Source organism: Streptomyces sp. NPDC050619 (assembly GCF_040654815.1).
Lineage (GTDB): Bacteria > Actinomycetota > Actinomycetes > Streptomycetales > Streptomycetaceae > Streptomyces.
Genome location: NZ_JBFAIR010000049.1, coordinates 1 through 57,476, shown reverse-complemented (window position 1 = coordinate 57,476; position 57,476 = coordinate 1). Strand labels below are relative to the sequence as shown.

General features: G+C 68.3%; 48 protein-coding genes and 7 pseudogenes (1 of these 55 running past the window's edge). 24 read left to right on the top strand and 31 right to left on the bottom strand.

Annotated elements, in window-relative coordinates:
* Both AB0I77_RS47385 and AB0I77_RS47380 read left to right on the top strand, forming a co-directional pair.
* Window positions 1-463, top strand: partial view of an ester cyclase gene (locus AB0I77_RS47385; RefSeq protein ID WP_363289166.1) — the 3' portion only. It extends 80 nt beyond the left edge of the window; 463 of the gene's 543 nt are visible here — the last part of the coding sequence; the start codon falls outside the window, past its left edge; it ends in the stop codon at window positions 461-463.
* The gene (locus AB0I77_RS47380; protein ID WP_363289165.1) at window positions 460-1,362 is read left to right on the top strand and encodes an MBL fold metallo-hydrolase; all 903 of its coding nucleotides are present in this window, start codon (window positions 460-462) and stop codon (window positions 1,360-1,362) included. The genes AB0I77_RS47385 and AB0I77_RS47380 overlap by 4 nt, the downstream gene beginning before the upstream one ends.
* 263 nt (window positions 1,363-1,625) lie before the next feature.
* Here the strand turns inward: AB0I77_RS47380 and AB0I77_RS47375 are convergent, their stop codons facing one another.
* The 3 genes from AB0I77_RS47375 to AB0I77_RS47365 all read right to left on the bottom strand — a co-directional run bounded on the left by AB0I77_RS47375 (window position 1,626) and on the right by AB0I77_RS47365 (window position 4,546).
* Window positions 1,626-2,474 carry an alpha/beta hydrolase gene (locus tag AB0I77_RS47375; RefSeq protein WP_363289164.1) on the bottom strand — a complete coding sequence of 283 codons (849 nt, stop codon included), beginning with the start codon at window positions 2,472-2,474 and terminating at the stop codon, window positions 1,626-1,628.
* A gap of 342 nt (window positions 2,475-2,816) precedes the next feature.
* Complete coding sequence (locus AB0I77_RS47370) at window positions 2,817-3,515, bottom strand: SDR family oxidoreductase (RefSeq protein WP_363289163.1); 699 nt, start codon at window positions 3,513-3,515, stop codon at window positions 2,817-2,819.
* Window positions 3,516-3,922: 407 nt separating this feature from the next.
* Window positions 3,923-4,546 carry a TetR/AcrR family transcriptional regulator gene (locus AB0I77_RS47365; protein ID WP_363289162.1) on the bottom strand — a complete coding sequence of 208 codons (624 nt, stop codon included), beginning with the start codon at window positions 4,544-4,546 and terminating at the stop codon, window positions 3,923-3,925.
* 432 nt (window positions 4,547-4,978) lie between these two features.
* Here AB0I77_RS47365 and AB0I77_RS47360 point away from each other — a divergent pair, with 432 nt between their 5' ends.
* The 4 genes from AB0I77_RS47360 to AB0I77_RS47345 all read left to right on the top strand — a co-directional run bounded on the left by AB0I77_RS47360 (window position 4,979) and on the right by AB0I77_RS47345 (window position 10,204).
* Window positions 4,979-6,529, top strand: coding sequence for an ABC transporter substrate-binding protein (locus AB0I77_RS47360; protein WP_363289161.1), 1,551 nt, complete (start codon window positions 4,979-4,981; stop codon window positions 6,527-6,529).
* An 86-nt stretch (window positions 6,530-6,615) separates the two neighbouring features.
* A complete protein-coding gene (locus AB0I77_RS47355; RefSeq protein ID WP_363289160.1) occupies window positions 6,616-7,557 on the top strand; it encodes an ABC transporter permease in 942 nt (313 codons plus the stop codon).
* Window positions 7,554-9,347: a dipeptide/oligopeptide/nickel ABC transporter permease/ATP-binding protein gene (locus AB0I77_RS47350; protein WP_363289159.1), complete on the top strand. Its 1,794-nt coding sequence runs from the start codon at window positions 7,554-7,556 to the stop codon at window positions 9,345-9,347. The genes AB0I77_RS47355 and AB0I77_RS47350 overlap by 4 nt, the downstream gene beginning before the upstream one ends.
* Window positions 9,344-10,204 (top strand): ATP-binding cassette domain-containing protein, encoded by an 861-nt coding sequence (locus tag AB0I77_RS47345; RefSeq protein ID WP_363289158.1) that lies wholly within the window; start codon window positions 9,344-9,346, stop codon window positions 10,202-10,204. The genes AB0I77_RS47350 and AB0I77_RS47345 overlap by 4 nt, the downstream gene beginning before the upstream one ends.
* Before the next feature lie 85 nt (window positions 10,205-10,289).
* Here the strand turns inward: AB0I77_RS47345 and AB0I77_RS47340 are convergent, their stop codons facing one another.
* Window positions 10,290-11,279: a Gfo/Idh/MocA family oxidoreductase gene (locus tag AB0I77_RS47340; protein ID WP_363289157.1), complete on the bottom strand. Its 990-nt coding sequence runs from the start codon at window positions 11,277-11,279 to the stop codon at window positions 10,290-10,292.
* Window positions 11,276-11,896 carry a TetR/AcrR family transcriptional regulator gene (locus AB0I77_RS47335; RefSeq protein WP_363289156.1) on the bottom strand — a complete coding sequence of 207 codons (621 nt, stop codon included), beginning with the start codon at window positions 11,894-11,896 and terminating at the stop codon, window positions 11,276-11,278. Before AB0I77_RS47335 ends, AB0I77_RS47340 begins: the two co-directional genes overlap by 4 nt.
* Before the next feature lie 167 nt (window positions 11,897-12,063).
* On the opposite strand from AB0I77_RS47335, the gene AB0I77_RS47330 reads away from it, so the two are divergent.
* The 5 genes from AB0I77_RS47330 to AB0I77_RS47310 all read left to right on the top strand — a co-directional run bounded on the left by AB0I77_RS47330 (window position 12,064) and on the right by AB0I77_RS47310 (window position 20,879).
* The gene (locus tag AB0I77_RS47330) at window positions 12,064-13,284 is read left to right on the top strand and encodes a family 1 glycosylhydrolase (RefSeq protein ID WP_363289155.1); all 1,221 of its coding nucleotides are present in this window, start codon (window positions 12,064-12,066) and stop codon (window positions 13,282-13,284) included.
* Window positions 13,281-16,328, top strand: a complete 3,048-nt coding sequence (locus AB0I77_RS47325; RefSeq protein ID WP_363289154.1) for a glycoside hydrolase family 2 TIM barrel-domain containing protein — start codon at window positions 13,281-13,283, stop codon at window positions 16,326-16,328. The genes AB0I77_RS47330 and AB0I77_RS47325 overlap by 4 nt, the downstream gene beginning before the upstream one ends.
* Before the next feature lie 71 nt (window positions 16,329-16,399).
* Window positions 16,400-18,217, top strand: coding sequence for a beta-glucuronidase (gene uidA / locus AB0I77_RS47320; RefSeq protein WP_363289153.1), 1,818 nt, complete (start codon window positions 16,400-16,402; stop codon window positions 18,215-18,217).
* Between the two features lie 2 nt (window positions 18,218-18,219).
* Window positions 18,220-19,017, top strand: coding sequence for an SDR family NAD(P)-dependent oxidoreductase (locus AB0I77_RS47315; protein ID WP_363289180.1), 798 nt, complete (start codon window positions 18,220-18,222; stop codon window positions 19,015-19,017).
* Between the two features lie 38 nt (window positions 19,018-19,055).
* Window positions 19,056-20,879: an NAD(P)/FAD-dependent oxidoreductase gene (locus AB0I77_RS47310; RefSeq protein WP_363289152.1), complete on the top strand. Its 1,824-nt coding sequence runs from the start codon at window positions 19,056-19,058 to the stop codon at window positions 20,877-20,879.
* A gap of 85 nt (window positions 20,880-20,964) precedes the next feature.
* On the opposite strand, the pseudogene AB0I77_RS47305 reads toward AB0I77_RS47310, so the two are convergent.
* A pseudogene (locus AB0I77_RS47305) lies at window positions 20,965-21,093 on the bottom strand (helix-turn-helix transcriptional regulator); the annotation flags it as partial.
* 158 nt (window positions 21,094-21,251) lie between these two features.
* Here AB0I77_RS47305 and AB0I77_RS47300 point away from each other — a divergent pair.
* From AB0I77_RS47300 to AB0I77_RS47270, 7 genes and pseudogenes are all read left to right on the top strand, one after another.
* On the top strand, window positions 21,252-22,844 hold the full coding sequence (locus AB0I77_RS47300) for a hypothetical protein (RefSeq protein ID WP_363289151.1): 1,593 nt from the start codon (window positions 21,252-21,254) through the stop codon (window positions 22,842-22,844).
* Between the two features lie 12 nt (window positions 22,845-22,856).
* Window positions 22,857-23,144, top strand: a pseudogene (locus AB0I77_RS47295) (AMP-binding protein); the annotation flags it as partial.
* 16 nt (window positions 23,145-23,160) lie between these two features.
* Window positions 23,161-23,271: pseudogene (locus AB0I77_RS47290) on the top strand (hypothetical protein); the annotation flags it as partial.
* Window positions 23,247-23,495 carry an SDR family oxidoreductase gene (locus tag AB0I77_RS47285; protein ID WP_363289150.1) on the top strand — a complete coding sequence of 83 codons (249 nt, stop codon included), beginning with the start codon at window positions 23,247-23,249 and terminating at the stop codon, window positions 23,493-23,495. The pseudogene AB0I77_RS47290 and the gene AB0I77_RS47285, both read left to right, overlap by 25 nt.
* A gap of 45 nt (window positions 23,496-23,540) precedes the next feature.
* The gene (locus AB0I77_RS47280; protein ID WP_363289149.1) at window positions 23,541-25,286 is read left to right on the top strand and encodes a CocE/NonD family hydrolase; all 1,746 of its coding nucleotides are present in this window, start codon (window positions 23,541-23,543) and stop codon (window positions 25,284-25,286) included.
* A gap of 33 nt (window positions 25,287-25,319) precedes the next feature.
* A complete protein-coding gene (locus AB0I77_RS47275) occupies window positions 25,320-26,684 on the top strand; it encodes an alpha/beta hydrolase domain-containing protein (RefSeq protein ID WP_363289148.1) in 1,365 nt (454 codons plus the stop codon).
* Between the two features lie 302 nt (window positions 26,685-26,986).
* A complete protein-coding gene (locus AB0I77_RS47270; protein WP_363289147.1) occupies window positions 26,987-27,172 on the top strand; it encodes a hypothetical protein in 186 nt (61 codons plus the stop codon).
* Between the two features lie 159 nt (window positions 27,173-27,331).
* On the opposite strand, the pseudogene AB0I77_RS47265 reads toward AB0I77_RS47270, so the two are convergent.
* The 13 genes and pseudogenes from AB0I77_RS47265 to AB0I77_RS47205 form a co-directional block, all read right to left on the bottom strand.
* Window positions 27,332-27,888 (bottom strand): annotated as a pseudogene (locus tag AB0I77_RS47265) (transposase); the annotation flags it as partial.
* Between the two features lie 301 nt (window positions 27,889-28,189).
* Window positions 28,190-28,602, bottom strand: a pseudogene (locus AB0I77_RS47260) (ATP-binding protein); the annotation flags it as partial.
* 37 nt (window positions 28,603-28,639) lie between these two features.
* Window positions 28,640-30,253, bottom strand: coding sequence for an IS1182 family transposase (locus AB0I77_RS47255; protein WP_363289146.1), 1,614 nt, complete (start codon window positions 30,251-30,253; stop codon window positions 28,640-28,642).
* Between the two features lie 191 nt (window positions 30,254-30,444).
* Window positions 30,445-30,984: pseudogene (locus AB0I77_RS47250) on the bottom strand (PP2C family protein-serine/threonine phosphatase); the annotation flags it as partial.
* A 147-nt stretch (window positions 30,985-31,131) separates the two neighbouring features.
* Window positions 31,132-32,643, bottom strand: a complete 1,512-nt coding sequence (gene ltrA / locus AB0I77_RS47245) for a group II intron reverse transcriptase/maturase (protein ID WP_363289145.1) — start codon at window positions 32,641-32,643, stop codon at window positions 31,132-31,134.
* 603 nt (window positions 32,644-33,246) lie between these two features.
* Window positions 33,247-33,363 (bottom strand): annotated as a pseudogene (locus AB0I77_RS47240) (IS630 family transposase); the annotation flags it as partial.
* A gap of 1,082 nt (window positions 33,364-34,445) precedes the next feature.
* Window positions 34,446-35,108 (bottom strand): TetR/AcrR family transcriptional regulator, encoded by a 663-nt coding sequence (locus AB0I77_RS47235; RefSeq protein ID WP_363289144.1) that lies wholly within the window; start codon window positions 35,106-35,108, stop codon window positions 34,446-34,448.
* Between the two features lie 141 nt (window positions 35,109-35,249).
* Complete coding sequence (locus AB0I77_RS47230) at window positions 35,250-36,158, bottom strand: NADPH:quinone oxidoreductase family protein (protein ID WP_363289143.1); 909 nt, start codon at window positions 36,156-36,158, stop codon at window positions 35,250-35,252.
* A gap of 81 nt (window positions 36,159-36,239) precedes the next feature.
* On the bottom strand, window positions 36,240-36,998 hold the full coding sequence (locus AB0I77_RS47225) for an SDR family NAD(P)-dependent oxidoreductase (RefSeq protein ID WP_363289142.1): 759 nt from the start codon (window positions 36,996-36,998) through the stop codon (window positions 36,240-36,242).
* Complete coding sequence (locus tag AB0I77_RS47220; protein WP_363289141.1) at window positions 36,995-37,801, bottom strand: enoyl-CoA hydratase/isomerase family protein; 807 nt, start codon at window positions 37,799-37,801, stop codon at window positions 36,995-36,997. The genes AB0I77_RS47225 and AB0I77_RS47220 overlap by 4 nt, the downstream gene beginning before the upstream one ends.
* Window positions 37,798-39,441 (bottom strand): AMP-binding protein, encoded by a 1,644-nt coding sequence (locus AB0I77_RS47215; protein ID WP_363289140.1) that lies wholly within the window; start codon window positions 39,439-39,441, stop codon window positions 37,798-37,800. The genes AB0I77_RS47220 and AB0I77_RS47215 overlap by 4 nt, the downstream gene beginning before the upstream one ends.
* Window positions 39,438-41,183 (bottom strand): CocE/NonD family hydrolase, encoded by a 1,746-nt coding sequence (locus AB0I77_RS47210; RefSeq protein WP_363289139.1) that lies wholly within the window; start codon window positions 41,181-41,183, stop codon window positions 39,438-39,440. The genes AB0I77_RS47215 and AB0I77_RS47210 overlap by 4 nt, the downstream gene beginning before the upstream one ends.
* 359 nt (window positions 41,184-41,542) lie before the next feature.
* Entirely contained in the window at window positions 41,543-41,836 is a 294-nt protein-coding gene (locus tag AB0I77_RS47205; RefSeq protein ID WP_363289138.1) for a hypothetical protein, read from the bottom strand.
* Between AB0I77_RS47205 and AB0I77_RS47200 the strand changes: the two genes are divergently transcribed.
* A complete protein-coding gene (locus tag AB0I77_RS47200; protein WP_363289137.1) occupies window positions 41,826-42,392 on the top strand; it encodes a hypothetical protein in 567 nt (188 codons plus the stop codon). The genes AB0I77_RS47205 and AB0I77_RS47200 overlap by 11 nt on opposite strands.
* A 37-nt stretch (window positions 42,393-42,429) precedes the next feature.
* Here the strand turns inward: AB0I77_RS47200 and AB0I77_RS47195 are convergent, their stop codons facing one another.
* The 5 genes from AB0I77_RS47195 to mmsB form a co-directional block, all read right to left on the bottom strand.
* The gene (locus AB0I77_RS47195; RefSeq protein ID WP_363289179.1) at window positions 42,430-43,359 is read right to left on the bottom strand and encodes a CocE/NonD family hydrolase; all 930 of its coding nucleotides are present in this window, start codon (window positions 43,357-43,359) and stop codon (window positions 42,430-42,432) included.
* Window positions 43,250-44,104, bottom strand: coding sequence for a CocE/NonD family hydrolase (locus tag AB0I77_RS47190; protein ID WP_363289136.1), 855 nt, complete (start codon window positions 44,102-44,104; stop codon window positions 43,250-43,252). Before AB0I77_RS47190 ends, AB0I77_RS47195 begins: the two co-directional genes overlap by 110 nt.
* 158 nt (window positions 44,105-44,262) lie before the next feature.
* Window positions 44,263-45,258, bottom strand: coding sequence for a zinc-binding dehydrogenase (locus AB0I77_RS47185; protein ID WP_363289135.1), 996 nt, complete (start codon window positions 45,256-45,258; stop codon window positions 44,263-44,265).
* A 70-nt stretch (window positions 45,259-45,328) separates the two neighbouring features.
* Entirely contained in the window at window positions 45,329-46,807 is a 1,479-nt protein-coding gene (gene mmsA, locus AB0I77_RS47180) for a CoA-acylating methylmalonate-semialdehyde dehydrogenase (RefSeq protein ID WP_363289133.1), read from the bottom strand.
* 64 nt (window positions 46,808-46,871) lie between these two features.
* Complete coding sequence (gene mmsB / locus AB0I77_RS47175; RefSeq protein ID WP_363289132.1) at window positions 46,872-47,777, bottom strand: 3-hydroxyisobutyrate dehydrogenase; 906 nt, start codon at window positions 47,775-47,777, stop codon at window positions 46,872-46,874.
* 155 nt (window positions 47,778-47,932) lie between these two features.
* On the opposite strand from mmsB, the gene AB0I77_RS47170 reads away from it, so the two are divergent.
* The gene (locus AB0I77_RS47170; protein ID WP_363289131.1) at window positions 47,933-48,847 is read left to right on the top strand and encodes a LysR family transcriptional regulator; all 915 of its coding nucleotides are present in this window, start codon (window positions 47,933-47,935) and stop codon (window positions 48,845-48,847) included.
* 325 nt (window positions 48,848-49,172) lie between these two features.
* Here the strand turns inward: AB0I77_RS47170 and AB0I77_RS47165 are convergent, their stop codons facing one another.
* From AB0I77_RS47165 to AB0I77_RS47145, 5 genes are all read right to left on the bottom strand, one after another.
* Window positions 49,173-50,753 (bottom strand): MFS transporter, encoded by a 1,581-nt coding sequence (locus AB0I77_RS47165; protein ID WP_363289130.1) that lies wholly within the window; start codon window positions 50,751-50,753, stop codon window positions 49,173-49,175.
* 34 nt (window positions 50,754-50,787) lie between these two features.
* Window positions 50,788-51,708: an enoyl-CoA hydratase/isomerase family protein gene (locus AB0I77_RS47160; protein WP_363289129.1), complete on the bottom strand. Its 921-nt coding sequence runs from the start codon at window positions 51,706-51,708 to the stop codon at window positions 50,788-50,790.
* Window positions 51,709-51,963: 255 nt separating this feature from the next.
* A complete protein-coding gene (locus AB0I77_RS47155) occupies window positions 51,964-52,137 on the bottom strand; it encodes a hypothetical protein (RefSeq protein WP_363289128.1) in 174 nt (57 codons plus the stop codon).
* Window positions 52,138-52,145: 8 nt separating this feature from the next.
* Window positions 52,146-52,421 carry a hypothetical protein gene (locus tag AB0I77_RS47150; protein ID WP_363289127.1) on the bottom strand — a complete coding sequence of 92 codons (276 nt, stop codon included), beginning with the start codon at window positions 52,419-52,421 and terminating at the stop codon, window positions 52,146-52,148.
* Between the two features lie 201 nt (window positions 52,422-52,622).
* The gene (locus AB0I77_RS47145; protein ID WP_363289178.1) at window positions 52,623-53,084 is read right to left on the bottom strand and encodes an isochorismatase family protein; all 462 of its coding nucleotides are present in this window, start codon (window positions 53,082-53,084) and stop codon (window positions 52,623-52,625) included.
* Between the two features lie 301 nt (window positions 53,085-53,385).
* On the opposite strand from AB0I77_RS47145, the gene AB0I77_RS47140 reads away from it, so the two are divergent.
* Window positions 53,386-53,946 (top strand): helix-turn-helix domain-containing protein, encoded by a 561-nt coding sequence (locus AB0I77_RS47140; protein WP_363289126.1) that lies wholly within the window; start codon window positions 53,386-53,388, stop codon window positions 53,944-53,946.
* 115 nt (window positions 53,947-54,061) lie between these two features.
* Here the strand turns inward: AB0I77_RS47140 and AB0I77_RS47135 are convergent, their stop codons facing one another.
* Both AB0I77_RS47135 and AB0I77_RS47130 read right to left on the bottom strand, forming a co-directional pair.
* On the bottom strand, window positions 54,062-54,508 hold the full coding sequence (locus AB0I77_RS47135; RefSeq protein ID WP_363289125.1) for a hypothetical protein: 447 nt from the start codon (window positions 54,506-54,508) through the stop codon (window positions 54,062-54,064).
* 52 nt (window positions 54,509-54,560) lie between these two features.
* On the bottom strand, window positions 54,561-55,019 hold the full coding sequence (locus tag AB0I77_RS47130) for a MarR family transcriptional regulator (protein ID WP_363289124.1): 459 nt from the start codon (window positions 55,017-55,019) through the stop codon (window positions 54,561-54,563).
* Window positions 55,020-55,113: 94 nt separating this feature from the next.
* On the opposite strand from AB0I77_RS47130, the gene AB0I77_RS47125 reads away from it, so the two are divergent.
* The 3 genes from AB0I77_RS47125 to AB0I77_RS47115 all read left to right on the top strand — a co-directional run.
* Window positions 55,114-56,253 (top strand): ABC transporter substrate-binding protein, encoded by a 1,140-nt coding sequence (locus tag AB0I77_RS47125; RefSeq protein WP_363289123.1) that lies wholly within the window; start codon window positions 55,114-55,116, stop codon window positions 56,251-56,253.
* A gap of 376 nt (window positions 56,254-56,629) precedes the next feature.
* The gene (locus tag AB0I77_RS47120; protein WP_363289122.1) at window positions 56,630-56,962 is read left to right on the top strand and encodes an alpha/beta fold hydrolase; all 333 of its coding nucleotides are present in this window, start codon (window positions 56,630-56,632) and stop codon (window positions 56,960-56,962) included.
* Between the two features lie 26 nt (window positions 56,963-56,988).
* Window positions 56,989-57,476, top strand: a 488-nt coding sequence (locus AB0I77_RS47115) for an AMP-binding protein (RefSeq protein ID WP_363289121.1), incomplete at its 3' end; no start/stop codon positions are given.

The window sequence follows — 57,476 nt, the reverse complement described above, 5'->3', positions numbered from 1 at the left end:
CGACGTCCTGGCCACTTTCCCCCACCCGCGTTACGAGCTGATCCCGACCATGACGGTCCACGACGGCGACCGGGCCGTCCGTGGTTACTACCACGGCAGCCGTGTCGCCTTCCCCGACCAGGACCACGAAATCATCGCGCTGCGCCACACCGACGACGCCGTCATCGTCGAGTTCTGGCTGCTGGGCACCCACCGGGGCCCCCTCGGCGCGATTCCGCCGACCGGCAACCGCTTCCGGGTCCGCATGACGGCGTACTTCATCTTCGACGCCAACGACGACCTGGTCTGCGAGCGCATCTACTTCGACAGCCTCACGCTGCTGAAGCAGCTCATCGGAGGCCTGAACATGAGGCGCCCGCGGAACTGGCTCCGGGCCGCACGCTTCGTGCGGGGCCTGCTCAAGGAAGCCGGCGGCGAACCCGACCCCGCCCTCGTCCACACCCCGAAAGCCGTACTGCCGTGAGAGTCCACCACCTCAACTGCGGCAGCATGAAGCTGGCCGACATGGTGAGCCACTGCCTCCTCGTGGAGACCGAGGGCGGCCTGGTTCTCGTCGACACCGGCTTCGGCCTGGACGACGTCTTCGACCACAAGCGCACCGGACCGGCCCGCCGGATGCTCCGGCCGGTGTTCGACCCCGAGGAGACCGCCGCCCGCCGGGTCGAGCGGCTCGGCTTCCGGCGCGAGGACGTCCGGCACATCGTCATCACCCACTTCGACGTGGACCACATCGGCGGCCTGTCCGACTTCCCGCACGCCCAGGTCCACGTCACGGCAGCCGAGGCTCTCGCCTCGATGATCGCGCCGACCCGGCGGGAGAAACTCCGCTACGAGGCCGCGCAGTGGGCACACGGCCCGAAGATCGTCGAGCACACCCCGGACGGGGAACGGTGGCGGGATTTCGCAGCGGCCAAGGAGCTGGACGAGATCTCCCCGGGGATCGTCCTGCTCTCCTTGCCGGGCCACACCCGCGGGCACGCCTGCGTCGCCGTGGACGCCGGCGACCGCTGGATCGTGCACGCGGGCGACGCCTTCTACCACCACGGCACGCTCGACGGCCGCTCCCCGGTCCCCGCGTCCCTGCGCGCCATGGAGCGGATGGTCGCGTACGACATCAAGCGCGTCCGCGCCAACCACGCCCGCCTCGCCGAGCTGTACCAGCGGGGCGAGCCCGACCTCGTGCTCGTGAACTCCCACGACCGGCTACTGCTGGAGAAGACGCGCGCAGGACAAGACAACCTGTGTGAGCCGGACGGAACGCCGACCGGGCAAGGCCGGGGCGCCGGTGAGCTTCCCGTCGGCCACCTTGAACATGCGGACCTCCAGCACCTTGATCGATCGGCCGGTGGCGGGTGCCGTTGAAGGACCCGGTGGTCGTGCCGGTGAGGACGAAGGTGATCGCGAACCAGTCGTCCTCGGCGACGACACGGACCGGCGTGGCGGTGAAGTCGGGGAATCGTGAGGAGCACCGGGTCATCATCAGCTCCGGGCCGGGCCCGGGGGCGCTCGGCGGTGATGATCGGCAGTCGGAATCAGGCGGTACTTCGCACGGTCAGTAGGTGTCTCTGATCCGGTGTCAGCGGTCTGCCGCCCGAGTCGCGTGCCGACGTTTTCGGGCGGCGTGGTCAGTTGGCGAGGAAGTTGGCCACCTCGGTGGTGAAGGCCTTGACGTGCTGGAACAGAAAGGCGTGACCGGCGTCGCTGTAGAGGACCAGGGTGGCCGAGTCGAGGTGCTGGACGGCGACGTAGGAGGCCAGGGCGGGGGCTATCACGTCGTGGACGCCGCCTGCGTACAGGACGGGCTGCCTGATGGTCTCCAGGTTCGCCCGTACCTGCTCGAACGGAACCGCCATGTACTTGGCGATGGCCGCGCGTTGGCGCATCGCGGCTGTCTCGGACACCGCGGGGCCCCCGGCGGCCAGTCGGGTCGAGACCTTGGTGAGGTGCTCGACCCCGGCGGCGCGGCCCGCGTCGGTCTCGGGGAAGAACAGGAAGAGCAGGTCGTCTGCGTCGGCGTCGGGCTTGGCCATGATGCCCTGCACCTTCTCCGTCAAGGGCAGCGCCCCGGGCACCCGGCCCGGACTGCTGCCCGCCACGACCAGTTTGCGGACGAGGTCGGGCCGCCGCAGCGTCACGTGCTGGGCCACGAAGCCGCCCATGGACCAGCCGAGCAGATCGACCTGCGCCAGGCCGAGGGCCTCGATGAACTCGACGGCACCGTCGGCGAATCCTTCGACGGAGTCGCGCGGTTCGCCGCTCGTGTAACCGATCCCGACGTTGTCGAAAAGGATCACGTCGTGGCCGGCGGCCAGGAGATCCAGGAACTCCGGGTCCCACGAGTCGATGGTCCCGCGGAAGCCGCTCACCAGGACCAGGGGGACGCCGCCCTGTGGCCCCATCCGCCGGTAGGTGAACGCTGCGGAAACGCCTTCCACGGACAGGTCCTCGGCCTTGTCCGCCAGATAGGTACTCATGAGTGTGCTTCTCCCTTTTGCCGGTGTGCCTGAGACATGTGATCTGTTGGGGCGGGCGTCAGTAGGCCGCCTTGTCGGCTCGCGGATCTCCTGGTGAGGACCCGGCCTTCGAGCGGCGCGGCGCATCGTGCGGACGCGTGACGTCGGGACGGCCGATGGTCGGCGCGGTCACGGCCGGGGGTCGGTGATTGCCGCGACGACTGCCCTGACGACGGTTGAGTGGTCCTGGCCGTCCTGTGCCGCCGCTGCCCACACGTCGATGGCGCGACGGCGCGGGAGCGGGAGCGGGACGCCGGGCATCGGCATCCACAGTTCGGTGCGGATTCCCTGGGCGGTCGGCCCTCAGGGAAGCTGCGGGTAGAGCGCGGAGACGCCTCCGGCCAGTGCGGCCTGCGCCTGGCGGGAGGAATCGTCCGCGAGGATCTCGTAGGCGCCGGCGGTGATGCCGTCGGCGGCGATCCGGGCGATGTCGGCCGGGTCGGACTTGGCCGCGTCGACGGCCCGGACCATGTCGGTGTCCATGTAGCCGACGTGCAGTCCGGAGACGCGAATGCCCTGGTCGGCGAGCTGCACGCGCAGGGCGTTGGTCAGCGACCACTCCGCGGACTTGGCGGCGCAGTAGGCGCCGGACTGCGGGAAGCTGAACCAGGACAGGACGGACAGGATGTTGAGGATCGATCCGCCGCCGTTGGCCGCGATCTGGGGTGCGAAGCCGCGGACCACCGAGAGGGTGCCGAAGTAGTGGGTGTCCATCTCCAGGCGGACGTTGTCCAGGTCGGCGGTCAGCAGGTCGGCGCCGGTGGAGGACCCCGCGTTGTTGATCAGGATGGTCACGTCGCCGGTGGCCTTGGCTGCGGCCGCGACGGAGGCGGGGTCGGTGATGTCGAGCGCGATCGGCTTGGCACCGGGGAGGTCGACCTGGTCGGGGTCGCGGGCGCCGGCGTAGACGGTGGCGCCGCGGTTGAGCAGTTCGGCGGCGAGTGCGCGGCCGAGGCCGCGGTTGGCTCCGGTGACGAGGGCGGTGCTGGTGGAGAGGTCCATGGGGAGTTCCTGGTGAAGTAAGAAAGGCTCGCTGCTCGCGGCAACCACGCCGCCGGTGTGCGGTGTCGGCCGTAAGGCAGGTGGTCGGGCCCGTCGTTGGCGGGGCGGGGAGAGGTAGCGGGCGGTGGTGGAGGCGCGCCGAAGGCGGAGGATCTGTCTCGCGAACCGAGGGCAGACCCGTCAGGAGGGTTGTCGGTCGAGTCGTCGGCGGTGAGAACCCGCGCGGTTAAATTACGCTCGTAATCCTATTAGGTTGCTTCGATGATTGCAAGCGCTCTGCGCGGAGTGGAGGCATGGGCGTCGGAGCGGGAGGTGTGCGGAAGTGCCCGTAGGGCGTGCCGATCCCTTCACGCCAGGAGGCGGCCTCGGCCGGGAACGGCGGATTGGCAGTGCGGAGACGTGAGCCGCTACGAGGTGCCAGTGAAGGACTGGTGGTCGGCCGGCAGAAGGATCAGGTCCAGGAAGCGGTTGAGCGGCGCGATGATGTCGAGGTCCTGGTTCAGCAGCCACTGCATCTGCAGTCCGTGGAGTACGGCGAGGAACAGGGCGGCCGCACTGTCCGGATCCAGGCCTTCCGGCAATCCCCCCTGCGCCTCGCGTTCCCGCATGGCTTGGACCGTGTAGGAGCGCACTCGTTCGTTACGGTCCACGAAGTACGTGTGGGCGGGATGGTCGGGGCGCGAGGCGGCGGCAGCGAGTTCCGCCCACAGCCGCATGAGTTCGGGCGCCTGCTGATGCTGAAGGAGCATGTCGGCCACGTACCGGTGGGGCGAGGCGGGGTCGTCGGCCTCTGTGAATCCCCGTTCCCATTCCTCGTCGTCGCGTTGAGCGAGGACCGCGGTCAGCAGTTCTTCCTTGTTCTCGAAGTGGTGCAACAGGCTGGCATGCGTGATGCCGGCCCGTTTCGCGATACCCCGCAGCGAGGCTCCGACATACCCGCGTTCGGCGAAACTGTCCCGCGCCGCGCGGATGATGTCCGCTCGCCGGGCCGGCGTCGTCGCGTAAGGCCCTCGCCGCTTTGTCCGATCCACGTCACGTCCCCTTGCTGTTTACCGCGCGCACCGGTGGTGGTGGCCGGGTTCCAACTGGAGGTGCCTGGGCACCATACCGCCGCAGCGCCAAAATCTACCAGCCGGTCTAGATTCACCCGCCGCCACAGGAGCGACCCGCAGGTCACTCCTCAAGCGAAATGTAACGCTCTGGTCAAGAACGCCGCACGCCCCCTTCCCTGGCACTCTCCCTGGCGCCTACGTTCCACGAGCGAAATTCAACCACTTGGTAGACGTTGTCGAACGGCGCACTGAAAGGCGCTGCGCGGGCTCTGGCGGTGATGAACCACGTCTGATCCTGACGCGGAGAGACCGACTGTGAGCCGTCCGGCATGAGCCACGGGCGGTGCCAGCCGCGTTCGACGCACCGGCCCGAGCTTCACGGGACAACTTCACGGGACAAAGGGAATCCATATGACTCGCACTCGATCCAACGGCCCGCGCCCGCGCTCCCGAGCACTGTCTGCGGCGATCACGGCGACGACCTTGTTGACGTTGGCGGCGTGCGGCGGAGGGTCGGAGGGCTCGTCGTCGCCCAGCGCCACGTCGCTGTCCCTCGCCGTGCAGGCTGCTCCTGCATCCTTCGATCCGGCGCAGCTCAACGACGGGCAGGCGTCCTACATCTGGAGCGCTCTGTACGACACGCTGCTCTATGTCGACAACAAGGGCAAGCTGCAGCCCAACGCTGCGCAGAGCTGGAAGTACTCGGCCGACGGTCTGAGCCTCACGCTGAAGCTGCGCAAAGGGATGAAGTTCAGCTCCGGCGCGCCGGTGGACGCGGCCGCGGTGAAGGCGACGCTGGAACGCACGATGGCCACACCGGGGCCGCAGCAGCCCCATCTGGTCTCCGTCAAGTCGGTCGAGGCTCCCGACACGGGCACCGTCGTGATCAACTTGAAACAGCGCGACGGTGCGCTGCTGACCAATCTCTCGATGGCGGCCGGAGTGATCGCGGACCCGGCGACGATGGCCAAGAAGAGCAGCCAGCTGAACCCGGTCGGTTCGGGGCCCTACGTCCTCGACAAGGCGACCGTGAACGGTTCGTCGTATGTACTCAAGCGGCGTGACGACTACTGGAACGCGAAGGCATACCCCTTCCAGACCCTGACCCTCAAAGTGATCGTGGACCCCACCGCGGCCTTCAACGCGTTGCAGGCCGGTCAGATCGACGCCGGCTCCGCCTCTCCGCAGTACACCGCCAAACTCAAGGCAGCGGGTTTCACGACGACGCTGGTCAAGGCCACCGCCGTGGCGAACCTGGTCCTCGCCGACCGGAAGGGCAGCGTGCTCAAGCCACTCGGGGACGCCCGGGTGCGACAGGCGATCAACATGGCGTTCGACCGTAAGAAGTTCGTCGAGCAGCTGCTCGGGGGCATCGGTCAGCCGACGGTCCAGACGCTCAATCCCAAGAGCGCGGCCTACGACGCCGCGCTGGAGCAGACCTATCCCTACGACCCCGCGGCCGCGAAGAAGCTGATGGCCGAGGCCGGCTATCCGAACGGGTTCTCCGTCACCATGCCGAGCTTCGTCTTCACCAAGCAGCTCGAGCCCACCATCGCCCAGCAGCTCGGGGACATCGGGATCAAGGTGACGTGGGCGCCGGTGCCCGCGCAGAACAACCTGGGTGCGATCGCGTCGAAGAAGTACCCGATGTTCCTGTTCTTCGACGGGTTGAACACCCCTGCGCGCCAGACGGCCAACAACTTCGGTCCGACCGCCGTGTACAACCCCTTCAAGTCCGCGGACCCACAACTCACGAAGCTGATGAAGCAGGCGGAGAGCGAGCTCGACCCCGCGAAGGCGGACGAGGCCTACAAGCCGGTCAACGAGTTCGTGGTCAAGAACGCGTGGGACGCGCCCGTCGCCTACCTGGGGAGCAACTGGGCGGTCAAGAAGGGCATCGCGTACCTCGGGGACGGCTCCAACACCAACAGCACCGTCCGCGCCTTCGGAGTGTCCGGCTAGCCCACGTGGATTTCGGGCTCGTAGTGGCCGCACCACCGCGAGCCCGGCACCCCTCCCATCGGTCCTGGCCCGAAGGAGCCCCCTCCGTGATCCTCTACGTGTTGCGCCGACTGGCCACGAGCCTGGTGCTCATGGTCCTGGTATCCATGATCACGTTCTTCCTGCTGAGCACGTCCTTCGACGACATCGTCAGAAACCTGCTGGGCGGTACCACGACGTCCGCGTCCATCCAGGCCAAGAAGGCCGAGTTGGGCATGGACCGTCCGGTGATCGTCCAGTATGTCGACTGGCTGTTCCACGCCCTGCGGGGTGAGTTCGGGACCTCCTACACCACGAGCGAGCCCGTCGGGTCGGCCGTCTGGAACCACTTCACCGTCACGCTGTCCATAGTTGTCGTCGCTCTGGCCCTCTCCGTCGCCGTCAGTGTCGTGCTCGGAGTTCTCGCGGCATCACGCGGCGGCGTGGTCGACCGCGTCGCGCAGGGTGCCTCGCTCTTCGGCTACCTCGTGCCGAACCTGCTGATCGTCATCGGCCTCGTCGTCGTCTTCGCCGTCAAGCTGGACTGGCTGCCGGCCACCGGCTACACGCCTCTCGGAGAGAATCCGGGCCGCTGGCTGGCCACGATCATCATCCCGGTGATCGGCCTGACGGTGGCGGGCACCGCGAACCTGGCCGCCCAGATCCGCGGCACCATGATCGGCGAACTGCGCAAGGACTACGTCCGCACCCTGCGCACCCGCGGCATCTCCACCCGGTCGATCGTGCTGCGCCACGCCCTGCGCAACGCCGCCGGTCCCGCCCTGACCGTCCTGTCCTTCGAGTTCATCGCGATGCTCGGCGGCGCCCTCATCATCGAGAACGTCTTCGCCCTGCCGGGTATCGGCAGTTACTCCTTCAACGCCGCTCTCCAGGGGGATGTCCCGGTCATCATGGGCCTCTCCCTCTTCGGCGTCCTGTTCGTCGTGGGCATCAACCTGGTCGTCGACGTCCTGAACGGCTGGCTCAACCCGAAGGCGAGGCTCCAGTGAGCGCCACCGTGCCTGTGACCGCCGCGGCGCCGAGCGCCACCCAGCGCAGGTCATCTCTCCGTAAACTCCTCAAGGACCCCCAGGGCGCCGGCACGGTCGGCCTGCTCCTGGTCATCGTGCTGCTGGGCGTGCTCGCTCCGGTCCTCACCGACCACGGCCCGAACCAGGCCTCACTGGACGCGATCAACGCCGGTCCGGGCACCTCGGGCTATCTGCTCGGGGGCGACCGGAGCGGTCGGGACATCTTCACGCGGCTGCTCCACTCGATCAACACGAGCATGGTCGCCGGCCTGATCGGTACGAGTGTCGCCCTGGTCGTCGGCGTCACGGCCGGGCTGGTCGGCGGGTACTTCGGCCGGCGGGTGCGGGGCGTCACCGACTGGGTGTTCAACCTCGTCATGACGTTTCCGGGCCTGCTGCTGCTGATCGTGCTGCTTCCCGTGACAAACGGGGACTACCGGGCCACGATGCTGATCTTCGGTGTGCTGTCGGCTCCCGGCATCTTCCGTCTCGTACGCAACATGGTCGTCGGAGTGAAGAACGAGCTGTTCGTGGACGCCGCGCGGGTGTCGGGCCTGACGGATCTGCGCATTCTCGGCCGGCACGTGCTGTTCGTGATCCGTGGACCGATCATCATCGCGACCGCGTTCCTGATGGGGTCCTCCATCAGCCTGCAGTCGGGCCTGGCGTTCCTCGGCCTCGGGTCGAGCAGCGTCCCCAGCTTCGGCGCAATGATCTCCGACGGTTTCGTCAACCTCTATGACGAGCCGCTGCAGTTCGTCTGGCCGAGCCTCCTGCTCGGTGTGATGAACGCGTCGTTCGTCCTGCTGGGCAACTCACTGCGTGACGCGCTGGAACTCGTGCCGCCGAAGCCGTCCAAGGTGACCGTGCCCGCCCGGATCCGGACCGTCAGGAGTTCCGACGCGCGGTCCGACGCACCGGCTGAGCACCTGTTGACCGTGGAAGACCTCGCCATTGCCTACCCGTCACCGTCGGGCGAACTGAGGGAAGTCGTCAGCGGCGTCACCTTGAGCCTGGACGCCGGGGAAACCCTGGGTCTGGTCGGGGAGTCGGGCTCCGGGAAGACCCAGACCGCGTTCGCGATCCTCGGCGTGCTGCCGTCCGAGGCGGTTGTCACACGCGGCTCGATCCGACTCGACGGACGCGAACTCCTCGATCTGAGCGAGGGCGAACTGCAGCGGCTGCGCGGGACATCGGTGGCGTACGTGCCGCAGGAACCCATGTCGAACCTGGACCCGTCGTGCACCGTGGGATCGCAGCTGGTCGAGGGACTGCGCGCCGCTCAGCGGATGTCACGGCAGGCCGCGCGCGCCCAGGTGCTGGCCCTGTTGGACCGGGTGGGCATCCCGGACCCGAAGCGCACCTTCGACTCCTACCCGCACCAGATCTCCGGCGGCATGGCGCAACGCGTACTCATCGCCGGAGCTGTCGCGAGCAGCCCGAAGCTGCTCATCGCGGACGAGCCGACGACCGCGCTCGACGTGACCGTTCAGGCGGAGATCCTGGACCTGTTGCGGGACCTGCAGAAGCAACTGAACATGGCCGTGCTCCTTGTCACACACAACTTCGGGGTGGTAGCGGACAGTTGCAACCGCGTCGCGGTCATGCAGGGGGGCGAGGTCGTCGAAGTGGGGCACGCACAGGAGATCTTCGGGTCGGCACAGCATCCGTACACGCGCATGCTCCTCAGTTCCATCCTCGATGAGAGCAGCCTGCGCACCGATCCCCCGGACGCCGTGGCCGAAGCTCTCGGGAAGAAGGCATCATGACGACGCCCCTGCTCGAGGTGAGCGATCTGCGCGTCGCCTATCCGGGACGTGGTTTCCGCGCGCGCCCCGTGGAGATCCTCCACGGCGTGTCCCTGACAGCGCACCGGGGCGAGACCCTGGGCCTCGTCGGCGAATCCGGGTCCGGCAAGACGACCATCGGCCGCGCCGTGCTCGGCCTCGTGAAAGCGAGCGGCGGACGCATCCTGTTCGGCGGTGTGGACATCACCCACGCCACGGCCAGGACGCGCCGCGTCCTGGCACGCGACATCCAGGTCGTGTTCCAGGACCCCTACACCTCGCTCAACCCGTCACTCACCATCGGTGACATCCTCAGCGAGCCGCTCGTGGTGCAGGGTGCGACGGCTCAGGAGGCGCGCAGGCGCGTACGCGACCTCCTGGATCAGGTGGGGTTGCCCAAGGACGCCTCCGAGCGGCTGCCACGCGAGTTCAGCGGCGGACAGCGCCAGCGCGTCGCGATCGCCCGCGCGCTCGCCCCCGAGCCGAAGCTGATCGTCTGCGACGAGCCTGTTTCCGCGCTCGACCTGTCGACCCAGGCACGGGTGCTCGACCTGTTCATCGACATCCAGCGGCGCACCGGCGTGGCGTACGTCTTCGTCTCGCACGACCTCGCGGTCGTACGGCACGTGAGCCACCGTGTGAGCGTGGTCTACAAGGGCGACATCGTGGAGACCGGTTCCGCCGAACTCGTCACCGCCGCCCCCGAACACACTTACACCCGGCGACTCCTGCTCGCCGCCCCGGTCGCGGACCCGGTCGAGCAGGGGCGGCGTCGCGCAGAGCGGCACCGCCTCGCCGAGGCCGAACGCGAGCGGGAAGTGGCGACCGGTGCGACCTGACCACGGCGGGGTCCACGGCGTGGGGGCCGGCCGTGCACCCGAACGCCTTCCGGTGGCCGGACCGGCCGGAGAAACGACGGTTCGGTCAAGGACTCGGGGTGAGGGGCGCCCGCGGAGACAGGCCGGCAGCGTGGTAGACGGCGTCGATCACCCGCATCGTCGCCGTCGCCTCGCGCGCGTTCGTCAGGACCGGGGCGTTGTCGGACACGGCATCGCGGAACGCTGCCAGCTGGAACGAGTAGCTCGTACGCGGATCGCCCGGTTCGGTGACGACCCCCGCATCAGTCGTGAGCGTCAACTCCCCGTACATGTAAGGGTGGTAGGGCATGCGCACGTGAAGGTCTCCCGCCAGTCCGATGACGCGGAGTTCGGCCACGGGCCCTGCCGTCGGCTCCATGCTCACGACCACCTCGCCGGATACCGCCCCGGCGAAGGCAAGCCGGGCCGCCATCGAAATGTCCACGCCGTCGATGTCACGGGCCTGCGCCTCGATCACCTCCGGCTCACCGAACAGGTGGCGCAGCAGTCGCACCGGGTAGCAACCCAGGTCCATCAGGGCGCCGCCGCCGAGGTGCCGCTGCCACCGTATGTCCGTGGGGTCGGGGTGCGGGACGCTGAACTCCGCCCGGGCCGTGTGGAGTCGGCCGAGCACGCCGGAGTCGAGGATGTCTCTCATCCGCGTCCACATCGGATGGTGCCGCGAGTGGAAGGCCTCCATCACGACGAGGCCGCTGGACTCGGCGAGCTCCGCGATCGCGGCTGCTTCCTCGGCGTTCGCCGTGAACGGCTTCTCGCACAGAACGTGTTTTCCGGCCTTGATCGCCCGGCGCATCCAGTGTCCATGCAGGGCTGCGGGCGTGGGGACGTAGAGGGCGTCGACGTCAGGGGCGTCGACGATCTCGTCGTAGCAACGGAACACCCGCGGGATGCCGTGTTCCCCCGCGAACGCGATGGCTCGCTCCTCGTCACGGGCCGCCACCGCGGTGACCTCGATGCCCTCGACGGCGGCGGCGGGCTCCAGGAGTGCCGGCCTCACGACGCGCGCGGCGCCGAGTACACCGACGGTGACGCTCATCGGGCCAACGCCGGCACGAGGGACGTCAGGAACGCTCGGATCGCGGACTCCATCTTCACCGACTCCCGGTCGAAGAGCCACTGGGCCTGGAGGCCGTTGATGAGGGCGATGGTCATGGTGGCGAGGGTCTCCGGGTCCACCGGCGAACTCAGTTCGCCGCGCTTGGCCAGCGCGGTGTACGCGGTGGTGTAGAAGCGGCGGACGCTGCGGTAGCGCTCCGCGAAGTACGTGTGCGCGGGGTGGCCGGGAGAGGTCGCCTCGCCGGAGAGGACGCAATGAAGTTCCATGATTCCCGGCCGCAGTTCGTTGTCGACGACGACGGCCAGCATGCCCCGCAAGGCGTCGACGGGATGGTCGGCCGGGTCGATGGCGTCGGCCGACTCGAGGAACCGGGCGCTGCGTTCGTCGCGCAGCTCCAGCACGGCGATGAGCAGCTCCTCCTTCCGCGCGAAGTGGTGGAGAAGCCCGGTGTGACTGATGCCGGCGCGCTTCGCGACGTCCTTCATGGTGGCGCCGTAGAAGCCGGTCTCACCGAAGGCGTCCACACAGGCTTCGAGGATCCTTCGGCGTACCTCCGCCGACTTCGCGTACGGCCCGCGGCCGCTGGTTGCCGTCATGCGTGTTCTCCCGCCGATGGATCCCTGACTGGTCCGGCGGCCCCATTGTCGGCCACCGCGAAAATAGTAACGCGATTCGACATTCGTGGTAGCGTGGAACCATCGCCGCCGCCCGCCTTCGTCCGGGCCGCGGTCTCTTGTGCCGTTCTCGAGCAAGGATCTCGACGGTGACCGAACTCATTTCCGGCTTCCTCTGGGGAGCATCGACCGCCCCTCACCAGATCGAAGGCAACAACGTCACCAGCGACTGGTGGGCACACGAACCGAAGATGCCCGGCATGGCGCGCAGCGGCGACGCGATCGACAGCTATCACCGCTACGCCGAGGACATGCGGCTGCTGGCGGACGCCGGCCTGAACTCCTACCGTTTCGGGATCGAGTGGGCGCGCATCGAGCCGGACGAGGGACACATCTCCCGCGCCGAACTCGCGCACTACCGGCGGATGATCGACACCGCCCTCGACCTCGGCCTCACTCCGGTCGTCACCCTGCACCACTTCACCAACCCGCGCTGGTTCACCGAGGACGGCGGCTGGTTGGGCGATCGCGCCGTCGAACGCTTCCAGGCGTACGTCGAAGCGGCCACGCGCGTCCTCGACGGCGTCGAGTGGGTCTGCACGATCAACGAACCCAACATGCTGGCCCTGATGGCGATGATGAGCCAGGCGCGGCCGTCCGAGGAGGACGCGAAGAAGTGGATGAGCCCGACGGTCGAGGGTGCGGCGCGCCCGGTGCTGCCGGACCCCGATCCCAAGATCGGGCAGCGGCTGGCCGAGGCGCACCAGGCCGCCCGCGAAATCCTCAGGCAGCGCACGGACGCCAAGTCCGGCTGGACGGTGGCCTGTCAGGCACTCACCCCGACCCCGGGCAACGAGGAGAAGCTGCGCGAGGTGCGGTACGTCCGTGAGGACCTGTACCTCGAAGCGGCCCGTGGCGACGACTTCATCGGGGTCCAGTCGTACTCCAGCCAGGCCGTCGACGAGAACGGCGTGGTCCCCCACGCGCTGGGCCCCGACACCACCCTGACGGGCAACGCGTACCGGCCCGACGCGATCGGCATCGCGGTCCGGCACGCCTGGGAGGTCACGGGCGGCGCACCGGTCCTCGTCACCGAGAACGGCATCGCCACCGCCGACGACAGCCGGCGTATCGCCTACACCGGCGACGCCCTGCGTCACCTGTTCTCGGCGATGGACGACGGCGTCGACGTACGGGGCTATCTCCACTGGAGCGCCCTCGACAACTACGAATGGGGCCACTGGGAGCCGACGTTCGGGCTCATCGCGGTCGACCGCGAGACGTTCGAGCGGCACCCGAAGCCGAGCCTGGCCTGGCTGGGCGGGATCGCCCGCAGCGGTGGCCAGGGCCTGGAGGAGGGGTCGGCATGACCGGAACGGAGAACACGATGGGTCCCTATGACGCCTCCGGCCTGCACCCCGTGGGCCGGCTGCCGATGCACTCGTTGCCCCGCACACCCGACGTCGACCTCGACGGCGCCTGGGACTTCCAGCTGCTACCGACACCGACGGCGCCGCTCGGCCCGAACTGGAAGACGATCCAGGTCCCGAGCCTGTGGACGATGCAGGAGGACCTCGGGGAAGGGGACCGACCGCACTACACGAACGTGCCCATGCCGTTCGAAGAGGTGCCCCCGCAGATCCCGGAACAGAATCCGACGGGCGTCTACCGGCGCCTGGTCGTGTTGTCGCCCGTGCCCGGGCGCCGGACCGTCCTGCATGTCGGCGCCGCCGAGGGCCTGTTGCGGGTGTTCGTCAACGACAAGCCGGTCGGAACGAGTTCGGACTCGCACCTGGCCGCCGAGTTCGACATCACCGAAGCCCTCGTCGACAAAACCAACCGCATCGAGCTCCGGGTCGCCAAGTGGTCCGCCGCCAGCTACCTGGAGGACCAGGACCACTGGTGGCAGTCGGGTCTGAGCCGCTCGGTCTTCCTCTACACCGTGCCCGAGATCAGGCTGGCCGACGTCTGCGCGGTCGCCGACTACGACCCCGAGACCGAACGCGGCAGCCTCAGCCTCACGGTGTCCACCACGGGCCTGGACCACCTTTACGAGGTCGACTGGTCGGTGCGCACAGAGGTGCTCGGCCGAACTCTGACCCTGCCGGTCTCCGCCCGCCTGGGCACACGCACTCTTCCCAAACCGTCCCTGGACAGGTCGACGCGCCCCGAGCCCCAACTGCCCGCCGACTTCATGGACCTGCTCAGCATCAACGCGGCAGGGGCGCCCATCCCCCCGGAGTTCCGCGCGATCCCCGCCACCATGACCCGGCTCCCGGCCCCGGACGCGCCCGCCGGAAACGCGTTCTTCGCCCTCGACGACCTCGACGTCACCCCCTGGTCGGCGGAGACCCCCCACCTCGAAGACCTCACCGTCCAGCTCGTCTCGCCCGAGGGAACCGTCGCCGACGAAACACGCATCCGGATCGGCTTCCGACGCGTGCGCATCGAAGGACGCGACCTCCTCGTCAACGGCAGGCGGATCCTCGTCCAGGGCATCGCACGCCACGACACCGACCCGCGCACCGGCCGCGTCATCTCCCGCGACCGCATGCTGGCGGAGCTGTCCCTGCTCAAGCGGTTCAACGTGAACGCCGTCCGCGCGGCCCACTACCCCAACGACCCGCAGGTTCTCGACCTGTGCGACGAGATGGGGCTCTACGTCATCGACGAAGCGGACGTCGAAGGACACGCGTTCGCCTCGACGATCGCCGACGACCCCCGCTATCTGCCCGAGATCATGGAACGCATCTCCCGGATGGTGCTGCGCGACCGCAACCACCCGTCGGTGATCTCCTGGTCACTGGGCAACGAGACCGGATACGGCGCGGCCCATGACGCGGTCGCCGGCTGGATACGGCGCATCGACCCGACACGGCCCCTGCACTACGAAGGCGCGGTCGCCACCGACTGGCACACCGGACACGCCGTGAGCGACATCCTCTGCCCGATGTACCCGGCTCTCGCCAGCCTTGAGGGGTACTCTGCCGACCCGCGGGCGGATCGGCCGCTGATTACCTGCGAGTACGCCTTCTCCATGGGTAACGGCACCGGCGGACTCTCCGACTACTGGGAACTGTTCGAGTCACTGCCCGGCCTCCAGGGCGGGTTCATCTGGCAGTTCACGGACCACTCTCTCGACCGGGACGGCGACGGGAAGCTGCGCTACGGCGGCGACTTCGGCGACGAGACCCACAACGGGCCCATGCTCGTCAACGGTGTGGTGTTCCCCGACCTCACCCCGAAGCCGGCGCTGTTCGAGGCGCGTGGCCTCTTCAGCCCGATCCGTGTCGTCTCGGATGCCGAGGAGGCCCGGGCGGGAACGCTCCGGATCCGCAACCGCCAGACCTTCGCGGACCTGAGCGCGTATCAGCTCGAACTGCGCGTCGAGACCGCGACCGGTCAGGCCGGGGCCGTGGCCGTCCCCACGCCGGAGGTGCCGGCGGGCGGCGAGGGCACGATCGACATCCCCGCCTCGGTGCGCGCCCTGCTCTCAGGCGGCCCCGCACTGGCGCTGAGCCTCACCGTGCGCACCCGCGAGGCCGCCGTGTGGGCACCCGCGGGCACCGAGGTGGCCGTCGAGCAGGTCACCTTCCCACGGACACCCGAACCGCTCCCTCAGGCCCCGGCAGGATCTCCGGCGGCGCGGATCGACGCCGAGGGCGCTCTTCGGCACCCGCTGCTGCGCCGCCCTCCGCAGCTCAGTCTGTGGCGGGCGCTCACCTGCCACGACAAGTCGTTCTCGCTGGACAACCGCTTCGTCCGCTCCGGCTTCTTCGAGCTCACACCCGTCGACATCGAGGTCAAGGAGACCAGCGAAGGGGCCGTGGTCACCACGCGCTACAAGGCCGCCTTCGGTGACGAGGTCGTGCACCGGAGGACGATCGTGGCGCTCGCCGTCGGCGACTGGGTCTTCTCCGAGCAGGTGTCACTTCCGGAGGGCACGCAGGACGGTCTGCGGGTCGGCATGGAGTTCGAGTTCGTCGACGGGTTCGACGACGCGGGCTGGGTCGGTCTCGGACCATGGGAGAACTACCCCGACCGGCGGGCGTCGGCCCTGCTCGGCTCCTGGGAGAGCGGCATCGACGACCTGGCCGTGCCCTACCTGCTCCCCCAGGAGAACGGCACCCGCGGCGAGGTCACCGCCCTGACGCTGACCGGCCCCGCCGGCACCGTCCGTACCGCCCACCCGGCAGGCCTCCACATGAACGTCGGCCGGTACACGGTGAGCGAACTGGAGGCCGCCGAGCACTGGTGGGAACTCCAGCCGAGCAGGAAGACAGTGGTGCATCTCGACATCGCGCACCGCGGACTCGGCACGGCGGTCCTGGGACCCGACACCCATCCGCGCCACCGGCTCCCCGGCAGCGAGTACGCGTGGGAGTGGCGCCTGACCCTCGAAGAGGCCGACTGACGGCGCCGACGCGCCCTTCCGCCGGCCGCACCGTCGCCGGGCCACGACAACACCGCGCAGGAGTACTTGCCATGCTGAAGCCCCGCTCCACCACCAGCCGCGAGCTGGTGAACCTCGACGGGATCTGGCGGTTCGCCGTCGCCGGAGCCGCCGGACCCGAGCCGTGGACCAAGCGGCTCGACACACGGCTGGAAGCACCGGTACCGGCCAGCTACAACGACCTGTTCACCGACAGCGCGATCCGTGACCACGTCGGATGGGTCTGGTACCAGCGCCAGGTGCGCGTACCGCGCGGCTGGGCGGGCGAGCGCGTCATGGTGCGCCTCGACGCCGCGACCCACGAGGGGAAGGTGTACGTCGGCGAAGTCCTGGTCGCCGAACACGTCGGGGGCTACACGCCCTTCGAGGCCGACATCACCGAACACGTGCGGCCCGGCGCGGAGTTCAGACTCACCGTCGGGGTCAACAACGAGCTCACCAACGTCACGATCCCGCCGGGCACGATCACCGTCTCCCAGGACGGCCGGCGCAAGCAGACCTATCTGCACGACTTCTACAACTACGCGGGCCTCGCCCGCTCGGTGTGGCTGTACAGCAGGCCCGTGGTCCACGTCGACGACATCACGATCGTGACCGGCATCGACGACACGGACGGCACGACCGGGACGGTCGACTACTCGCTCGAGACGAACGTGCCCGCTCGCGTCCGGGTACGCGCCCTCGACGCCGACGGCACGGAGGTCGCCGGCGGGGAAGGTGTGAACGGCACGCTGCGGATCGGCGACGTGACGCTGTGGCGGCCGGGTGCGGCGTATCTCTACGACCTCGTCGTAGAGGTCCTGGACCGTGACGGCGAGGTCGTGGACACGTACACCGAGCCGTTCGGGGTCCGCACCGTCGAGGTGCGCGGCACGCAGTTCCTGATCAACGGTGAGCCGTTCTACTTCACAGGCTTCGGCAAGCACGAGGACACCCCCGTGCGCGGCAAGGGTCACGACGACGCCTACCTCGTGCACGACTTCCAGCTCATGGAGTGGATGGGTGCCAACTCCTTCCGTACCTCGCACTATCCATACGCCGAGGAGGTCATGGAGTTCGCCGACCGGCACGGCATCGTCGTGATCGACGAAACCGCGGCCGTCGGGCTCAACCTGGCCGTGGAGAGCGGCCTCATGGGCACTGCGCCCCGGGCCACGTTCTCCGACGACACGTTCAACGACGACACGCGCGCGGCCCACGCCCAGGCGATCCGGGAGCTGATCGCCCGCGACAAGAACCACCCCAGTGTCGTGATGTGGTGCATCGCCAACGAGCCCTCCTCCAACGAGGAGGGGGCACGAGAGTACTTCGAGCCGCTCGTCGAACTCACCCGCAAACTCGATCCCACCCGGCCGGTGACCTACGCGGCGGTTATATTCGCGACCCACGAGAACGACCGCATCGCCGACCTCTTCGACGTCCTGTGCATCAACCGCTACTACGGCTGGTATGTCGCCACGGGCGACCTGGCCACCGCGCAGACGTACCTGGAAGGCGATCTGCGTGGCTGGGCCGGGAAGTTCGGCAAGCCGATCATGATGAGCGAGTACGGCGCGGACACCCTGCCGGGGCTGCACTCGGTGTGGGACGCGCCGTGGACGGAGGAGTACCAGGTCGCCTACCTGGAGGCGAACCACCGCGCCTTCGACCGCGTCGATGCCTTCGTGGGGGAACACGTCTGGAACTTCGCGGACTTCCAGACGGCGAACGGCATCCACCGGGCCGGCGGCAACAAGAAGGGTGTCTTCACCCGCGAACGGCTGCCCAAGGCGGCCGCCCACGCCCTGCGCGCACGGTGGAAGTCCCTGGACGGACGCAAGCCGCCGCGCCAGGACGAACACCGCTCGTGACCATGCCGAATGCCCACCGCGGAAAGGGCCCCTTCATGAGCCACTACGGCTTCGTCGACCGCCGTGTCATCGTCACCGGAGCAGGCTCCGGCATCGGCAGGTCCACCGCTCTCGCCTTCGCCGGCCAAGGCGCCAAGGTCGTCGTGGCCGACCTCAATGCCAAAGCCGCCGACGACGTCAGAGCCGAGATCGAGAAGGACGGCGGTGCGGCGGTCACCGTCGTCGGCGACCTCAGCGAGCAGTCTGTGGTCGACGAGGTCGTCGCCGCCGCGATCAGCGCCTTCGGTGGCATCGACGTCCTGGTCAACAACGCCGGGATCATGGACACGATGTCCGCCGTGGGCGACGTGACCGACGCCGAGTGGGAACGCCTGATACGGGTCAACCTCACCGCGCCGTTCCTGCTCACCCGGGCCGTCCTCCCTCACATGCTGGAGGCCGGGCATGGCGCGATCGTCTTCACCGCCTCCGAGGCGTCGCTCCGCGGCAGTAGCGCCGGAGCCGCGTACACCGCCGCAAAACACGGCATCGCGGGCCTGACGAAGTCCCTCGCCGTGACCTACCGTCACCACGGCATCCGCACCAACGCGATCGCCCCCGGCGGAACTTTCACCAACATCGAGATCAGCATCGACACTGACGCACTCGGTCCACAGGCACTCATGGCCTACATGGGCAACGTCGGTCAACCCGCCGCCCCCGAGACTCAGGCCGCCGCCATCGTGTTCCTCGCTTCGGACGCGGCGTCCAACATCAACGGCACCGTCCTGCCCGTCGACGGCGGCTGGTCCGCCGTCTGATCCCGCAGCCCGTCATCCACGGACAGCAGAGAGGCCCCATGCCCAGCCCTCAGAAGCCGCCCGCCCCCACCCCGCCCACACCCCACAAGCTCGGATTCGACCTGGACGCCCTGCGCGCCAAGTACCGTGCGGAGCGTGACCGCCGGATCCGCCCCGACGGCAGCAGTCAGTACCGGCGCCTCACCGGTGAGTTGAGCTCCTACGCCGATGACCCGTACGCGGAGCTGGAATTAACCCGGGAGCCGCTGTGCGACCGCGTCGATGTGGCCGTCATCGGCGGGGGGTTCGGTGGTCTGCTCACCGGTGCACGCTTACGCCAGGCAGGCATCCAGAACATCCGGATGATCGAGCAGGCGGCCGACTTCGGCGGCACGTGGTACTGGAACCGCTATCCGGGCGTCCACTGTGACATCGAGTCGTACGTCTACATGCCCCTGCTCGAAGAACTCGGATACATCCCGAAGTGGAAGTACGCGCCGGGGGAGGAGATCCGGCAGCACGCCCGGGCCATCGGCCGGCACTTCGACCTCTACCGTGACGCCCTGTTCCGGACGCGCGCGAGTGAACTCCGCTGGAACGAGGCCGAGTCGGAGTGGATCGTCTCCACCGACCGCGGAGACCGGATGCGGGCCCGCCACGTGGTCGTCTCCAGCGGAACGCTCAGCCTCCCCAAGCTCCCGGGCATCCCCGGCATCGAGACCTTCGAGGGCCATACGTTCCACACGAGCCGCTGGGACTACGCCTACACCGGCGGCGACGCGAACGGGAACCTCGACCGGCTCGCCGACAAGCGCGTGGCCGTGATCGGCACCGGTGCGACCGCGATCCAGATCGTGCCGCACCTCGGCCGCGACGCCCGGCACCTGTACGTGTTCCAGCGCACGCCGTCCTCGGTCGACGTACGCGCCAACCGCCCCACGGACCCCGAATGGGCCACGTCACTGAAGCCCGGCTGGCAGCAACGCCGCCGGGACAACTTCCTGACTCTCATCAGCGGCGGTCAGGCCGAACAGGACCTGGTCCGTGACGGCTGGACGTCCAGCGCCCGCCTGCTGCAGAACCTGCTCCCGACCAACGACTACGACCACATCCCGGCCGAGGAGCGGGAACGGGTCGGGGAACTCGCCGACTTCCAGAAGATGAACGAGCTGCGCGCCCGCGTGGACGCCCTCGTCGATGACCCGGCCACCGCCGAGGCACTGAAGCCCTGGTACCGCTACATGTGCAAGCGGCCAACGTTCAGCGACACCTATCTGGAAACCTTCAACCGGCCGAACGTCACACTCGTGGACACGGCCGACCACGGCGGCGTGGAACGCATCACCGAAAGCGGCCTGGTGGTCGGCGACACCGAGTACGAGGTCGACTGCATCATCTTCGCCACCGGATTCGAGGTGGGCGCCTCGGGGATCCTGTCGGGCGAGCTTACGGTGTACGGCCGGGACGGCGTCACCTTCCCCGAGCGGTGGAAGGACGGCCCGAGGACGCTCCACGGGTTGTCCACCCACGGCTTCCCCAACCTCTTCCAGCTCAGCCCGCTGCAGAACGCGTCCGCTTCGAACTTCGTCCACATCCTCGACGAACAGGCCACCCACATCGCCGCGATCCTCGCAGCGGCGAGCAAGCGACAGGCCGCATACGTCGAACCGAGCGCCGACGCCGAGGCGGCATGGGTCGCCACCATCCACGAGAAGGCACCTCAACTCCACAAGTTCCAGGCCGAGTGCACCCCTGGCTACTACAACAACGAGGGCATGCCCAGAAAGCGCGTCGAAACCTTCGGAGACGGAGCGATCGCCTTCCATGAACTACTCAGGCGCTGGCGGACGGAGGGCGGCATGGACGAGGTCCTCGTCGAGTGATCAACCTTCTGCTCCCCGGGCCGGCGCACGCCAGAGCGTCGACCCGGGCTGCGTTCCCGGGAAGCGTGATCAGGGCAAGAAGCTGGCCCAGTTTCTGCATCGCGTTGCGCAGGTAGCTCTTGACGGTCTCGGAGCGGATGCCGAGGCGCTCGCCGACTTCGGCGTTGGTGCAGCCCATCGCGATGAGCGCAAGCACGTCGATCTCGCGGTTCGCCGGTGGTCTGGCCACCTCCGCGTGAGTGCCCCCGGACGGGGCTGAACGCCTTGTATCCCCTTCCCTCCACGCCTGCCCCCGTCTACTCTCTCCACAGGCGAACGCCAACCACGTGGTAGATGTTGGCGCGTCGACCACTCGCAAGTCAGGGAGCGATGATGCACCCCAACAGATTCGACGACACCGGCAGACAGCAACCGCGAAGCGACCGCTGGGACGTGCGAAGGCTCAACCCGCCCAACCGGTTGTGGGGTGCCAACGGCGTCACGTTCGGCCCCGACGGGCGGCTGTACGTGGCGCAGTTCCTCGCCGGGCAGATCAGCGCCGTGGACCCCGGGTCCGGGGACGTCGAGGTCGTGGTGCCGCTCGACAGCCCCGTCCAAGCCCCGGACGACCTCGCCTTCGGGGCGGACGGCTCGATGTACATCGCCGACCTGACGCCGGGCAGGGTGTGGCGACGCAGCCCCGCAGGCGAGTACGGCCTGGTCTCCGAGTCGCTGCGGGCACCCAACGGCATCACCTGCGTCGGAGACCGTCTCTTCGTCAACGAGATGGCGATGAACGGCCGCCTTCTGGAGCTGTTCCCCGACGGCGGCGAACCGACCGTGCTGACCGACGGCCTCACCCTCGGCAACGCCATGCAGCTCGGCCCGGACGGCTGCCTGTACTACCCGCATATGCTCGACAACCAGGTCTGGCGCATCCCTCCCGACGGCGGCACCGCCGAACTGTTCGCACAGGATGTGCATGAACCGGTGGCGGTCCGCTTCGACCGGGACGGAACCCTGGTGGTCCTCTCCCGCGGCATCGCCGGCGTCGTCACCCGCATCGACCTCGCCACCGGCTCCCGCTCCCTCGTCACCTCCGGGGTCGCCGGCCTGGACAACGCGGCCTTCGACGCGGAGAACCGCATGTTCGTCTCCAGCTTCGCCACCGGCGGCGTCACGGAGATGCACGCCGACGGACGCATCCGTGAGATAGTCCCGCGCGGCCTCGACGGCCCGTACGGGATCACCGTCGACCTCGGCGGCATCGTCTACGCCGCCGACCACTACCGCCTGGCCCGCCTGACCGGGTCCCCCGCGGACGAGCCCGGGGGAGCGACCCACCGCCTCCTGCCCTTCGTGCACGCGGTCACCGCCGACAACGGACTTCTGCACGTCACCTCGCAGCTCGGCGAGGTACGCACCGACGACCTCACGCACGACACGACACGCGTCCGGGTGACCGGCCTGAGCGAGCCCACGGGGCTGGAAGTCGCAGCGGACGGCTCGCTCGTCGTCGCTGAGTCCGGCGCCGGCCGTATCGTACGGATCGACGAGACCGACAACCTCACGGTTCTCGCCGAGGGTCTCGCGCACCCCGTGGACGTGGCCTTCGACGACCGAGAGAACTGTTACGTCACGGACGACCGCCTCGGAGCGGTGCTCCGCGTCGAGGACGGCGGGACGGCGACCGTCGCGGACGGGCTCGGCAGGCCGCAGGGCCTCGTCGTACGCGACGACGAGTTGTTCACGGTCGAAGTGGAGCACCGACGTCTGCGGGCGATCTCCCTCACGACCGGGGAGAGCCGGATCGAGGCCGAAAATCTCGCGGTGGGGCTTCCCCCGGGGAGCAGCCGCCCCGGGCCGGTCCCCAGCCCCACGAGCCCCCCGCGCCAGTTCGCCGGACTGGCCTTGAGCCCGGACGGCTCGCTCCTCGTGTCCGCCAATGGGGAAGGGAGCGTGCTATGCCTTACGCCCTCGCCCTGAGGCGCCGCCCCGCTGGTACACATCTTCACGTCCGGCACGACAGGCCGGCCCAAGGGCGTCGTCGTACCCCCCTCGGCAATCGCCGGCTTCCGCGTTCACGCCGAATACGGCTGCGGTGTCACCCAGGACGACGTCCTGTGGAACGCGGCCGGCCCTGGCTGGGCGTACGGGCTGTATTTCGGGGTGATCGCCTCGCTGAGTCTGGGAGTGCCGAGCGTGCTCCTCCACACCGGGTTCTCCGCCGAACTCACCTGGCGCGTGCTGGACGAGTTCCGGGTCACCACCTTCACCGCAGCCCTCACCGTGTACCGGTGCAGTGAAGGAGACGGCCGCCCAGTGCACGGGCGAAGGCGAAGCGCGCCCGTACGTCGTGAACGTGGCGGACGCCGGGCAGGTCGACGCGTGGGGCGCCGACACGCTCGCAACCTACGGCCGGGTGGACGTTCTGGTGAACAACGCCGGGGTGACCGGGACGACCCCAACGACGTCGCCCGCGCGAAGCTCGCCTCCCGCGTCCCCATGAAGCACATCGGCGACCCGACGGACATCGCCGAGGCCGCGGCGCACCTGTGCTCGGAAGCGGCCGGATACGTAACGGGCGTGGTCCTGGACGTGGACGGCGGCATGAGCATCGGCAGCGAGCTGCACTGACGCGGCGAACACCTCTCTTCCGCAACGTGAAAGGGACACAACGGCATGGCTGACGCCGTCAACGACCTCGTCGTCGAGAACGATGTGATGGTGCCGATGCGCGATGGCATCCGCCTGCGTACGGACATCTTCCGGCCCGCGGGTCCCGGCCCGTACCCGGTGCTGGTGCAGCGCTACCCATACACCCCCCGGGACGGAATCGCCGCGTTGTTCGGGCAGATGGTCGCCCGGCAGGGATATGCCGTGCTCATCCAGAGCTGTCGGGGCCGGTACGGCTCCGAGGGCGACTTCTACCCCTTCCACCCCGACGTCGACGACGGCTACGACACAGTCGAGTGGGCGGCCGCGCAGCCCTGGTCGAACGGCAAGGTCGGCATGTTCGGCATCTCCTACAGCGGCTTCACCCAGTGGACCGCCGCCATCGCCCGGCCACCCCACCTGGTCGCGATCGCCCCGTTCTCGTGCGCCTGGGACGGGAACGACAGCGCCTGGTACTACGCACCCGGTGTACTCCATCTCGGCCTCGCGCTCAGCTGGAGCGCCCTCATGACAACGGAGGAGGCCGACCGCCGGGGCGCCGTACCTCCCGTGCCACAGTTCGCCGAGTCCGGCAGGCTCATGGACGACAAGGGCCTCGGCGACCCGGCGAAACTCGCCGAGATGTCCCGGCTGGAGGCCGAGGGCACCCGTGCTCTCCTCGACCACCGCCCGCTGCGGGACATCGAGGAACTACGCGAGCTGGCACCATGGTTCCGCGACTGGTGCGACCACGACGACGGCAAGGACCCGTACTGGCGGCGGACCAGCGCCGCCGCCCACCTCCAGGACATCGACCTGCCGGTCTTCCACCAGGCCGGCTGGTACGACTTCTTCGCCAAAGGTGGCCTGGACGCCTACACCACGCTGGCCCGTCATGGCGCCACCGAGAAGACCCGCGAGGGTCAGCGCCTGGTCGTCGGCCCCTGGAACCACAACAGCGTGCAGATCCGGCCCGACGGCGACCCGAAGGCCGGATCGCTTCTCGAGCTCGGCGCCGACGCGCCGGTCATGCGGTTCTTCGCCCACCACCTCAAGGGCGAGTTGCCGGGTTACGCGGAGGAGCCGCCTGTTCGGCTCTACGTGATGGGTGACAATGTCTGGCGCGATGAGCACGAGTGGCCCCTGGCCCGCACGCAGTGGACCCCGTACCACCTCCGCGGCTCAGACGGTGGCCGCGGCCTGTCGGTCCGGCCACCGGCCGACGAACAGCCGGACGTGTTCGTGTACGACCCGAGCGACCCCGTGCCTGGCTCGATCAGGACGGGCGCGACGTACGACGACCCCGTCGACCTCGACGCCGTGGCCCGACGCCCCGATGTACTCGTCTACACCACCCCTCCGCTGGAGACCGACCTGGAGGTCACCGGCCCGGTGACCCTGGAGCTGTGGGCCTCCTCCTCCGTGGAGAACACCGACTTCACCGCGAAGCTCGTCGACGTCTTCCCCGACGGCGCTGCCGTTCCCGTCTGCCAGGGCGTCGTCCGCACGGGACACGGGGTGACCCAGCCCCGGACGCCGGGAGCGGCGTACTGCTACGAGATCGGCCTGTGGTCGACGAGCACCGTCTTCAAGGCCGGACACCGCATCCGACTCGACGTCTCCTCCAGCGAGTTCCCCACCTACGACCTCAATCCGAACACCGGCGAGCGCATTACCCACGCCGACTCCGCCAAGACGGTGCCGGCCACCCAGCACGTCTTCCACGACACGCTGCACCCCTCTCGCCTGGTCCTTCCCGTCATCCCCCGCTGACATCCGTACCCCACACGCCCTTCGAGGAGCGCCATGCAAGCTGTGACCCCCGCTGTCCTGCGACGATCGCCGGCGGACGGCTCGGCCACGTTCGCCCCCTACGGCAGCCATGTTCCCCCGCTCGACGCGTACGACTACGTCGAGGAGGAGTGGATCGCCGCCGGTGAGGCGGACGGTCACCCCTACGCCACGACGCTGTGCGTACGACGGCCCCGGGACGCCGCCCGTTTCAGCGGCACCGTGATAGCGGAGCCGCTGCACGTCCACGGCATCGCGCCGGTCTGGCTCTACACCGCCCCGTACATCATGCGTTCGGGCCACGCCTGGGTGGAGATCACCGCCCAGAAGACGACGCTCGACATGCACGTCAAGCCGTCCAACCCCGAGCGTTACGAGGATCTGCGCATCGCGGGGCCCGACACGGCGGACTTCGACCCGAACCTGAACCTCGGCAATCCCGAACTCATGCGGGTGTTCTGGTCGGAGCTGGAGCGCCGCAACGGGGCGACCAGCACGATCCTCGCCCAGGTCGGTGCCGCCCTGCGGTCGTCGCAGGGACCGTTCGCGCAGGCGGACACCGTCCACGTCATCCTCGCCGGCCACTCGCAGACCGGCAGCGTGACCTCGTACTACATCCGCGACGTCCACGACGTGCAGCGTCTCGCCGACGGCTCACCCGTCTACGACGGCTTCTTCCCGTCGGGCTTCCCCTTCGAGGCCTTCCACGACGTCGGCGTGCCGGTCGTGCAGGTCATGAGCGACGGTGACGTCTCCCTGCCCGACTACTCGTTCCGTCCCGGCTACGAGGGCCGCCAGTACCGTCGCGACGACAGCGACAAGCCCGGCGACCAGTACCGCCTCTACGAGCTCGCGGCCGTCGCGCACATGGGCACCCGGCCCGCCCCCTACAACGACGTGTCGCTGTGGAAGGCGACCTTCGCGGCAGAGCCGGACGTCCCGCTCGGTCCGCGGATGAGCAGCCTGCCCCACTTCGAGCTTTTCGGCATGGGCCTGCACCACTTGGTCGAGTGGGTGGCGCACGGCACCGTGCCGCCCCGCGCCGAACGCATCGAGGTGGGACCCGACGGCTACTTCGCCACGGATGAGCATGGCAACACCCTGGGAGGCGTGCGCTGCGTCCAGTTGGACGTCCCGCACTCCACCTACCGCGCCAACCCGACGACACCGGACGGCACTCCGAGCTACCTGACGGTCGGCAGCGAAGAGCCGTTCGACGCGGCTAAGCTGCGGCAGCTGTACCGGGACTCGTCCGACTACGCCGAGCGCTTCAACCGCCGACTGGACGAACTCGTCGCCGAGGGCTGGTACCTCGCGGACGACGCCGACGAACTGCGGCGCGAGGCGCAACAGGTCGAAATCCCGTCACAAGGAGAGTGACTCGATGACCGCCCGCGACACTCACCCGTAAATGCACGTTCCGGCCCGGGATGTACCGGCCTCAAGTCGGTGAGACCACAGGCCCAGGCCATGCTGGCGAAAGGCATGCTCGGGCCGAAGCCCCGGTGGGCCGCGCCTGTGGACGTCATAGAAACGCCCGCTTTTGAGTAACGCTGCCATGAGGGCTGGAACATCGGCAAACCGCCATACGGGTACACAGCCAGGTGCTACTGGCACCCGAACCCGGCCAAGGCTGCCAAGGGCGCTCGCTGCTGGAGGCCCATCCCGTCGAGGGGTTGGTGGTGTCCAGGTGCTTTGCCTGGCGGGTGGCGGAGGAACTCGGCCACCCGCAGCTCGCGGACCGGCTGAACGCCGATCTCCTGACGAATCCGCCGCCGACCCCGGTGGACGCCGGGGTCGGCGGCGGGACGCTGGACCGCCTCGAACGTGTGGGAGGTGCTGACGAATCCGAAGTACCGGTCACATGATGTGGAACCGGCGGGCCCGCAAAGGCACCGGCCGCAACCGCATCAACCCGGTCGAGGAGTGGGTGTGGTCTGGTGGTCTGTCGTACCCGCGCATGAGGCGCTGGTCGATCTGGAGGCGTGCGTGCGGGCGCAGCAGGTCGCCGGGCGCCGCCGGCGCTCGCACTTGCCGTCGGCGGCCAGGTGGACCTTGCTGGCCTGTCCGCGCCCCTCGAGCGTCCGAGGAGGGCGGCCTTCAGTCTGAGTTTCCGCCGGCGCCGGATGTGTCGTCGCTCGGGATCGTCTCCAGTGTCCTACCCGTTTTGTTCTACGCGGCCGCCCCCTTTGACGAGGCCTTACTTTCCTCGGCAGCGGCCTTCTCCAGAGCGGTGACGACGCCCTGGTCCAGGTGCATCCCGGCCGCGTCGTGGTGAGCGCGCGCGGTGGGGGAGTCGATACTGACCAAGGACAGGTCCACCTCGCCCGCTTCGCGGCTTCCGCGATCAGCCCCTCATGCAGGGCCTCGAAGAACCCTGCGTCACGCCACTGCCGGAAGCGGTTATGGAGGTCGACCAGGCGCCGAACTCCTGCGGCATCTCCCGCCACTGCCCGCCCGTCTTGAACCGCCAGATCACGCCCTCGAACTGCTGCCGCAGGCGCAAGGGGTACGGGCCGTACTCGCCGATCGGCAGGCCCCGACGTGAGGATGCCCACCACAGATTGATCACGACTCGATACACGCCCTAACTAACGGGCGGTCATGCCGAAGCCGAACAGTGCGGCCATCGCAAGGTCGGCGGTCATCACCGCCCCAGGACGGACCAGACCTGGGCCGGCTGCGTCGTAGTAGAGGAATCGGGCAGGTGTCGCCGGTATCTGACGCAGCTTTTTATCAGCCGATCCTGTGGCGGCTGCCCGGCGCGGCTTCATGGTCGTCAGCCAGGACACCGCGGGCGGTTCGCCACCGACGGGAAGTGGGAGCCATGGACGTACGAGGAGAGCGACGGCTACGACACCGTGCGGTCGTTCTCGCGCAGAAGCTCAGGCCAGAGCGGATGGGGCCTGGGCAGAAGGGGTGGGGATCAGCTGCTCCGCCCAGATGACCTTGCCTTCGCGGTTGTGGCGCGTACCCCAGTGCTCGGTGAGCTGGGCCACGAGGAGCAGACCGCGGCCCCCTCGTCGAAGACCCGGGCGCGGCGCAGGTGCGGGGCGGTGCTGCTGGCGTCGGAGACTTCGCAGGTCAGGGCGGATTGAAGGATCATCCGCAGTTGGATGGGGCTCTTGCCGTAGCGGATGGCGTTCGTCACCAGTTCGCTGACCACGAGCTCGGTGGTGAAGGCCAGTTCTTCCAGCCCCCAGGCGGTCAGCTGATGGGATGCGTGGGCGCGGGCCGTGGAGACGACTGCCGGGTCGCGGGGGAGATCCCATGTGGCGACGCGATCGGTGTCAGGAGCTACCTTGACTCTGTCGGGGATCTTGGAAATGCCGAGGTCAGCTGCCCAGGGTTCGCCAGGACTTCAGCCGGGGTAACTCGCGCTGGTCGAGGTAGTTCTGGAAGGCAGTCGGCCGGCGGGGCGTAGGTGCTTCCTCGGCCGGTGGCAGTCCGCTGAGGCGCTCGATGTTGACGGCGATGGCCGTCAGGACGTGCTGGATGTGGGCCTTTCCCTGTCCTCGGTAGCGGCAGCGCCGCATGCCGTGGCCATGGGCGAACTCGTTGACCGTGCCCTCCACTCCGGAGCGGACCGCGTAACGCGTCTTCCACTCGGGCGTCTGCTGCTCGGCACGGACACGGAGTTGCAGGTCACGGAGCTCTCGTGGAGGAAATCCCACGGTGCGGGCGCTGTCGGCGGTGGTGGTGCACTGGGCGCGGGCGGGGCAGGGGCGGCACTGGCTTTTGGTGAACCGTGCCACGATCAGCGGGGCCGCGGTGGGCGAGGAGGTCGGGTAGGGGCCGTGCCAGCCCGCGCTGACCTGTCCCTGGGGGCAGGTGACTTGCTGATGGCCGTAGTCGATGTGGAAGTCGTCCCGGGCGAAGCCCTCGTTTTGGCGGTGCTGGCGGGTGGGGTTGCTCTTCAGCGGTCCGGAGACGGTGACCTGGTGTTCGCGGGCGGCCTGTTCCAGGTGGGGCAGGGAGGTGTAGCCGGCGTCGACCAGGTGCTCGGCGGGCAACAGCCCGCGGCGGGCGAGGCGGGTGTGGATGCCGGGCAGGACCTGGCTGTCGTGGGTGGTGGCCGCGGTGGTGGCCACGTCCGTGATCACGTTGGGCCCGTCGGAAGCACAGGTCTCGGTCAGGTGAGCGGCGAACCCCTTCCAGCTGATGATGTGTCCGTGCCGTGCGTAGCGGGCCGAGGTGTCGTAGGGCGAGACGACCGCCCGGGACGAGGGCGGCAGCCCGGGTCCGCCTTCCTTCTCGGCGGTGCGCCAGCGCAGATGTCCTGCGGCATCACGGTGGTAGTTCTGCACCATGATCTGCCGCAGGGCCTGGATACGAGGACCGGACGTGCGGTCTGCTCCATGCCGGTAGAGGTGTTCCAGGAGTCGGACGGCGTCGTTTCCGGTGGCAAGAATCCTGGTCTTGGGCTTGGTGGGGTTCTTGCCCAGGCGGACCGGCCGGCCGTAGCGGAGCCCCCAGTCCTCATCGACCAGCTCGTCCAGCAGGTGCGGGGATGTGCCGGCGACTTCTTCGAGTGCGGCGCGGACCGCCTCGGTGACCATCTCCAGGCGGGTCAGGTCGCGCACCGCGGCCAGGACGTGGGTGGAGTCGGTGCGCTGCGTGGTGCGCTCGCGCACGAGTCCGGCCTCCTTGAGACGGGCCAGTGCGAGGTCGAGGAGGCGGTCGGCGCGGTCGTCTTCGGCGAGACGGTCTCGGAAGTTGGCCAGCACGCTGTGATGGAAGCCGGGGTCGTCCAGCTCCATGGCCATGGCGTACTTGAAGTCAATGCGGCAGCGGACCGCCTCGGCGGCCTGCCGGTCGGACAGGCCGAGCAGGAACTGCAGCACACAGACGGTGGCCAGCTGAGCAGGCGAGAGACCCGGCCGCCCGTCCCGCGGGTACCAGTCGGCGAAGTCCTCGTCGCACCACAGCCCATCCAGCCGGTCGCGCACCCATATCGCCGTCGTACCACCCGGGTTGCTCGCCCGCGCAACCTGCGCAGTCAGAGACGGGACCTGCTCACCGGAACGGGGACGAAGGGACAACGAGCACCTCGACAACTGTATCGGTCGGCGGAACTACCCGAGCATGCCCGTCGATCGTGCTGCCGCACCGGGAAACTCCAAGATCCCCGACAGAGTCAAGCTACGGTTTGTGCCACAAAGAGGGCGATGTCGTCGGCGGGGCGGCTGGGCAGTAGAGCGGAGAGCAGTTCGTCGCAGGTCTCCTCGAGCGACGTCGGTGCCCGGGCGAGAACGTCGCGCAGCAGTGCGAGGGCGGTCTCGAGGTCACGAGAGCGGCTCTGGACGAGGCCGTCGGTGTACAGCACCAGCCGACTGCCCGGGTGCAGTTCGAACTGGGCGGTTTCGAAGGGGAGTTGGCCCAGGCCCAGGGGCGGGCCGATCGGCAGGTGCGGGAAGTCGACCGTGCGCGGTGCGGAGGCGTCGCCGTCAGCGGTCGGGGGAGTCACCACGGCGGGCGGGAGGTGTCCGGCACTGGCCAGGGAGCAGGTGCGGGAGACGGGGTCGTAGACCGCGTAGAGGCAGGTGGCGCTGATTTCGTCGGTGCCCCGTTCCTCCTCGCGCTGGAGGCGGATGACCACGTCGTCGAGGTGGGTCAGCAGTTCGTCGGGTGTCAGGTCGATGTCCGCCAGAGTGCGGACGGCCGTCCGCGTTCGGCCCACTGCCGGCCGGGGTGGGGCTGCAGGTTGAGCGGTTGGGTCGGGGACGAGACGCCGTGCACCCTTTCAGGTGTCGGTCTTCCCGTCCCCGCCCGCCGAACCGGACGTGCCCGTTGGCCGGGCATCCGGCTCTCCACATGATCCGAGGAGTCAGGTGAGGTGTTCGCTGACCCTGCCGACGAAGGCCATGTCGTCATGGTCGGTCCGGCGGAAACGTGCTCCGTCTGGATCGACCTCGCCGGTGTTCCATGGTGTGCTGATCTGCGCTCCGCGGTAGCGGTAACGCTCGACCCGCATCTTCGCCGGGCTGTAGAGGACCATACGGTCTTCCGCAATGCGGTCGGCCCCGTAGTAGCGCCGCCGCAACTGCTTCCAGGTCAGGTGAGGGTGCTTGCGGCGAATCCACAGAAGCAGCCTCCACCATGCGTACCAGCCGAGGTAGGAGAACGTCTTCTTCGATGCGCCGTAGCGGAAGTAAGCCGCCCAGCCCTGCAGGACCGGGTTGACCTTCCGTAGCACCTCCGCCAACGAGAGCGAGGTCGTTCCCTGCCCCGTCAGCTTCTTGATCTTGTGCATCACCGATGCCAGCGCCTGCTTTGCCGGAATGGTGAGCACGACGCGGCGCCCGTCGCCCCGGGTCTTGCTCTGGATGTGAAAGCCCAGGAAGACGAAGCCGTCGTCAATGTGGGTGATGTGCGTCTTCTCGACCGAGAGGGTCATCTTCAGCCTGCTGGCCAGCAGCTCGCCGATCTGCGACTTCAGTGCCATCGCGTCGGACTTCGTGCCGTGCACAAGCACGACGAAGTCGTCGGCGTAACGCACCAGCCGAAAGTTCGGCAGCCCCCTCCGGCGCCGATACTGCCTGCGCCATCGTGGGCTCATCTCCTCATGCCAGATCCGGGCGAAATGCTGGTCCAGCACGGAGAGATAGATGTTGGCCAACAGCGGGGAGGTCACCCCACCTTGCGGAGTGCCGTTCAAGCTGTCCGCAAAGCCACCGTGCAGCTCGACGACCCCGGCCCGCAGAAACACTCGGACCAGACGCAGGACCTTCCGGTCCTTGATGCGCTCTCCCACCAAGTCCATCAGAACGTGATGGTCGACGTTGTCGAAGCACGCGGTGATATCCCCTTCCACCACCCATTCATAGGAGAGGCTGGTGAGCCGGTGGATCTCGGCGATGGCATCCTGGGCCCGACGCCCAGGCCGATACCCGTAACTGGACGGGTAGAAATCGACCTCGAAGATCGGCTCCAGGACCAGCTTGAGGGCCATTTGCGCGACCCGGTCACGCAGCGTGGGAATCCCCAGATGACGGACCTTGCCGCCCTTCTTCGGGATCACAGCCTGCTTGACCGGCAGCGCAGTGAAGGACCCGTCCTTGAGTGAGGAACGCAGCTCCTCCAGGAACCGGATCACTCCGTAGTCCTCGACCTGATGTCGCGTCACCGCGTCCACGCCCGCTGTCCTGGCGCCCCGGTTGCCTGACACCCGCTCCCAGGCCACCAGCAAGGTGGACCGGTCGCAGACCAAATTGAACACGTCGCCGAACCGGCGGTCCGGATCGGCCCTTGCCCATCGGTGCAGCTTGAGCTGGTGATCGAGTACCCGTCGCTCGGCCGCGAAAATGCTCGGCCAAGCAGACGGCGCATCGTTATTCAACAACGCTCCTCCCCGACAGCAACCCACCTGCTATCACGCTGTCGCCCTTCCCCATGCAGCCGGCTTTCCCGGCCTCGGAGTACTACGGCGACTCCGCCACGATCCGGTGCCATCAGTGAGCGTCGCGCCTGCCCGCCGCCCGGCTGGCTGCCGGACAGGGAGGGCGACACCGGATCGCTTCCCACGTTCACCGAGGATCTCTTCGACGGCGTCGGCGCCCAGCTCTACCCCGGCAGCATCACCACGGACCGCACATCGCAGTCTTGGTCCGGGCCACTGGCCGCCCAACCCGCGGCCGACCAGAGAGGAGAGGCCATCGGACAAGGCGCTCTCCAGCACCACAAAGCGGCCCATCCACCAGATTCGGCAGGCCGCTGACGACTCACGGGGCTTCGACCACTGGTTCAGTTTCCTTGCACCCATTCCGTCTTCGCTTGCGGGCACGAACCGCCTGGTGGTCTCGGTCCGTCCCTACGTTGTCGAGGCTGCTTCCGGCCTCACCCCCGACCTGGGGATCAGCCTGCCTCCAGCTTCAACCGGTCACTGCGATGACCAGCGGCGGGCTCCTCCTCCCGCACGATTCCTCAGCGCCTCGTGGCCACGCCCGAACTCGTCCATGCAGAAGACGACTTCGGGCTCGCCGTCCTCGGCTATGACCTCGCCGTCGGCGATCGCGTAGAGATGCTCGACCCGGGCCTTCTTGGCCGAGTAGTCCGGTTCCTGGCAGGACAGATCTCCTTCATGCTCGCGCGCCCGCAACAGCCCCCGCCGTTCGGCGTGTTGCCGGACCTCGACAGCGGCGAGGAACGGACCGCTCCCCTCGGGCCCCATGTGCTGGACGATTGGAACACGCGATTCGTCGCCCAACTCGCCGTACCCCGCGCACAGCACGTCACCCTGACCCCCCAGGGACGTACCGAGCATCTGCTGATCGACGTTGCCGTCGGTGCGTGGGCGCTGCTCTACGAGGACAGCGGCGCGTGGATCGTCCGGCAGGGCGGACCTGACCGGCTGTGGGACGCGGTCGAGGCATACGTGACGCGCTGGCGCGGTGACGGTGCTTCGCCACTGGAACGGGTCCGAGATCAGCGTCACTGCCGCAGGGCAGACCGTCACCTGGCCGTCGAACTAGCCGGCCAACCCCGCCACTCCGCCCGTTCTGCTCACGCCGGAGGCGGGACGCTGCCGTACTCCCGACCGTTGTCACGAATCACGTAGCTGTCCCCGGCGTATAGCCCGACTAGTCTGCCGCTCTGTATTTCCGCAGCTCAGAGGCTATGTTTATCGGATAAACAAACCCTCGCGGTCGAATCCGGGGTACGTGTATCGCCGTTTCCGTCTCCCGTCCATGCCGCATATCGACTCTGATCTGCTCGGAGTACATGTACGAGGTGTCCTCTTGCCGGCCTGCTCTGCCTGAAGTTGAGCACCGATGGTGCGTCCTCCAGCGAGTCGTGTCCGGGCCGGGATAGGTGGCATTGCTCGCGCGGCATATCGCGAGAGCTGCCAATGGCGCCGTTCGGGTGTCGCGGGAGGGACCGGACTGAACCTCCGTGCAGCGGTGAAGGCTGCCGTGAATGGGCATGGGCGCTTGTGCGCGGCCCGGACTGAATAGTCGAGTTCTGTGGATGACGTTCTGTCAGAGCGTCCGCGTCATGAACACGCTGTTCGGGTTGGAAACGAACCTGGCCAACCTGGCTGCCCCCACCCTCTGCGAGCGGCGGCCCGACCACTGAGCCCCGACAGCACGGGGGTGACCCGGCGACGCCGTAGGCGTAGATGCCTGCATACGCAGTGCAGCGTCATCCGGTTGAGTCGGCACTATTCCAGGGTGCCGCACCCTGCCCCGAACTGAGCCCGTCCAGCAGGAGGTCGCCGAGCTCGGAGAAGGCGTCTCCGGCGGTCAGGCCGGTCCGCTCCAGGAGGATTCCCGACTGGACCGCGTCGATGGTGACCGCTACGACGTGGGCGGCGAAATGTCCGTTGAGCGCGCGGAAAACGCCGGCCTGCACGCCCTCCTCGATCAGTTCGTGGACCCGGCGGGCCGCGGCGGCGGAGTTCTTGCGGTAGATCTGCGCCGTCGGCTCGTACCCGACCATGTCGTCGTAGAAGGCGTGGGAATGCCGGCGCATGGCCGTGCCGACGCCGGTGAGGTAGACCCGGATCCGCTGCCTGGGGTCGGGCTCGGCCTGGACGGCCAGTTCGATCTCGGCTGTCGCATCCCGGAAGAAGGCGCGAGTGACCGCCAGCACCAGTTGTTCCTTGGTGGAGGCGAGGCTGTACAGCGTCGCCTTGGAGCACCCCAGTCGCTGGGCGAGCTCGTCCATGGTCACCGCGGTGAAGCCTTCGGTCAGGATGATCGCCTCGGCCTGGCGCAGCAGTTCGTCCCGCCGATGGGTGTCGACGACCCGTCTGCGCGCCGTTCGGCGCGGGCGTCGGTCGCGCGAGTCAGTTGGGGCCGTCACCGCAGCAGTCTCCCATGAGCGTCTCCGCCCAGAGCGACGGGTGGCCGTCCGGGCCACGCTGACCATTCCTTATGGGTACTAACGTACCACCTAACGTACCCACGTGGAGGGTGCCCGTGTACTCCACACTCCCAGGCGTCGTCAGGCACCGATCTGCAGCAATGTCCGGCCGAGGCCCCTTCGCTGGTCCAGGTGGTTCAGCGCGGCCGACGCCTGTTCCAGGGGGAAGACGGACGAGATGGGTGGGTCCAGGCGGCCGGACTTCAGCAAGGGCCAGAGTTCCTGCCAATAGACGCGGGCGGCTTCCGGATCCTGCCGCCAGTACTCGTCCATCCCGACTCCGAGCACCGAGGTGTTGGTCATCAGCAGACGGTTCACTTTGACCGTGGGGATGCCCCGGCCCGCGAATCCCAGGACGAGGAGGCGTCCCCCGCCGTGCCGCAGCGCGCGAAGTGAGTCCGGGAAGCGGTCCCCGCCGACGGGGTCGACCACGAGGTCTACGCCTCGGCCGTCGGTGAGGGTCCTGACCTCGTCGAGGAATCCGCCGACACCTACGACCTCGTGTGCTCCTGCAGACCTGGCCAGTTCGGCCTTCTCATCGGTGGACACGACGGCGATGACGCGCGCGCCGTACGCCGCGGCCAGCTGGCAGGCCGCGCTCCCCACTCCGCCCGCGGCTCCGTGGACGAGGACGACCTCGCCGGGGCGGAGAGCACCCCGGTGAATGAGCGCGAAATGTGCGGTCAGGTAGTTCAGGGGCAGGGCCGCCCCACGGCGGGTGTCGACGTTGTCCGGCAGAGCTGCCACGCGGTCACCGGCACGGAATCCGGCACCGTCCGTGCGGACCGTGCCGGACATCTCCCAGCCAGGGATGAACGGCAGTTCAGGACGTGTCTGGTACTCCCCGCGAGTCTGCAGGAGGTCCGGGAAGACCACGCCCGCCCATTCGACGTCGATGAGGACCTGGCCCTCTTGGGCCTCCGGCTCCGGAAGCTCTCGTACGACCAGGGCATCAGGACCCTCGAACGCGGTGACGAGTACACCCTGCATCAGTACCTCCCGGTCCAAAGGACCACCTCGGAGACCACCATGTGCTTGCACCACCGCGAACCGGATCGGCCGGGTTCACGGCTACCGGATGGAGGATCCGATGGAGATGCCGCCGTCCACGTCGAGGACGATGCCGGTGATGTAGCCGGCGGCTTCGCTGGCGAGGAAGGCCGCGGCTTCGGCGATGTCCTCGGGCCTGCCGGTGTGGCGCATCGGGACCTTGTTGGTGAGTTTGTCTCGTGCGGGGCCGTTCATGGAGGCGAGCATGGGTGTGTCGATGAGGCCGGGGGCGATGGCGTTGGCGGTGATGCCGTGGCGGGCGCCCTCCAGTGCGAGGGTGCGGGTCATGCCGACGATGCCGGCCTTTGCGGCCACGTAGTTGGTCTGGCCGAAGTTCCCGCGCCATGACATGGACGAGAAGCTGATGATGCGTCCGTAGCCCTGGCGTTTCATGGGGGCGAACGCGGCGCGGGCGCAGTGGAAGCCGCCGGTGAGGCTGACGTCGATGACCGCGTGCCAGTCGTCGTCGGTGATGTCCTCGACGCGGTTGTCGCGGATGATGCCGGCGTTGTTGACCAGCACGTCGAGGCGGCCGAGATCGGCGGTGACGCCCTCGATCCAGACGTTGACCTGCGCGGAGTCGGTCACGTCCACCACGTCGGTGCGGAGTTTCGCGTCGTGGGCGTCGGTGATGGTCCCGGCGGCGTCGGTGAGCGCCTGTTCGTTGACGTCGGCTAGGGCGACGGTGGCGCCCTCGGCGGCGAACCGGGTCGCCATCGCGAGGCCGAGACCTTGCGCGGCGCCGGTGATGGCGACGACGCGTCCGTGGTAGCGGTTCACTTCGTGTCTGCTTTCGTGGTCCGGGGAGCGAGGAAGGCCCGCAGGGCGTCGGCCACCGAACTCGCCGACCAGTTGTCGGCGAAGGTGGCCAGTTCCTCGCGCAGGGCGTGCTCGGGCGCGATGCCGTCGATCCGGTGCAGCAGCGTCTTGAGCCGTTGCTGGGCGGGGCTGTTGCGGTCCGCCAGTTGCCGGCAGACGCGGGTGGCGGCGGCGTCGAGGTCGGCCTCGGGCACGATCTCCCGGATCCAGCCGGTGTGCGCGAAAGCGGTCGCGGGCAGCAGTTCGCCGGTGAGCAGGAGCCAGCGCGACAGTCCGCGTCCGACCGCGCCGGGCAGCCGGACGCTTGACCCGCCGGCCGGTACCAGCCGCCGCATGACGTGGCCGTCGCCGATGAGCGTGGTGTCGGCGGCGACGACGACATCGCAGGCCAGCGCGAGTTCGAGGCCCCCGGCGACAGCGTGACCGTGCAGCACCGCGACCCATGGTTTCGGGCTGGCCGCGACGCGGCTGAAGCAGGCCGATACGTCGGCCAGGAAGCCGACCGGATTGTCGCCCCTGTCGTGCAGCTCCAGGAACTGGTGGAAGTCCCCGCCGGCACAGAAGCTCGGCCCCCTGCCTGCCACCGCGATGACCGCTGTGCCGGGATCGGCCTCGGCGCTGGTGATCTGCTTGTCCAGGGCCTCTACGAGGGTGACGTCGAGGGCGTTGCGCCGCTCGGGGCGGTTGAGCCGCAACCAACGGACGGGGCCGCGCTGCTCGACGAGCAAAGGTCCCTCGACGAGCAGAGGTTCGGTGTCGGTCAACGTGGCTCCGGGGTGGTGAGTTCGGTGCGGCGACGACTGCGCAGCAGGTAGCGCTGGGTCTTGCCGCTGGGTGTCTTGGGCAGGGCGTCGATGAAGTGGATCGTGCGCGGGTAGGCGTGGGCGGCGTAGCGGGTCTTGACCAGCAGTTGGAGTTCGGTTGCGAGTTCGGGAGAGGCGTCGTGGCCGTCGCGGAGGACGATGTACGCCTCGATGACCTCGCCGCGGACGGGGTCGGGTGCGCCGATGACGCTGCACTCGGCGACGGCGGGGTGCTGGGCGAGGACGCTCTCGATCTCGAACGGTCCGATCCGGTAGCCGGCCATGATGATGACGTCGTCGTCGCGGGAGGAGAAGAAGAAGTCGCCGTCGGCGTCGATGCGCCCGGCGTCGCCGGTGAGGTACCAGCGGCCGTCGGCGGTGAACTTGGCGCCGCTCTGCCCTGCGATCTGGTAGCCGCGGAAGGTCATCAGCAGGCTTTCGGCGACGTCGATCGCGACCCGGCCGAGCACGCCTGGTTCGGCGGGCTCGTCCTTCTCGTCGGCCAGGACGGCGAGGCTCCAGCCGGGCAGCGGCCGGCCCATCGATCCGGCCTTGAGGGGACGGGCGAGTTCGGGATGGTGGTGGTTGGCCAACGGCATGCCGACCTCGGTCTGGCCGAAGTGATCGTGCACGGCGAGGCCGAGCACGGAGCCGGCCCACTCGTTGACCTCGGGAGTCAGTGGTTCCCCCGCGCTGGACGCCCGTTCCAGGCGCAGCCCCTGCGGCACCGGCACCGACGAGGAGCGCAGTCCCCGGTACACGGTTGGGGCGGCAGTGAAGTCGGTGACCTGGTGGTCGAGGAGGGTGCGCCAGGTCGTCTCCGGGGTGAATCCGCCGGCCAGCAGCAGGCTGGGGATCCCGGCGGCCAGCGGAGCGACGATGGCCGCGTACAGCCCGTAGGCCCAGCCGGGGTCGGCGGCGCACCAGTAGCTGCTGTCCCGGGTGACACCCAGGCCGTACTCCAGGTAGACCTGCCATCCGGCGATGTAGGAGACGGGGTGGATGACCCCCTTGGGCTTGCCGGTGGTGCCGGAGGTGAACATGTGCACCAGCGGACCGTCCCCGCTCGTGGCGACGGCGGGCACCGGCTCCGGCGACGCGGCGGCGACGAGGTCGGCCAGCGACACGTCACCACGGGACGCGCCTGTTCCGGTGACGACGATGCGGCGCCGGGGGTCGTCCGGCATGTCGGGGCCCGGGTCGAGTTTGTGGCGCTGGTCCGGGTCGACGACCACCACGTGCGCACCGGAGCCTTCCAGGCGCAGGGCGATGGCCTGGGGCGCGAACGCGGTGAACAGCGGGACGTAGACCGCGCCGAGCCGCCAGATCGCGAGGATGACGGTGACCAGGTCGGTGCCCTTGCCCATCAGGGTCGCCACCCTGTCACCCGGACCGACGCCGAGCCCCTGCAGCGCCCGCGCACAGCGGTGGGAGTCCGAGGCGAGCTCTCCGAAGGACAGCTCGGAGGGCTCACCGGTACCGTCGACGACGGTGAACGCGACGCGGTCGGCGGGGTGTTGGTCGCACAGCAGCCAGGCCACGTCTATGGAAGGAGCCGCGAAGGTCGCGGTCAGTTCGGCGACCCGGTCGGCGGCGCTCATCGCTGGTCCTTGCGGTCGATGACGGGCAGGACCAGACGGCTGGGGTGGCTCGGCCCGTGATGGATGTGGTTGACGGCGGGAATCATCTGCTCCTCGCTCTCACGGGCGATGACGCCGCCGGTGTTGGTGTTGCGGTCGTAGCGGGGGAAGTTGCTGCTGGAGACGTCCACGCGGATGCGGTGGCCGGGAAGGAACACGTTGGAGGTGGCGGTCATGTCGACGGTGATCTCGTAGACCGTGCCGGGCTCCATCAGTTCTTCCGTGGCGAGGCCGCCTCGGTAGCGGGCGCGCAGGATGCCGTCGCACAGGTTGATCGCTTTGCCGTCGGGGAAGACGTCGACGAGCTTGGCGGTGAAGTCGGTGTCCGCCGCCGAGGAGGACACGAACAGGGTGAGGCTGACCGGACCGGTGACCTCGACGGGCTCCTCCAGCACGGGGCCTGCGAAGCACAGGACGTCCTCGCGGCCGGCGACGGTCCGCTGGTCGACCGGGCCGCAGAGTTCCGGTGTCACCGGCATGGATGCCCCGCCGGCCGTGGGGACCGGGCGGCGCGGGTCGTAGAGGTAGGTGTCGTGCCCGGTCCCGGTCGGTGGCTCGGTGGTCAACGCACCGTCGCCGCCTGCTGTGTTGGCGTGTCCGGCGCTCGTGAGGTGGAAGTCGGTCCACTGCGTGTCGGGCAGCGGCCACTCCTGCTCGTCGCGCCACTGGTCGATGCCCATGACGAAGATCTTCACGGGCGCCACGTCGTCGAGAGCGGTGGTGTCGCCGCGGAGCCAGCGGTCGAAGAACTTCACGTGCAGGCCGGTCAGGCCCAGCATCTGGGCACTGGCCAGCGGGCCGAAGGAGCGGTCGGGATAGACGCCACTCGTGGATATGTGGTCCCACGGACCGATGATCAGCCGTTGCCCCTCGCGCGCCTGCGCACTGCCTGCTTTCTGGCGGGCGGTGGTGTAGGTGCGGACGGTCTGGCCGATGTAGAGGTCGTACCAGCCGCCGATGTTGAGCGCCGGGGCGGTGACGTTCTTGAGCTCGGGCGTGAGCTCCATGGCATCCCAGTAGGCGTCGTGGGACGGGTGGGCCATCCAGTCGTCCCACCACTTCCCGTACGCCGCCAGGACCGGAACCTCCGCCGTCGGCAGCACCTCGTTGAGCGGCTTGGAGAACAGGGCCGCCCGACCGAGCTGCTGCACCTGGTCCACGGAGCCCTCGCCGGCCGCCAGGGACCGCTGCGCGTCGGCCGCGTACATCATGGCGTTCCACAGCGTGACCAGGCTCAGTGAGAGCGCACCGCCCGCGCCGTACCAGGGCGACTCGTAGTTGTCGATCGAGGTGAAGGCCGGCGCGATCGCCTTGAGGGCGGGGACACCGGTCACCGCGGTCTCCCACTGGACCATCCCGAGATAGGAGGGCCCGTACATACCCACCGTGCCGTCCGACCACGGCTGGTCGGCGATCCAGGCGACGGTGTCCTCGCCGTCGGCCCGGTCGGCCATATGGGGAACGAACTCGCCTTCCGAACGGTGGGTTCCCCGGCAGTCCTGCACCATCAGCGCGTAGCCGGCCTCCACCAGAGCCAGGAGGTCGGGGATGGCTGACTGGCCGAAGCTCATCACGTCCTTGCCATACGGCATGCGCACCAGCAGCGTCGGGGCCTCCCCCTGGGCCGGATGCCACAGGTTGGCGGCCAGGGCTACGCCGTCACGCATCGGAACCTGGACATCTATGTCGTATAGGTGCTGCATCGGTGCTCCTCGTTGAGCTGCCGGCGTCGTCCTGGATGTGGGTACGTTAAGAGGTACGTTCGTACCCTGTCAATTACTGTAGGAAGCTTCCTGCGGTTCACGACGGGAATTCGGCGTGGGCTCCAAGGTCCGCAAGGCATGTCGATGAGTGGCGCCTCGTGCGAGCTCTTCGATGCCGCCGCGGTCGAGGGGCTGCTTCCGGACGGGGACAGGCGAGGTGGCAGCCCCCAGCAGGGCCCTGGAGACGACGTCCCGGTGGCCGTCCGGCCGATGAGCAGCGGGCCCAGGCACTGCTCTTCCGGTTCTTCATCTCGCCGTCGCTCGAAATCCTGGCTCAGTCAAGATTTCCGTGAGGCCGATCAGTGAGCCGTCTGGTTCGTAGCTCTGTGTTGTCGGCGGTCGGCGGCGACGAGTAGGACGCGCTTGCGGAGCAAGGGGAATCCGGCTCGGCCTCCCATTTGTCGCTTGAGCAGCTTGATGTCCGTGACTCTGCCCTCGACGCAGCCCGAGTTCCACTCCGTGCTCAGCCCGAGGATGACGGCGTCGAGGTCGGCCAGCAGGCCGTCGGCGAAGCCGCGCAGGCCGTGGTTCACGTCGGCGCGGGCCGCGGCGATCCACTCGGGCAGTCGGCTCGCGCTGCGGATGGCCATCATCGCGGCGAAGGCCCGGGACGTGTCCGGTGGCTGCTTCGAGTTCGGGGCAGCGAGCCAGGATGTCCTTGAGTTTCTGCTGGTCGTCGTCGTTCATGCGGTCGGGGTTGCGGGTGATCCAGCCGGTCACCTTCAGGCGGCGGAAGCGGTGGAGGCCCTCGTGCCAGCGTTGGTGCAGGTAGGGCTTGTATGGGTCCAGGGTGCTGGGGAGGTTCTGCCAGCGGCCTGTGGCCAGTTCCTCCCAGGTGACGGCGCGGGCATAGCGCCGGACGGTGTTCCGGGACAGTTCGAGGCGGCGGGCGACGGCCCGGATGCTGAGGCCCTGACCGAGGAGTTCGTGCACGGCGGTGTGGTGCTGCCGGGCCCGCTCGGCCAGCCGGCCCGCGTGGGAGACTGGCGGGTGCAGGACTTCAGGGCGTGCCTCCGGGGCGGGGGTCGGCGCGCGAAGGCAGGAACTGTGCTTGCTGACCAGTACTTTCACGACCTCGGCGAGGTTGTGCCAGAGATGCCACAAATCTGGCGCCCTCACCTGGAGCGGCAAGCTGGTTCACGTCTCTGAACCAGGTGAAGGTTTGGACGCTGCTCCGGGCTGCGCGTCACGACCGGATGACGGGGAGGACGAGGCGGGAGGGCCGGGCGGTGTCGTGCGCGATCTCCTGGTGGGCTGGGCGGAAGTCCGTTCCGCTGTCGATGGGTTCGCCGGTGTTGAGGTTGCGGTCCCAGCGGGGGAAGCTGCTGGAGGTGACGTGGACGCGCAGGCGGTGGCCGGCCCGGAACACGTAGCTGGTGGACCACAGGTCGACGGCGTGTTCGGCGAACTCGCCGGGTGTCGTCTGCGCCCTCAAGATCCCGTCGACGACGTTGAGGGACATCCCCTCGGGGTCGACGTCGCACAGTCGGACCACCCAGTCCGTCGACGGGGCGTCGGTCGCCGCGTGGACGAAGGCCCGGACACGGCCGGTGACCTCCAGGGCCTCGGTCAGGGGCTCAGTGGTGTAGACGAGGACGTCCGACCTGGCCTCCACGGGGGCCTGGTCGAGTGGCCCCGGCGGGAACTCGTTGGAGAACATGCTGTGTGCGCCGCCCGTCGTCGGGACGGGGTCGGCCGGGTCGTAGACGTACGTGTCACCACTCTCGCCGGCCCCGGGGGCGTCGAAGGCGAGGGCACCGTCGGCGCGCAGGAACAGGTCCGTGTCGACGGCCCGGGCCGGCGGCCACTCCTGCTCCTCGCGCCACTCGTTGGTCCCCATGACGAACAGCAGCACCGGCGGCAGCCCCAGCCCCGCCGCATTGGTCTCGGGGGCGAGCCACTGCTTGAACCACGCACCCTGCAGGTCGACGAACCGGCCGCGGAAGCCTATGAGGTCCATACCGGCGGCCAACCCGAAGTTGACGTCGCCTACCTGCCCGGTGTGGTCAGTGTGCGTCCAAGGGCCCATGATCAGGGTGGCCGGGTGCCCCGCGGCGCGGCTCTCGGCGAAGTTGTCGAGCGTGCCCTGGCAGAAGACGTCGTACCAGCCCCCCAGTTTCAGGCTGGGCAGGTCGACCTCCGCCTGGCGTCCCGCCACCCGAACAGGCCGCGCTCCACTGCGGGTCCCGCAGCGCGTGTTCGAAGCCCAGTTCTGGGACCTCATGGCGCTGGAAGGCCGGGTGGCGGCCCGCCGGAAGTTCCCAGTAGGTGGCCGGCCTGAGCTGGTCCACGTCGTGGACCAGGGCCCCCAGGGCGGGTCCGAGGGCGGCAGGGTCGTCGGCATGCCGACGCATCAAGGTGTCGATCCCCTGCAGGAGCGACCACGGCATGGTGAGCCCCAGCTCGACGGCCCCGCCCCGGCCGAAGAGCCCGTCGTGCGGGTCGGACCAGGTGATCTGGGGGGCGATGGCCGTCAGCTCCGGCGGCTTGGACAGCGCGGCCGTCCAGTGGGTGTTGCCGAAGTAGCTCATCCCGATCATGCCGACCCGGCCGTTGGAGTCCGGGAGGGCGGCGGCCCAGCGCACGGTGTCGTAGCCGTCGTCCGCCTCGTACGTCCACGGCTCCCACTCGCCCTCCGAGGCGTACCGGCCTCGGGTGTCCTGCATGACGACGATGAAGCCCGACCGGGCCAGCGCGAGCGGGTCGAGCAGGGCGACGAACCTCGGGACGCTTTTCCCGTAGGGCAGACGGGAAAGCAGCACGGGGTACGGACCGCCCGTGGCGGGCCGGTAGACGTCCGCCCGGAGAACGGTGCCGTCGCGCATGGTGGCAGGGGCATTGTGCTCGACCGTCACGTCCATGTGCCGGCCTCCTTCACAGTTTGCTGTTATGGGATATTGCGCGCGAACCCGGCATCGTCACACCCGGATGCGCGGGGTGAATGGCGATGCGCGGGGGAGTTCAGGGACGCGATCCGGTTGTGGGTGGTTCGGGTGGAACTCGTCGGCGCCGAAGCCCTTCAGCCGACCTTGAGGACGATCTTGCCGAGGTGTTGACCGGTTGCGAGTGCGTTCTGGGCTTCGAGCGCGTCGGTCCACGGCAGGACCCGGTCCACGATCGGACGCAGCCGTTCGGCGGCACTGACAAGGTCTACCCCTTGGCGCAGGTCCGCGACGACCCGGGCTTTCTCCTCGGGTGTCCGGGTTCGGAAGGTGGTGCCGATGATCTCGACGCGCTTACGGGCGAGTTCCTCCATGTCCAGGGTGCCTTCCGCGCCACCCAGTCGGCCGATCCCGACGATCCGGCCGCGTACTGCGGCTGCCTTGATGTTTCGCGTGAGGTACGGGCCACCGACGTGGTCAAGGATGACGTCGGCTCCCTTGCCATCTGTCAGCTCGAGAATCCGGTCGGCGAAGTCGGTCTCCGAACTGGTGATCAACTCGTCGAGCCCGAGGCCGGCGAGCGTTTCGGCGACGCGCTCGTCGCGCGGGGTGCGCGTCGTTCCGATGATCCGGCCGGCTCCGAGTTCACGTGCCAGTTGAACCGCCTGAGTGCCCACGCCACTGGCGACCGCGTGGATCAGGACCGTGTCGCCCTTGGTCATCCGCCCGGCCGTGACCAGCGCGTTGTGCTCGGTCATCAGGCCGAGCACCGCCGCGGAACCGTCGACCCAGGACCACGCCGGCGGGACCGGGACAGCCATGTCCGCAGACACGCACACCTGCTCGGCGAGTCCCCCGGGGGCCATCGCCATGACGCGGTCACCCGGCTTGAGGGTGGTGACTTTGGTGCCGATCTCCGTCACCTCGCCGGCCGCGTCGATGCCCGCGATCGGCGGACCCGCGGCCGGGCTCGCCGACACATGGGTGCCGGCGCGCGTCAGAAGGTCGGCCCGGTTGACGGAGGCGGCATGTACGCGGATGCGCACGTCGCGCGGCCCGATGGTCGGCGGCTCGATGTCGCTGAGCTCAAGAGTCGCTTCCCCATCGGTCGGCTTGATCAGGATCGCCTTCACGAGGTCTTCTCCACCTTTCGTGGCATGGTCGTATCAGGGGGTGTGTATACCGCCTCAGGACTGACCCGGGTTAGTTTGGCCGGAACCCGAAGTCGGTGCCCGAGAGGCTCTCCCACCGGCTGGTGACGTACTTGGGCCGGGTGTAGAAGCTCCACGACGCGTTGTTCAGGCCGGTGTCCCCGAATACGGAGTCCTTCCACCCCTGGACGGCGTAGCCGGCGACGGGCACGGGGATGGCGACATTCACGCCGAGCATGCCGACCGTCGCTTCCCGCTCGAACTGGCTGACCGCGGCGGCGTTGTTGGTGAAGATCGAACCGCCGTTGCCGTACCGGTGGTTGCGGATGAGGGCGATCGCCTCGTCAAGGGTGTCGACGCGCAGCACCACGAGGACCGGCCCGAACAGTTCCTGCTTGTACGCCGGCGAAGTGACCGGGACATCGGTGAGGATCGTGGGGCCGACGAAGTAGCCGTTCTCGAACCCGGGCACCTGCTCGGTGCTGCGGTCCACGACCGCGCGGGCACCGGCCGCGATCGCCTCCTTGATGGTCCGCTGAATCCGCTCCTGGGCCCGGCGGCTGACCACGGGACCGACTTCGGTGCCGGGGACGTGGCCGGCGTTGAGCTGTACAGCCTCGGCACGCGGAGCGAGTCGCTGCAGCAGGGGTTCGGCGGACTCTCCGACCACCACGGCGACCGAGATCGCCATGCAACGCTGACCGGCGGCACCGAACGCGGAAGAGGTCAGCTGGTCAGCGACCACGTCCAGGTCCGCGTCGGGCATGACCACGAGGTGGTTCTTGGCGCCGCCGAAAGCCTGGGCCCGTGTGCCGGCGGCAGCCGCACGTGCGTAGACCGCCTTCGCCGCGGCGCTCGAACCGACGAACGACACGGCCTGGGTGCGCGGGTCGTCGATGAGCTGCTCGGCTGCCTCCTGGCGGCCATGGACGACGTTGAGGACACCGTCGGGAAGACCTGCCTGCTTGAACAGTTCGGCGATGCGGACGGAAGCGCCTGGGTCCTGCTCGCTGGGCTTCCACACGAAGGTGTTTCCGGCGGCCAGGGACACGGACACCATCATCAGCCCCATCATGACGGGGAAGTTGAACGGCGTGATGCCCACGCAGATGCCCACCGGGTGGAGAACCGACTTGGTGTCGATGTCGGGGCCGGTCTGGAGTGACGTCGCTCCCTGCGTCAGCGCAGGGCCGCCGGTGGCGAGATCCACCGAGTCCAGGGCTCGCATCACTTCACCCGCGGCGTCGTCGAGGGTCTTGCCGTGCTCGAGAGTGATCAGCTCCGCCAGCTCGGAACGCGCCTCGATCAGAAGCTCACGGAACCGGAACAGCACCTGTGCTCGCTTCGACAGAGGCGTGCGGGCCCAGTGCGCGGCGGCGGCCTCGGCGGAGTCGATCGCACGCCGAACCGCGTCCGCATTCGCCATCTCGACCATCGCGACTGCTTCGTCCGTCGCTGGGTTCAAGACCGGTACGAGATCATGGCCAGTGCTGACGAACGCACCATCGATCCAGTGCTGAACAGTGCGCATGATGAGTGAACTCCTTGAGGCGGGGCGGCGGGTGTCGAAAACTGCATGAGGTGACGCGGCGAGGTCAGCCCGCAAGGGACGTGTCAGCCGGGAGCTCCCCGGCAGCCACTCGGACAACGGCGGAGAAGTCGAGGTGGCCCTCTCCCGCCTGGATCAGTTGGTCGAGGAGGCGTGCGGCCTGGTGCGTCATGGCACCTGGGACGGCGTGCGCCGAGGTCTCGTCCAATGCGAGCCCCACGTCCTTGCGCATGAGCAGGGCGGTGAAGCCGGGTGCGAAGTCGTGACTGGCTGGCGACGTGGGGACGACGCCCGGGATCGGGTAGAAGTTACGCAACACCCAGCTGTCGCCGCTGGAGACCTGTGCAATTTCCCAGAACGTCCGGGCATCCAGGCCCAGGCGGTCGGCTATCACCGCGGCCTCTGAGACCGAGGCCATGTTCATGGCCAGCATCATGTTGTTCACCAGCTTCGCGGCCTGTCCGCAGCCGGTGCCGCCGACATGGAAGTGTCGGCGTCCCATTGCCTCGAGGAGCGGGGTCACGTGGGCGAACTGCTCGGCGGTGCCACCGACCATGAAGGTCAGAGTGCCGTCCTCGGCGCCGGCCGTGCCGCCGGAGACCGGCGCATCGACGAAGCTGCGGCCCGTGCCGGCCACCTCGGCGGAGATTTCGCGGGCCTGCGCCGGGCTGATCGTCGAGCTGTCGACGCACATCGCACCCGCGGTGGCTTGGTCCAAGCCGGACTCCAGCAAGACCTTACGCACGTGGTCGCCAGTCGGAAGCATCGTGAAGATGACCTCGGCGCCTTCGGCGGCCTCGAGCAACGTGTCAGGGGCGCGCAGCCCCACGGCTGCCGCAGCGGCACGCGCCTCGGCCGAGACGTCGAATGCCGACACATCGAATCCCGCTCGGTGCAGGTGCACAACCATCGGCAAGCCCATGTGGCCCAGCCCGACCCAGCAAATCTTCATGATCGACTCCCTTGCTCCGTTGCGACCAGATGCGGGGCCCGGCGCGCTCACAAGTCTGGTCGCGGCGCATGCCCCGTGGAAGGCTGTATGCGGCGCACCCGCTCTGCAGATTTGCAGAGCATTGCGCCTATGCTGGGGTCTGAGGAGGGCCTGCCATGCCGATGAAGACCGATGACCTGATCATTCTTCTCGAGATCGCCCGGTGCGGATCGTTCTTGAAGGCAGGCGCCGTGCTCGGCCTGGACAACTCCACGGTGTCGCGGCGTATCGCTGCCCTGGAACGCGATCTCAAGGCACCTGTGGTCGACCGTGGCGCGCAAGGGTGCACGCTGACCCCGCTGGGCGAGAGGCTGTTGAAGTCCTGCGAGCAGGTGGAGGCGGCCGTGGACGAGGTCCGTCGGCTCAGCGGCCAGTCGGCCGTGAGCAGGGCGACGTCCGGGGAGTTGTCCGGACTGGTCCGCGTTGCCACCACCGAAGCGTTCGGGACCTACATCATCGCCGAGGTTCTGGCCCGCCTCCATCACGACAACCCCGCGCTGCAGGTGGAGATCGTCACCCAGACCCGGCTGAGTCCCTACAGCGTCGGCGCTGACATCGAGATCGGAGTGGGCGAGCCGGTGCGCGGTCGCCCTGGAGCGTTCACACTCACCGACTATCGTCTGGGGCTCTACGCGTCAGAGCGCTACCTGGAGGAGCGGGGCACCCCGGCATCGGCCGCGGACGTAGCCGACCATTCCCTCATCTACTACGTGGAGGGACTCCTGCGGGTCGCGGACCTGGACGTGCTGGGTCAGACCGGGTTCGCTCATCCCCCCTCGTTCGCATCGACCAGCCCGCACGCGCAGCTCCACGCGACTCGACACGGGGCCGGGATCGGCCTGCTTCCCTCCTTCATAGCCGAGCCTGATGCCTCCTTGCGCCGCGTGTTGTTCGACGAGGTTTCCGTCATCGCGCAATTCAGCGCCTTCCTGGCTCCAGGGCGTCTCAGACGTCCTGCCGCAACCCAGGTTGCGGCAGCGATCGTGGAAGAAGTGAAAAGCCGGCAGCACCTACTGCTGCCCACGTCCTGAGGGCACCGCTCGCGCCGCTCTCCGCTGCCGGCCTCTGGTGTCCGCTCCTGGCCAGAGAATCACCCGGGCCCTGGTCCGGTTGCATACGCCTCGACACACGTGCTCGACCATCAGGGTGGAGCTCCATCTCGACTGTGACGCCGCGGACGCTGGCCGTTTGCCCCTGCGTCCGCAGTTCTGTTGGAGCCTGCCCGTCGTAAACGCCGCTGCTGCCGGTCGACTTCGCGTCGACCGGCAGCAGCGCTATGTAGCCACAGTTGAACCGGCTCGTCGCTGACAGCCACATTCTGCCTGGAGTCGGTGTCTAGCCCTGAGGCGCTACCCGCTAGGTCCGCTTCCTGCGCGTGCCGATCAGTCCCAGGGTGGTGAGCAGTACCAGCGTTGCCACGTAGACGAAGTACCAGTCCGCGTGTCCGTTGCTGGCGAGCCAGGTGAGCAGGAACGGGGCGGTGCCGCCGAAGATGGCCACCGTCAGGTTGTAGGGCGCACCGACGCCCATGGCGCGCATGCGGGTGGGGAATCGCTCGGTCATGAGGACAGTGAGCACGGAGAAGATGCTCGCCGTCAGCATGAGCAGGCACACGTCAATCACCAGCGTCTGCACCCAGGAGTCAGACAGCGCGAGGCTGAGCGGAACGATCACGGCGGCGCCGCCGATCGAGAAGATCAGTCCCAGCGAGCGTCGCCCGATCTTGTCCGAGAGGTGGCCGAACAGGGGCAGCAAGACCATGAACACCACCAGAGCGACCGTGTGAACGCCGAACGTCGCTGTGGCCGAGAGACCAACGGACTTGATCAGGTGTGTCGGCATATAACTGACAAACGTGTACCACGCGGTCGCTGGACCAGCGACAAGCAGGACGATGCTGAAGGTTTCACGCGGGTAGTCGACCAGAAGAGCGACGAGACCGGCGCGACGGGGCGCGGATGCCTCGGCGGTGGGCGGCGACTCCACATCGGCGGTCTCGACCATGGCCGAGCGCACCCACAAACCGATCAGGCCCGCGACGCCACCGATCAGGAACGGGATTCGCCACCCCCACTCGCCCAGCGCCTCAGCCGACAGGGCTTCGGCGAGCAGGTAGCCGAGAAGGGTCGCGCCCACGATGGCGACGACTACGGTGGTGTACAAGAAGCTTGTGTACAGGCCCCTGCGTCCCTCATGTGCGATCTCCGACAGGTACGCCATCGCACTCCCCGTCTCACCACCTGCGGCGAAACTCTGGATCATGCGCGCGGCGACGAGGATGATCGGGGCAGCTACGCCGATGGTTGCGTAGGTCGGCGAGATGCCGATGATCAGCGTTGGGCCTGTCATCAACAGGATCGTGAGCGTGAGAGCTCGCTTTCGGCCACGGCGGTCGGCGTAGCCACCGAGAAGCCAGCCCCCCAGAGGGCGGACGAAGAAGCCCACCGCGAAGACTGCGAAAGTCGACAGCAGAGCAACGGTCGGGTCAGTCGCGGGGAAGAAGAGCGGTGAGAAGTAGACCGCGAAGGTCGAATAGATGGTCAGGTCGAACCATTCGACGACACGCAGTTCTGGATGCCGGGCGGCGACGGCGATGGCGTGGCCTCCGCCCAGCGAACTGCCCCACACGGCGACCCGTTGCCGGTCGACTTCGGGGAGATTGGCCGCGTACTCGAGGGCGGCGTCCCAGTCGGACAGTTGCCCGGTCATGGACAACACCTGGCGCGGTCCGCCGCCGCTGTCGCCGAGATTGCGGTAGGTGAATACCAGCACCGCCAGCCCGGCGGCGGCGAATCGTTCGGCGTAGGGCGCCAGCCCCATCTCTCGGGTGGCGCCGAGGCCGTGCCCCATCACGACGACCGGTACGGGCGCGGCGGAGGCGGTGTCCGGAATGTACAGCCAGGCCGAGCAGTACGAGTCGCCCGAGGCGAACTGCACGGTGCGCCGGCTGAATTCGTGGACACGTTGTGTGTCATGCCGTCACTTTCCCTCTGCCTGTGACGGCGTCTCCGCGCTGGAGGGCGGCGGCATAGCCGCCGGGCTGGTATAGCGGCAGTTCGCCGTTGTCCGCGGTGTCGCGCAGGTAGCCCTTCATGAGTTCCTGCGCCTTCGGCTGCGGCAGGGAGGCGAGGAACTCGGAGCGTTCGAGGTGCAGTCCGTCGGCCATCGGCAAGGAGCCGCCCACGTTCACCGCGCGCTTGATGGCCGCGATCGCCTCGGTCGGCCGCGCCGCGAGATGAGCGGCCCGCTCGACGGCCCGGGAGATGAGCTGATGGGCCGGCACGATCTCGTCGATGGCCCCGACGGCGAGTGCTTCCTCGGCGGGGAGCGGCCGGCCTTCCAGGATCGCCACCAGCCCACGGTGGGAACCGATGAGCCGGGGCATGCGCTGGGTGCCACCGGAGCCGGGAATGATGCCCATCAGGATCTCCGGATGACCGATGAAATGGTCGCCCTCGGCCATCAGCCGCAGGTCGCAGGCCCACGAGATCTCGGCGCCTATACCCAGCGCGGACCCGTTGAGGGCCGCTACAAAGATCGTGGAACTGGTCGCCATGCGGAGATACGCCGAGTGCAGGTCATCGAGCTGGATCCCCCCCATCAACGGCGTTTTACCCGCCGCCCACCGGGTGAGCTGGTACCGGGCCGCCCAATGGGCGATCTTCGCCACCGCGCTCGTGACCCGTGTACTCACGGGAGGAATCGCCGATCCGTCCTCCTGCAGCCAGCTGATTTCGGCGTGGCTGATGAAGCGGCTGGGGTGCGACCCGGTGAACACCACGGCGCGGATGGCCGGATCGCGGTCGGCGCGCCGGACGAGCTCGATGAACTCCGGAGCGTCGTCGCGCCCGAAGAGTCCCAGCTCATCAGGGGCGAGCCGGGCGATGATCACCCCGCCCTCGTGCTCCTCGATCTTGATGCGTGGTTGCGTAGCGGCTTGCTGAGACATGAGTGTCGACTCCTTCTGAGCCCCGTCACCGGGGAAAGGCGCACCGCGCACGGTGCTCGTACCAGACGTGTGAACCTGAGTGAAGGAATGCACTCAGCCTCGAAGGATGAAAATTGTGTCGGCGACCATGTGAGGCCGGCCGCGTCATGGGCGCTGAGCGCCGTGCCGGCGGAGCAGTGGCCGCCACCACGGCGCGGATCAGCGCGCGACCGGCTTGGCCAGTGCCTTGCGTGCCATGCTGGCCGCGAAGAGCGGAGTCTCGTGCTGGTTGTGGGCGACGATCGCGGGGTGATATTGCGCGGCGGCGTCGTCAAAGCTCACGCCGGCCTCAGTGAGAGCGTCCAGGAACCCCTGGGTGGCGTGGGTGGTCACGGTGTTGGTCAGACGGCAGGTTCCGTCATCGTTTGCTCCACCCGCATGTCCCAGGTGGCCTGGACTTTGACCCAGCCCTGTGCTGTCTGCGCATCGGACAGCGACACCAGGTGGCAGTGGCGCGGCTCGTGCACCTCGGCCACGTAGTGCTGGATGACGAGGGTGGCGCCGATACTCTCCACGTTGATGGACATCGGGCGCCCGTCATCCGTGGTCGTCCGGCCCGCGGCGATGTGTTCCCCCGGCGCGCAGCGCTGGTACTCCGCATCGGGCAGGTTCAGCACCCAGTCCGCGATGTCGACCGCTCGATCGGCGCATCGACGGTAGCCGTCTCCGCTGTCTCACTGATCACCGCGCTGTCCAACACCCTGGTCGTTCGACAAGATCTGATCCTTTCTCAGCGCAGCGCACCGCATGAGGAGTGAGTCACCTCTGCATCTGCAATCGGAAGATGTGGCCCCCGTTGGGCGATTGGGTGGTGAGCGTCAGACGTGTGCGCCCTTGAAGGCGGTGGCGATCTCGTCGGCGCTCAGGATGGCGTGGGCGTAGGTCGGGCCGTTCAGCTCGTGGGCCGCGTGCAGCATTTCCCGGGTGAACGCGGCGGTCGCTCCGCGCACCAAAGTCACGTGGTAGCCCAGCTCCATGGCGTAGCGGTTGGTCGACTCGATGCAGGTGTTGGCCGGCATGCCGATGGTCACCACATGGGTGATGCCGTGCTTCTTGAGCTGGAAGTCGAGATCGGTATGGGCGAACCCGCTCTGCGCCCAGTGCTCGTGGACCACGACATCGTCCGCCTGGGGAACGAAGTCCGGGTGCCAGTCGCCGCCCCAGGCTCCGTCTTCGAACATCCGGTTCTGCTTGCTGGCGGCCTGGTCCCGGTTGAGGTAGTTCCAGTTCGCGTAGTTGCCCTCGCGCCAGCGGCGATGCGGGACGACGAAGACCTGGATGCCGGCCGCGCGCGGCTGCCGTCACTGCGCGCAGGTTGTCGAGCAGGCCGACCTCGGTGGCGACCTCTTCGACCAGCGGCCACACCTTGCCCCCTTCGGAGAGGAAGTCGTTGTAGGGGTCCATCAGGAGCAGCCCCGTGCGTGCCGGCTCGTACTGCGTATCGGTCATGAGTCGTCCCTCCAGAGGTGTCAAGGAGTCCACGGCTTGTGCCACGGACCTCCCCTCGGCTCACTCCCACCCTAACTCAAGAAATCATAGTTACTAACTCTTTTTTCCATACCATCTCGTTGGATCTCTGCGATGATGGAGAGGGAACGAGTTCACGAGGAGGACGTCGGTATGGGCGGCTGGTCGGAGATCACAAGCACTACGCAGTGCCCCGTCGCGCGGTCGAGTGCGGTGATCGGGGACCGCTGGACGCTCGTGATCATGCGGGAGCTGACGATGGGCAACCGTCGCTTCGACTCGCTGCAGGTCCAGACCCTGGCTTCGCCGCAGATGCTGGCCAACCGCCTCAAGCGGCTGGAGGCCGACGGCATGCTCGAACGTCGCGCCTACAGCGCGAAACCCCGCCGCTACGAGTACCGCCTGACCGTCAAGGGCGAGGCCTTCGCCTCGGTGCTGCTCGCCCTGCGGGCCTGGGGCGAGACGTGGTGCAAGGAGCCCGGGGAAGGGATTGCCGTCCATCACCTCCACAGGACCTGCGGGCGCGAGGTGGGCCTGAGCGGCACCGTGTGTGAAGGGTGCGGCGAGCCGTTCACCATGAACGAGGTGACGGGTGAACTCAGCGCGGCCTTCGCACGCGAACGCGAGGACAGGAGCGCAGCCGCCAGGCAGGATGCCGAAACCCGCCCAACCTGACCTCCCCGTTTCACTTGGGGGCGGCTGCGAAATGTCGCGGGAATCCCCCCACGCGTCGTCGGCCAGACCGCAAGCCTCAGCGGCCGATCTTCCGGCTCGGCCGCGTGCGGGTGGTTCAGCGGCAGCAGCGCGGCAACCCGATCATGACGCAGCGGCGCCGCGCGGAAGCCGGCGTCGTCGGTGGCGCGGCGGACCATGCGATGTCGATGGCGCGATCCTGCACCGCGCGGCTGGCGGTTTCGGTGTCCACTTCGATCAGCCGCAGGTCCACCTCCGGGTGTATGGCACCATTCTCGCGCAGCGCGGTCGGCGGCACATCTGTGAAGGCGGACGCGACGGCACCGATGATGAAGGGGCCACTGAAACCGTCGCGGGCGCGCTGCGCCGCGGCGCGGGCCCGGTCCGCGTCCTGGACCAGGTGCCGGCAGTGCCGCAGCAGCACGTCGCTGGCCTGGGTCAGGCCACATGCCCGCTGTTGCGACGCAACTGTTGCGCCCAACTCCCGCTCCAGCGTCAGGACTGCCTGCGACAGCGGTGGCTGCGACGTGTGCAGGCGCGCCACCCGGCCGAAGTGCAGCTCGTCGGCGACGGCGAATGCTGTGCCGTGTGCCGGCTCACTGCCCGAGCATGCGGTCGCGGGCCCTGCCCAGACCGTCGGCCAGGGCAGTGAGCTGCTCGGGCGTCAGGACGTCGATGAGCAGTTCGCGGACCGCGGCCACGTGGCCCGGGGCCGCCCGCTCGAGCGTGGACAGACCGGCGTCGGTAAGGACGGCGTACACGGCACGAGGGCCGCTCGGACAGATCCGACGCCGCACCAGCCCCGCCTTCTCCAGTTGCGTGATCTGGTACGTCACACCGCTCTGGGAGGTGTAGATCGACTCGGCGAGTTCCGTCATGCGCAGCTCGTGGCCCGCGGCTCCGGAGAGCCTGGACAGGATTTCGTACTGCACGTGCGTCAGGTCGGCGTCGTCCTTCAGCTGCTGGTCAAGGCGCCGGTCCAGCAGCGCGGCGGCGCTGAAGAACGCCATCCAGGCCCGCGTCTCCTCGCCGGTCAACCACCGCGTGTGACCCACGTCGCTACCTCCTTCATCAAATTTTAAGTAGAGAGTAGTACCTTGGCCGTCGACTTCAAATTTGAAGTCGTAGGCCTGGTGAGAGGTAACCACGATGGGATTCAGCAGAAGGACGCTCCTCCGGACCGCGGCGCTCGGCACGGCCGCAGCCGGTCTTCAGGCCATGACAGCGAACGCGGCCTCCGCCGCGCCCTCCGGCGACCCGGCGGCCGGCGAACAGGAACAGCTCCAGGCCCTGTATGGCATGGCCAAGGACGAGGGCGGGCGGCTGACCGTCTACATGGGCGGCGACGCCCCCGGATTCTTCGACTTCATCCCGCAGGCCTTCCTTGCGCAGTTCCCCGGCATTCAGGTCAACACGATCACCGACCTGAGCAAGTACCACGACGCACGCATCGACAATCAACTAGCCACCGGCAACCTGGTCGCCGACGTCGCCATCCTGCAGACCACACACGACTTCGACCGCTGGAAGGCCATGGGCGAACTCCTGCGGTACCGCCCCGTCGGCTGGGACAACGTGTTCGACAACGCCAAGGACCCCGATGGCCACTGGGCAAGCGCCTACTACGGGGTGTTCGCCCCGATCGTCGGCATTCATCAGGCGCCGGCCGACCCGAACGACTTCCGTGCCACCGACCTGCTCAGCCCCGTCTTCACCAACAAGATCATCTCCACCTGGCCCAACGACGACGACGCGGTGCTCTTCCAGTACAAGCTGTTCATCGATCAGTACGGCTGGGGCTGGCTGGACAAGTTCGCCGCGCAGCGGCCCACATACGTCCGCGGCCTGCTCGGATCAATCAGCGGCGTCACTGACGGCACCTACCTTGCCAGCCCGGCCGGAGCCGGGGGCACGGGCCCCAACAGCGTTCAGGTGCTGCCCAGCCACGACCGATTCCCGTCCTGGGCGCAGCGCGCCGCCATCTTCCGACGGTCCCGGCACCAGGTCACCGCCAAACTGTTCATGAGCTGGCTGCTCTCCCAACAGACTCAGAAGAACGTCATCGCGAGCTTCACCTGGTCGGTACGCGCCGACGTCGCCCCGCCCGCGGGGCTGAAGCCCCTCGCCGACTACCCCACCACCGACCCCCTCGCCTTTCCGAAGTTCATGAGCGACCGCGCCGCCGTCGACCGGTTCAAGTCCCAGGTCGAGCTGTACGTCGGAGCAGTACAAGGCCCCGACCCCGCCGACGCCCAGAACACCCTCGGCCGCACCCCCGGCGGATTCTGAAACCCGGCCATCGACGCCCGCGCACCAAACCGACCCCTGCTGGTGCGCGGGCCCTCGAGGGTCGGCAGGCGGCGGGTCCGGCCGTTGGGAGGTGCTCGGCGTGCGGACGCGGCGCCGCGGTTCCGCACGAGAGGGCCTTGGTGCAGTCGCCCGGCACGTGCAGCAGAGCGCAAGGTCGAGACGTCTTTGTGACGGTTGGTGGGACCGGAGCCTTCGGTGACAACCCCCCCTACTCAGTGGGTGCAGAGCCCTTGCCGCCGCCCCCGTTCCGGCGTATGTACATTACAACCGTAAGGAGAATGACCGTAATATAACAGCGTGGAGCCGCGGGTCTTCGCGCCGTATCCGGTGAGGTCAGATGAAGACGACAAAAAGCATGAAGTGGGTCGACGTTCCCACCCGCTCGATCGACGTGGGCGGGGTGCCGTTCGCCTACCGCGAGCTCGGTCCGACCGGCGATGTTCCGGTGGTGTTCCTGCACCACCTGATGGCTGTCCTTGACGACTGGGACCCGAGGGTCATCGACGGCATCGCCGCCCGCCGACGGGTGATCGCGTTCGACGACCGCGGGGTCGGCGCGTCCGGAGGATCCGTGCCCCCCGACGTCGCGGACATGGGCCGCGACGCCGTCGCCTTCATCCGTGCGATGGGACTCGAGAGGGTCGACCTCCTCGGGTTCTCGCTCGGCGGCGGAGTCGCGGCCTACTGACCTGCACGGCCGCGGCGTCGAACCGGGTGGCGAACCTATTGATCGAGCGCGGTGTTCGCCCTGGCGAGAAGGTCGCCCTGTCCTGCCCGAACATCCCGCACTTCACGACGATCTACTTCGGGATCCTCAAGGCCGGCGCGGTGGTCGTGCCGTTGAACGTGCTCCTCAAGGCGCGTGAGATCGCCTACCACCTCAACGACTCCGACGCGACGGTGTACTTCGCCTTCGAAGGCAGTCCAGAGCTCCCGATCGGGCGTGAGGCATGGTCGGCCTTTCAGGTCGCCGATCGGGCCGCGCACTTCTTCCTCATCGGCAGCGGCGCAGCTGTGGACGGGGTCACCCCGGACCAGCTCTATGGTGCCGCTGTCGCCGGGCGGCCAGAGACGGTCGAGCGTGCCGACGACGACACCGCGGTCATTCTCTACACGTCCGGGACCACCGGGCAGCCCAAGGGTGCAGAACTCAGACACCGAAACGTGTACGACATCGCGGGAGCCGGGGTCCAGCTCTTCGA

Bases quoted from the DNA above. Each gene is read 5' to 3' on its own strand.
- AB0I77_RS47375 (WP_363289164.1), bottom strand. From the start codon at position 2,474: ATGAGTACCTATCTGGCGGACAAGGCCGAGGACCTGTCCGTGGAAGGC.
- AB0I77_RS47370 (WP_363289163.1), bottom strand. From the start codon at position 3,515: ATGGACCTCTCCACCAGCACCGCCCTCGTCACCGGAGCCAACCGCGGC.
- AB0I77_RS47360 (WP_363289161.1), top strand. From the start codon at position 4,979: ATGACTCGCACTCGATCCAACGGCCCGCGCCCGCGCTCCCGAGCACTG.
- AB0I77_RS47345 (WP_363289158.1), top strand. From the start codon at position 9,344: ATGACGACGCCCCTGCTCGAGGTGAGCGATCTGCGCGTCGCCTATCCG.
- AB0I77_RS47340 (WP_363289157.1), bottom strand. From the start codon at position 11,279: ATGAGCGTCACCGTCGGTGTACTCGGCGCCGCGCGCGTCGTGAGGCCG.
- AB0I77_RS47335 (WP_363289156.1), bottom strand. From the start codon at position 11,896: ATGACGGCAACCAGCGGCCGCGGGCCGTACGCGAAGTCGGCGGAGGTA.
- AB0I77_RS47325 (WP_363289154.1), top strand. From the start codon at position 13,281: ATGACCGGAACGGAGAACACGATGGGTCCCTATGACGCCTCCGGCCTG.
- uidA (WP_363289153.1), top strand. From the start codon at position 16,400: ATGCTGAAGCCCCGCTCCACCACCAGCCGCGAGCTGGTGAACCTCGAC.
- AB0I77_RS47315 (WP_363289180.1), top strand. From the start codon at position 18,220: ATGCCGAATGCCCACCGCGGAAAGGGCCCCTTCATGAGCCACTACGGC.
- AB0I77_RS47310 (WP_363289152.1), top strand. From the start codon at position 19,056: ATGCCCAGCCCTCAGAAGCCGCCCGCCCCCACCCCGCCCACACCCCAC.
- AB0I77_RS47300 (WP_363289151.1), top strand. From the start codon at position 21,252: ATGCACCCCAACAGATTCGACGACACCGGCAGACAGCAACCGCGAAGC.
- AB0I77_RS47280 (WP_363289149.1), top strand. From the start codon at position 23,541: ATGGCTGACGCCGTCAACGACCTCGTCGTCGAGAACGATGTGATGGTG.
- AB0I77_RS47275 (WP_363289148.1), top strand. From the start codon at position 25,320: ATGCAAGCTGTGACCCCCGCTGTCCTGCGACGATCGCCGGCGGACGGC.
- AB0I77_RS47230 (WP_363289143.1), bottom strand. From the start codon at position 36,158: ATGCAGGGTGTACTCGTCACCGCGTTCGAGGGTCCTGATGCCCTGGTC.
- AB0I77_RS47215 (WP_363289140.1), bottom strand. From the start codon at position 39,441: ATGAGCGCCGCCGACCGGGTCGCCGAACTGACCGCGACCTTCGCGGCT.
- AB0I77_RS47210 (WP_363289139.1), bottom strand. From the start codon at position 41,183: ATGCAGCACCTATACGACATAGATGTCCAGGTTCCGATGCGTGACGGC.
- AB0I77_RS47200 (WP_363289137.1), top strand. From the start codon at position 41,826: ATGGCCATCATCGCGGCGAAGGCCCGGGACGTGTCCGGTGGCTGCTTC.
- AB0I77_RS47205 (WP_363289138.1), bottom strand. From the start codon at position 41,836: ATGATGGCCATCCGCAGCGCGAGCCGACTGCCCGAGTGGATCGCCGCG.
- AB0I77_RS47190 (WP_363289136.1), bottom strand. From the start codon at position 44,104: ATGGACGTGACGGTCGAGCACAATGCCCCTGCCACCATGCGCGACGGC.
- mmsA (WP_363289133.1), bottom strand. From the start codon at position 46,807: ATGCGCACTGTTCAGCACTGGATCGATGGTGCGTTCGTCAGCACTGGC.
- mmsB (WP_363289132.1), bottom strand. From the start codon at position 47,777: ATGAAGATTTGCTGGGTCGGGCTGGGCCACATGGGCTTGCCGATGGTT.
- AB0I77_RS47170 (WP_363289131.1), top strand. From the start codon at position 47,933: ATGCCGATGAAGACCGATGACCTGATCATTCTTCTCGAGATCGCCCGG.
- AB0I77_RS47140 (WP_363289126.1), top strand. From the start codon at position 53,386: ATGATGGAGAGGGAACGAGTTCACGAGGAGGACGTCGGTATGGGCGGC.
- AB0I77_RS47125 (WP_363289123.1), top strand. From the start codon at position 55,114: ATGGGATTCAGCAGAAGGACGCTCCTCCGGACCGCGGCGCTCGGCACG.
- AB0I77_RS47120 (WP_363289122.1), top strand. From the start codon at position 56,630: ATGAAGTGGGTCGACGTTCCCACCCGCTCGATCGACGTGGGCGGGGTG.